Here is a 57,671-nt window from a genome sequence, read left to right on the forward strand (position 1 = left end):
GATGGAGGCTCCTTATTCTTTATGCCTTTATTGTTTGGTTAAGGGGAAGGAGTAAAAAGGGGGAAATGAATTGAATACAGTCTTTTCGGCTTTTATCGCCACATTGGTTACAATTCCGTTGCTGGGATATCTTGCTGTGTTTATTATCAGTAAACAAATAACAAAAAAACACAGAAGATCTGTACACATTGCTTTGGATGTCAGCACTTTTTTATTTATACTGTCTGTCCATTTTTTAATTGTTGTTATTTGGGGAAAATCATATTTATGGATGATTCTTTTATCATTGCTTTTTACAGCCTTAATTTTTGTTATTATTCATTGGAGAGTTAAACAGGAAATAAGCCTGCGTGTTATGTTTAAAGGATTTTGGAGATTCAATTTCCTCTTATACTTTTCCGTGTATGTTGTCCTCATTATTATTGGGCTGATCCAAAGGGTCACGGCTGTTGTTTTCATACCTTAAAGAGCATTGCAGCTAGAAATAAAATATATCTAGAATTGAAACATTTAGATAAGCAAAGTTTTTTTCTTTTCAATTCAGACAATGTTATACTCAGAAGATGAAATAAAGTTCGTGTTCAAAATGGGAGACAAAAAGAGCCGAGACTATCAAGGAAGCGCAGTTTTGAGGATCGAAGGATAAGCTCGAAACTACAATGGCATATTCCTCGTAAAAAACACCTTGCTTTTTCGAGAATATGGTTTTGCTGCGTGTGGGAGTAGTAAAGCTGACGCAGCCTGACTAAAGATCGCAGCGATCAAAAGCTGCAACTTTTGGTCGAGCGACAAATCTCATCCACAAGTTCCTTATCCTCCTGTGGTGAACGTCGGATCATCACATTGTGTGCAAGAGATTCGACTGGGCTATTCCAGGACTTTTTGAACAACGTTTGAAAAATGGAATCAGAAAGGAAGTTCATTAATGGAGATTCTTAATCTCTCATTGCCGGCCACCAACCGGTTTGCAACAGACTATACAGCACAAACCGAAGAACTCATGCAGTTTTTTCACTATCGCTATAATTCTTCTTCAGATTATAAAGCGCGGTTAGGGGAATTAAAGGATCGGTCATTTATGAGAAATGAGCTTTCTGAATATATCGGAAAGTTTATGGACCGCTTTCCTGCCTCTGCAGCAGTACATCAATCTCTTGAAAAGCTGAAGCAAGAAAATAGCGCTGTTATTATTGGAGGGCAGCAGGCCGGAATTCTGACGGGCCCGCTTTATACCATACATAAAATTATATCGATTATCTCACTTGCCAAACAAAAGGAAAAAGAACTGGGTATTCCTGTCGTCCCCGTTTTCTGGATTGCTGGGGAGGATCACGATTATCAGGAAGTCAACCATGTGTTTGTTGAAAAGGCAAATAAAATGGAAAAATTGATTTATCCTGAAAAGGTATTTGAAAAAAGTATGGTTTCCAATATTTGCTTGGATCGTGATAAATGCAAGTCATGGGTGGAGGCGATCATTGAGTCATTTGGGGAGACAGAATATACAAAAGGGCTCCTTAAAGCACTGCGTGAAAGCATAAACCAATCTGAAAGCTTTGTTGATTTTTTTGCAGGGATTATCATGCATCTGTTTAAAGATACAGGATTGCTGCTGGTCGATTCTGGAGATCCAAATTTGCGTATACTTGAAAGAGACATATTTACAAAACAGATTGAAAGCTTCCAGGAAATAACCAAAAGGGTGAAGGATCAGCAAGATCAGCTGGAACGCACTGGCTTTCCTAATGCGATTGAAATTAGCGAAAATGCTGCAAATCTATTTTATTACGATGAAAAGCATAAGGAAAGAATACTTCTTGAATATAATCAGGAGAAAAAGGTATTCACTGGGAAAGAATGTTTCCACGAGTTTACGATGGATGAGCTTTTGGAGATTGCAGAAAAATATCCTGAAAGGCTAAGCAATAATGTTGTGACGAGGCCAATCACGCAGGAATGGCTGTTTCCAACATTGGCTTTTATAGCGGGACCGGGTGAAATTGCCTATTGGGCTGAGCTGAAGAAGGCATTTGAGTTGTTTGGAATGAAAATGCCTCCAATTATGCCTCGGCTAAATATTACGATTTTAGAACGCTCAGTAGAAAGCGACATGAAGGAAATAGGCCTTGATTTGCAGGAAGTGCTTACCTTCGGGACAGAAGCAAAGAAAAATGATTATCTTGAGCATGTTAAAAATGAAAGCATTGAAGAGCAGTTCAGTAAAACAAAAGAGCAGTTAAAGCAAAACTATGTTTTAATAGAAGAGTTAACCGGGAAAGAAGCCTATTCCCTGCTCCCAATGTTAAAGAAAAACGAGGAACTGCTTGTAAAGCAGATGGATTTTATGGAGTCTAAAATTCAGCAAACAATCCAGAAAAAGCATGATGTAACCATTAATAAGTATGAAAAAGTGGAAAATACTTTAAGGCCGGGAGGGTCTCCGCAAGAGAGAGTCTGGAATGGGCTGTATTACATTAATAAATATGGTATTAGTTTTGTGAATGATCTTTTGGAGTGTCCCTTTGTATTTGATGGAACACACAAAGTCATAAAAATTTAATATTCGCCAATATTCTTCTGCCTTATCCTTCTGGATAAGGTCTTTTTTTTACCTTTTTAAGCAAAAGATAAAGGCTAAAATATTGGTGTGCCAGCATGTATACAGCAAGAAGAAGTCTGTGAAAAAACCGTAATCCTCTTAAAGAAATTGTAATAATAAGACGAACGGAAATTCCGTCAAAAACTCTAGGGAGGCAGGATTTTAAATGCAGTGGTAGAATAATTAAAAACATGTGGAGGAAAGTGGGGGAATGTGGTACATTTGAGTTAGAAAGTGGGTGCAGTGGGAATGTTCATGGGTGAGTTCCATCATAACGTTGATAATAAAGGCCGTCTCATCGTGCCTGCCAAGTTCCGGGACAACTTGGGCGAAACCTTTGTTTTGACTCGCGGACTCGATCAATGTTTGTTTGGCTACCCGATGGACGAGTGGAGGCTGCTTGAAGAAAAATTAAAAGGCTTGCCTCTTACAAAAAAAGATGCCCGCGCTTTTACCCGTTTTTTCTTTTCAGGTGCTACTGAATGTGAAATAGACAAGCAAGGAAGAATAAATATTGCTTCCCCGCTTCTGCAATATGCAAAATTGGAAAAAGAATGTGTAGTACTGGGCGTTTCCAATCGGATTGAAATATGGAGCAAGAATCTTTGGGAAGATTATTTTGCAGAATCAGAGGAATCTTTTGCTGATATTGCAGAAAATATGATTGGGTTTGATATATAATGGGAATGTTTTATTAATATAATTTCCCACAGGAGAAATTTTCTTAACAAAGATGACTGTCTAGCTCCGGATGCTGTTAAAGGCATTTAGCGCTTTTCGGATTGGAAAGGTGGAAACATACAACTATGTTTGATCATACAACAGTACTATTAAAGGAAACAGTAGATGGGTTGAATATTCATCCGGATGGAGTTTATGTGGATTGTACCCTAGGCGGTGCAGGACATAGCGAGCTGATTCTCTCGCAGCTTTCTGATAATGGAAAGCTATACGCTTTTGACCAGGATGATACGGCTATCGCCCATGCAAAAGAAAAACTTGCTAAATTTGGCGACAGAATAACTATTATTAAAAGTAACTTCAAGTATCTTCAGGAAGAACTGGAAAAGCTGGGTGTACATAAGGTTGATGGCGTTCTATATGATCTCGGCGTTTCCTCTCCGCAATTGGACACACCGGAACGGGGGTTCAGCTACCATAATGATGCCCCGCTGGATATGAGGATGGATACGGAAGCAGAGCTATCAGCTTATGATGTTGTAAACGGCTGGGACTATGCAGAGCTTGTAAAGATTTTCTTCAGATACGGTGAAGAAAAATTCTCCAAGCAAATTGCGAGAAAAATTGAAGCGGCCAGAGCAGAAGCTCCAATTGAAACAACCGGGCAGCTGGTAGATCTTATTAAAGATGCCATACCTGCTCCTGCAAGGAGAAAAGGCGGACATCCTGCTAAGAGAGTGTTTCAGGCTATCAGGATTGCTGTTAATGATGAACTTGGCGTATTTGAAAATTCATTGCAGCAGGCCATTGACATCCTGAATCCCCAGGGAAGAATCAGTGTGATTACTTTCCATTCCCTTGAGGATAGGATCTGCAAAGCTACATTTAAAAAAGCTAGTGAAACACCGAATTTGCCGCCAGGACTGCCAATTATTCCTGACGAGTATAAACCAATCTTAAAGCTGATAACAAGAAAGCCAATCCTTCCTTCTGAAGAAGAGCTCGAACATAATAACCGTGCAAGGTCTGCAAAGCTGCGGATAGCGGAAAAACTTTAAGCAATCATGAATTAGAGAATAGATAAAATAAAAAAACAGGAGGGAAATTATGAGCAATTTAGCACGAAAGATTCAGGAAGAACAGCAATATCAGCAGCAAACCCAGCCACTCGAGGCTCCAAAAAAATTAAAGTCCAGAAAATCATGGCTTTCTCCTGGAGAAAAAATTCTTGGGCTTGCTTTTACGGGAATCGTATGTTTCGGTGCAGTCCAAATGGTATCAAATCAGGCTGCCATTTATGAAGTAAACAAAGAAATACAGCAAACAGAACGGGCTATTCAGGAACAGACCAAGGTAAACGGGGATCTTGAAATGCAGGTCAGCGAGCTAAGTACATATGAGCGCATCAAGGCAAAAGCTGAAGAAATGGGATTAAAATTTAGCGGAAATAATGTCAAGGTTGTGGAAGATTAATGAAAAAACAGCCAAATATAAATTTTGGAGCAGCGATATTATTCCTAATATTCAGCCTGCTCTTTTTTGTATTGCTTTTTCGTTTTATTTCTATCCAAATAACGGGAGAAGCAGATGGGCAAGTTCTTGCTGCCAAGGCTCAGCAAAAATATGAACGGGAAAAAACGATTGAGGCCAGAAGGGGCACCATTTATGACCGCAATGGCGAAGTAATTGCAGAGGATACTGTTTCCTATAAGCTTGTGGCTATTTTGGATGAAAGCATGAAACCCGGTTATGTTAAGGATCCGGATAAAACAGCGAAGAAACTATCTAAGGCAATAGACCTCGAAGAGTCGGAGATTTATAGAATACTGACAAAAAAAACAAAAGACGGAAAAACACCATTCCAAGTTGAATTTGGAAAAGCCGGACGCGATCTTCCGTTAAAAACAAAACGTGAAATAGAAGAAATGAAACTTCCCGGCATTACATTTATTACAGACTCCAAGCGGTTCTATCCAAATGGCGTCTTTGCTTCACACCTGATTGGGTATGTTGAAAAAAAGAAAACAGAAACGAATAGGACTGATACTGTCGGAATGCTTGGTTTAGAGCAGAGCTTAAATGAAATTCTGACAGGCAAGGATGGAAAGTTCAGTTATGAAAGTGACATTTGGGGCTATCTGCTTCCAAATGGCGATGAGATGATCAAGCCTGCCCAAAATGGAAAAGACGTATATCTGACTATAGATAAAAAAATTCAGACCTTTCTTGAAGATTCCATGAATAAAGTGGATGAAGAGTATAAGCCAAAGAAGATGGTAGCTGTCGTTGCGGATGCGAAGACTGGTGACATACTTGCTATGGGCCAAAGGCCATCCTTTCACCCAAAAACAAAGGAAGGAATAGAAGATACCTGGCATAATGAGGTTATCGAAAACTCTTATGAGCCAGGTTCAACCATGAAAATTTTTACTTTGGCAGCCGCGATTGAAGAAGGTGTGTTTGATCCTAATGAATGGTTTAAGTCAGGCAGCTATAAAGTAACCGAAAATTCAAAGGCTGTAAGAGACCATAACCAGGGCCGCGGATGGGGACCCATTACTTATCTTGAGGGGGTTCAGCGTTCTTCCAATGTGGCTTTTGCAAAAATAGTAAAAGAAAAACTGGGTTATGAAACGTATAGAGAATATGTAACCAAGTTTGGCTTTGATGATCCAACCGGAATTGACCTGCCTAATGAAACAGGCGGCAATATTGTATATGAATGGCCGCTGGAGAAAGTAACAACCGGATTCGGCCAGGGTTCTGCCATTACGCCAATTCAGCAGATCCAGGCGGCTACAGCGATCGCAAATGAAGGAAAGATGATGCAGCCGCATGTAATCAGCAAAATTGTCGATAGCGATAAAAAAGAAGTGGTGAAGGAAACAAAACCAGAAGTTAAAGCTAATCCGATATCAGCGGAGACTGCTAAGAAAACGAGAGATATTTTGGAGACAGTTGTTTCTTCTGAAAATGGCACAGGCTACAAACGCTATAATATTGAAGGATACGAGGTTGCCGGAAAAACGGGGACTGCACAAATCCCTGACCCTAAAGGAGGAGGATATCTAACCGGGCATGAGAATTTCATCTTCTCCTTTTTAGGTATGGCTCCAAAGGATGACCCTGAATTGATTATCTATGTGGCTGTACAGCAGCCAGATATTGATCTTAGCACGAATGGTGCCGAGCCGGTTTCCAAGATTTTTACTCCTGTTATGAAAAGCAGCTTGCAGTATTTAAATATTGAGCCTTCCAAAAAACTTAAGATTAAGTCTGAACAAACACCTGAAGTGGAAGGGCTGACAATTGAAGAGGCAAAAGCAGAGCTGGAAAAGTTCGGATTTGAGGCGATTGTGCTAGGAAAAGGGAATAAAGTAGAAAGGCAAGTTCCCGGCAATATGTACAATTTGCTTGAAGGAGAAAGGGTTATCCTTAAGACGGATGGCGAGTTAACAGTGCCTGACATGAACGGCTGGTCGCTGAGGGATGTTATGAAAGTAGCAAAGCTGGCCAACTTAAAGCTAAATACAGTAGGAAATGGATATGTGGTGAAACAAAATCTGAAGGCCGGGGCTGCTTTAAGTGAAGGGGATTATTTAATCGTCGAGCTGGAGCCTCCTGCTCAAAAATATAATGAAGTGGAAACAGAAGAGGGGCAGGAAGAAACGGAAGAAGTGCTTGATTAATTGGAACGCACTGTCAGATAGGCAGTGCGTTCTATTCATATGGGTACAAGCATATATTTGAACGAGCCATAATCTAAGGAGGTTCGTTCGTACATGCGTGTTTCAAATGTAACCGTTCGGAAACGGTTGACTGTAGCTTTGTTCGTTGGTATTCTAGTCTTTTTTATTATCGATTTGCGTCTTGGGTATGTACAGTTTTTTCTTGGCAATATGCTTACTGATGGCGCAAAGGAGCTCTGGAGCAGGGATATCCCTTTTGAACCGGAGAGAGGGGAAATTGTGGATCGAAACGGCGTTCCGCTTGCCACTAATGTCAGTGCGCCTACTGTATACGTTGTCCCAAGGCAAATAAAGGATCCTGCAGATGCTTCTGAGAAATTGGCTGCTGTTTTGAATATGTCGAAGGAAAAAGCTTACCAGCTTATCACCAAAAGAGCATCCAGCGTGAAAATTCCTGAAGGGCGGAAAATCTCCCATGAAAAAGCAAAAGAGATTCGTTCTTTAGAAATAGAAGGCGTCTATATTGGTGAAGACTCAAAGCGCCATTACCCGTTTGGCAACTATCTTTCCCATGTGCTCGGTTTTGCCGGAATTGACAATCAGGGGTTGATGGGCCTTGAGTTATACTATGAAGAAGAACTTAAAGGAAAAGAAGGTTCGGTGAAGTTTTATGCGAATGCCAAGGGAGAGCGCATGAACGATATGGCGGATGACTACAAGCCGCCTGTTGATGGAATGGATTTGAAGCTCACCATTGATTCAAAGATCCAAACGATTGTTGAAAGGGAGCTAGATATAGCCCAGGCTGAATATAACCCTGATGGCATTATTGCTATTGCCATGAATCCGAATAACGGTGAAATCCTGGCCATGTCGAGCCGGCCTGATTTTGATCCTGCCAACTTTAGAAACGTGCCGCCCGAAATATACAACCGGAACCTCCCGATTTGGAGTACATATGAGCCGGGGTCCACTTTTAAGATTATTACTCTGGCAGCTGCTTTGGAAGAGGGAAAGGTAGACTTGGAAAAAGATCATTTCCATGATCCAGGGTTTGTTGAAGTTGGGGGTGCAAGGCTAAGATGCTGGAAGAAAGGCGGCCATGGCAGCCAGACATACCTTGAAGTTGTCCAGAATTCCTGTAACCCTGGTTTTGTAGAGCTTGGGGAGCGATTAGGCAAGGAAGCTTTATTTAAATATATTCGTGATTTTGGTTTTGGGGAAAAAACAGGCATTGATCTTCAGGGCGAAGGCAAGGGGATTTTGTTTAACCTTGATCGTGTAGGCCCTGTTGAGCAGGCAACCACTGCGTTTGGACAGGGTGTTTCCGTTACTCCGATCCAGCAGGTTGCAGCCATTTCTGCCGCAGTTAACGGCGGGACATTATATACACCATATATAGCAAAAGAATTAATCAATCCGGCCAACGGTGAAATTTTAATGAAAAAATCACCTGAGGCTAAGAGAAAAGTAATTTCAAAAGAAACATCCGATGAAATTCGGCTTGCGCTGGAATCGGTTGTTGCCAAGGGATCCGGTAAAAAAGCATTCGTTGACGGATACCGTGTTGGCGGCAAAACAGGGACCGCGCAAAAAGCTCAAAATGGCCGTTATCTTGAAAATAACCATATAGTATCTTTTATCGGATTTGCTCCAGCAGATGATCCGCAGCTTGTCGTCTATGTGGCAGTAGATAATCCCAAAGGAACCGTTCAGTTTGGCGGTGTTGTTGCCGCACCAATTGTTGGGGAGATTATGGGAGACAGTTTGCGGGCCATGGGTGTAAAACCCAGAAAAGACCAAATCGAAAAAGAGCTAACTTGGATGGACTCTCCAATGATTGAAGTTCCTGACATGGTTGGGCTGACAAAGAAAGATTTAGGCGAGCTATACCTTAACTTAAAAATTGATGCGAGCGGAACAGGAAATACAGTGGTTAAGCAAACGCCTCAACCGGGTATAAAGCTTAAGGAAGGCTCAACCATCCGTCTGTACTTCGATGACAAAGAATAACAGCCAGAGGGCGGCACAATATTGCGCCGCCTGAATTTTTGTTTTTTGGAGAAAAAAGTAATTAACATCACATTGGGAAAAGGTAAATGATTAAATGGCTAAAAAGGCAATTATCATGTACAATATATATCGCCATGATTTTGAAATCGCATCGATTGGTTTTAATTTTAAAGCTGGGAATCACTCTAGCGGATGACAAGTGTTTTTAATCTGCAAGGAACCAGATTGCTAATTAAAGAGGAAACAGATGGCGCTGCTTTAGAATGAGAGGAATGAATGATATGAAATTACATACGGTGCTGCAATATCTGCAGCCATATATGTCTTACAAAGGGGAAAATCCAGAAATCACATCAATTGTGAACGACAACCGGCAAGTAACAGCCGGAAGCTTATTTGTTTGTATAGAAGGCTATACGGTTGACGGCCATGACTTTGCCGCTTCAGCTGCAGAAAAGGGAGCGGCTGCTATCCTTGCACAGAAGGAATTGGATTTGAATATACCGGTGATTTTGGTAAAGAACACACGTAGGGCAATGGCCGTGCTTGCTGATGCTTTTTATGGGCAGCCAAGCCAAAAGCTTCATCTGATTGGAATAACCGGTACGAACGGAAAAACAACAACAAGCCACCTGATTGAAAAAATCCTTGCTGATTCAGGCAGGAAAACCGGTTTAATTGGAACGATGTACACAAAAATCGGGGAACAAATTTTCGAAGTGAAAAATACGACACCTGAAAGCCTTACCCTGCAAAGCACATTTAAAAAAATGGCGGATTCTGGCGTGGATTCCTCCGTTATGGAAGTTTCATCCCATGCGCTGGATGAGGGCCGTGTCCATGGCTGTGATTTTGATGTAGCTGTGTTTACTAACTTGACCCAGGATCACTTGGATTATCATAAAACAATGGATGAATACCGCAGGGCGAAGGGGCTTCTTTTTGCGCAGCTGGGAAGTTCCTTTAACCATGAAAGGCCAAAGTATGCGATCTTAAATGCGGATGACCCGGCTTCAGCCGAGTATGAAAAGTCTACAGCAGCACATGTGCTGTCATATGGAATTGATCATGAAGCAGATCTTCGTGCGGTCAATATTGAAATGACTTCTGCAGGTACGGCTTTTGATTTATCCAGCCCGTTTGGAAAGCATAAAGTATCCCTGAAAATGATAGGGAAATTTAGCGTATACAATGTACTGGCAAGTATAGGGGCGGGAGTTGCCTCGGGAATACCGATTAGGCAAATCATTAAATCCGTCGAGGAAGTAAAAGGTGTTTCCGGCAGGTTCGAAACGGTTGATGCAGGACAGAATTTCTCTGTAATAGTCGACTATTCACATACTCCAGACAGCCTGAAGAATGCTTTGGAAACTGTAAAGCAATTCGCCCAGAAGAGGATTTTTGCAGTTGTCGGCTGCGGAGGGGACAGAGACCGTTCCAAAAGGCCGCTTATGGCTGAAATAGCATGCCAGTACAGCACCGATCCTATTTTCACTTCAGATAACCCGCGCAGCGAGGACCCGCTCCAAATCTTAAGGGATATGGAAGAGGGGGCAAAGGGCGAAAAATATAAGACGATTGTCGACCGGAAAGAAGCCATTCACTATGCAGTGAAAAATGCCAGTGAGGGCGATGTGATATTGATTGCCGGCAAAGGCCATGAAACATATCAGATAATCGGGAATCAAGTTTTTGATTTTGATGACCGGCAAGTTGCAAAAGAGGCGATAGAGGAGCGATAAAATGTATTTAACGTATGGTGATTTAGCGAAATTGTTTCCAAATACAACAGGGATAAAGGACAATGAGCTGCAATTTCATACGGTAGCTGCTTCCTCATCGATCGTACAGCCAAAAGGAATCTATCTCCCTATAGAAGAATCAGGGGATCTGAAAGAAGCGATTGGAAATGGGGCAGTTGCCGCCCTGTGGAATGAGAAGGACGAGGTACCGACATACACACCTAATCAATTTCCTGTTTTTTATACAAATGACTTAACGAAAGGCTTAAAGGATATTATGGAATTATATATAGAAAAAATAAGCAAAGCAGAAGAAAAGATCAGCACAACAAATTTCCTTTTTTCAGATGAAAAAAGTCTTAAAGAAAACGAAGCAACATATGATATTGCTGTGATGGCAGAAAACTTATATGAAGCTTCCGAAAATGCCAAACGCGAAAGGAGGGGATAAATATGATGGAGCAAGTTATTTTTTTCACAATTTTGGCAGGCTTTTTAATAACAGTCTTGCTATCTCCCATTTTTATTCCCTTCTTAAGAAGATTAAAATTCGGGCAAAGCATTCGCGAGGAAGGGCCTAAATCCCATCAGAAAAAAACGGGCACACCGACAATGGGAGGAATCATGATTCTTCTCTCCATCACGGTAACGACCTTGCTGATGACAGGAAAGTTTTCAGAACCTACCGTTAAGACCTATTTATTATTATTGGTCACACTGGGCTTTGGCCTCCTTGGATTCCTTGATGATTTTATTAAGGTAGCCTTAAAGCGGAATCTTGGGCTAACTTCAAAGCAAAAGCTTTTGGGCCAAATCATAATTTCGGTTATTTTTTATTTTGTTTTCAGGCAAAATGAATTTTCCACAGAAGTGCATATCCCGCTGACAGACCTTTCTTTTGATTTGGGCTGGTGGTATGTTTTCTTTATTATTTTCTGGCTAGTAGGTTTCTCTAATGCGGTCAATCTTACAGATGGACTGGATGGTCTTGTTTCAGGTACTTCCGCAATTGCTTTTGGAGCCTTTGCGGTATTGGCGTGGAACCAGTCGCAATTTGAAGTTTCTATTTTTTCCGTAGCTGTTGTTGGAGCTGTATTGGGCTTTCTTGTATTTAATGCTCATCCAGCTAAAGTATTTATGGGGGATACAGGCTCCCTGGCTTTGGGCGGGGCAATTGCAACGATTGCCATTCTTACCAAGCTTGAAATCATTCTAATTATTATCGGCGGTGTTTTTGTTATAGAAACGCTGTCTGTTATTTTACAGGTAGCTTCTTTTAAAACGACCGGGAAGCGAATCTTTCGGATGAGCCCGCTTCATCACCATTATGAACTGGTGGGATGGTCTGAATGGCGGGTAGTTGTAACATTCTGGACTGTTGGCCTTCTGTTTGCAATTCTCGGAATATATATTGAGGTGTGGGTGTAAGTGAAGGAGATAAATCGCTATCGTCATAAAAAAATATTAGTATTGGGGCTGGCAAAAAGCGGAGTTGGTGCAGCTTCCCTTTTACATAAACTCGGAGCGTTTGTTACTGTAAATGATTTTAAGCCTCTGGCGGAAAACCCTGAAGCCCAGGGTCTGCTTGAGCAGGGAATTACGGTAATTTGCGGCGGCCATCCCACTGAACTCCTGGAAGAAGGGTTTGAGCTTATCGTTAAGAACCCGGGGATTCCATACCATAATCCTATGATTAAAGGGGCCGAGGAAAAGGGCATTCCCGTTATAACAGAGGTAGAGCTTGCCTATCAGGTATCTGAAGCTCCTTTTATTGCTATTACAGGCACAAATGGTAAAACGACTACTACCACACTTGCGTTTGAAATGCTTCAGGCAGGCAGCAAAAAGCCGCTAATCGCTGGAAATATCGGCACCGTTGCTTCCGAAGTTGTACAGGAAGCTGCTGAAGAAAATAATATCGTGATTGAACTATCATCATTTCAGCTTATGGGCATACAGGAGTTCAGGCCGCGTATTGCCATATTGACAAATCTTTATGATGCCCATTTGGACTACCATGGAACGAGAGAAGAGTACCATGCTGCCAAAGCGAATATTACGATGAATCAGACAAGCAATGATTATTTCATAGTTAATGCCGACCAACCGGAAGTTATGGAAGTTGCAGCAGGATCCAAGGCAAAAATTATCCCTTTTTCACCAACAAAAGAGCTGTCTGAAGGCGCTTATGTTAAAGATGGATGGATTTACTTCAATGGCGAAAAGGTGATGGAAAGAAAAGATGTCGCCTTGCCGGGATCGCATAACCTTGAGAATATATTATCCTCGGTGGCAGCAGCCAAGCTGACCGGGGTTGAAAATCAAGCAATTATTAGCGTTTTAGGCACATTTGCCGGTGTTAAGCACCGTCTGCAATATGTGGGCGAATACCAGAGCAGGAAATTTTACAATGATTCCAAAGCGACCAATATTTTGGCAACGAAAAATGCATTATCAGCATTTAGCGATCCTATCATTCTTCTGGCTGGAGGGCTAGACCGCGGAAATAGTTTTGATGAGTTGATTCCATCTTTAAAACGTGTTAAAGCTCTTGTTACCTTTGGACAAACAGCAGAAAAGATTGGGAAGGCAGCCTTGGAAGCCGGAATAAAAACAATCGAGTGTGTCGATAATGTTGAAAAAGCCGTACCTTCTGCCTTGAAGCTATCTGAGCCTGGAGATATCATTCTGCTTTCTCCGGCTTGTGCAAGCTGGGACCAATATAAAACTTTTGAGGTTCGGGGAGACATGTTTATAGATGCGGTGCATAAGCTTAAATAAGGGCTTGTCTGCGGGACTAGAGGAAAGAACAGCTTAGGCATACATCTGCTTCGCGGCACATTTAGAGCTTTTTAATCGGGTAAGCAAAATAGTCCTGGAGGTCAAACCGGACGACTGGCGATTTGCTTTCTTGATTAGCCCTAAAACTTGCATTCGAGGTGTATTGCGTTGCCGACAAAAAAAACCACTCCCGATTTTATATTAATGATTGTCACGTTTATGCTGCTTGCTGTAGGCTTGACCATGGTTTATAGCGCAAGTGCGATATGGGCAGACTATAAATTTGATGATTCCTTTTTCTTTGCAAAAAGGCAAATGCTTTTTGCAGGCGTTGGAATCGTTGCTATGTTTTTTATTATGAATGTTGATTACTGGACGTGGAGAACATGGGCCAAAGTGTTAATAATTGTCTGTTTTGTCCTTTTGCTGTTGGTGTTGATTCCAGGAATCGGAAATGTACGGAATGGTTCAAGAAGCTGGATTGGAGTAGGCGCATTTTCCGTCCAGCCATCGGAATTTATGAAGCTTGCCATGATCGTCTTTATGGCAAAGTTCTTATCTGAAAAGCAGAAGCTCATTACGTCCTTCAGAAAAGGACTTGTTCCATCTTTAGGCCTTGTCTTTTTGGCATTCGGATTGATTATGCTTCAGCCTGACTTAGGGACAGGAACGGTTATGGTCGGGACTAGTGTGGTTATGATCTTTATAGCAGGAGCCAGAATCAGCCATTTTGTATGGTTTGGTGTCGCAGGGTTGGCGGGATTTGTTGCGCTAGTTTTGTCGGCTCCATATAGAATTAAGCGGATTACATCCTTCCTGGATCCGTGGGAAGATCCATTAGGCAGCGGATTCCAAATTATCCAATCCCTTTATGCCATCGGACCGGGAGGATTGTTCGGTTTGGGGCTTGGACAAAGCAGACAGAAGTTTTTTTATCTTCCGGAGCCGCAAACAGACTTTATATTTGCTATTTTAGCTGAAGAGCTGGGTTTTATCGGCGGATCATTTGTTATATTATTATTCGCGCTTCTTTTGTGGCGTGGGATCCGGATTGCATTGGGTGCACCTGACCTTTACGGAAGTTTTTTGGCTGTAGGGATTATTGCCATGGTTGCCATTCAAGTCATGATAAATATTGGGGTTGTAACCGGCTTGATGCCTGTTACCGGCATTACACTTCCCTTTTTGAGTTATGGAGGCTCATCACTGACCCTCATGCTTATGGCTATAGGGGTTCTATTAAATATAAGCCGTTATGCACGGTACTAGCAGTTGTTCTGAAGACGTATTATTCCTGAAACCCTGTCATACAGGGTTTCTTTTTTGGAGTCAGGAAAAAGGGCAATCCGGCCTTTTCTCCTAATATCATTTAATGAAACAAGCAATGAAAGGCTTTGCATTATTACAATTCTTTAACATTATGGTATCCGTTCCTATCTATTCGTTTTAAATATAGTAGAATAGGGTAAAGCGGGGGAGTGATTTTTTCCAGAGAGAGTGTTCACTCTAACGTTGGATCATCATCTCGAAAAAAGAATAGAGCCATGCTGGACATTAGTCCTAGTTTGTAAACGAATCTTTTCTTTTTTATGGGCTGTGTTAAAGCTACATGCTGATTTTGGCACCCTGTTGGTTGGTGCGGAAGGCACGAGATCCTCGAAAAATATGCATTTCTTCGTGCGGTGTAGATCGGGGAAGCTTAGTTCAAAGTCCTGCGGGAGGAGCGTGTCAAAGGGAGACCCGCAGGCGCGATATGCGCCGAGGAGCGTCGGAACACCCGCGGTTCGCTGAGTGCATGGAGCGGAAATCAACAGGCAAGTTTAACAGAGCCTTTTTATAAGACTCTTTTAAGAGGTGAAAGAATGAAAATAGCGGTTAGCGGCGGGGGAACTGGCGGACATATATATCCGGCCCTTGCGCTCATAAGAGAAATTCAAAAAGAACATAAAGATGCCGAATTTCTATATATAGGCACTGAAAAAGGATTGGAAAATACGATAGTCAAACGTGAAAACATACCTTTTAAGTCTATACATATAACCGGTTTTAAGAGGAAGATTTCTTTAGAAAATGTGAAAACAGTGTTAAGGTTTTTAAAGGGAGTCCGTGAAAGCAAAAAAATGCTAAAAGACTTCAAAGCTGATATTGTGATTGGAACGGGCGGATATGTATGCGGCCCTGTGGTTTATGCTGCGGCAAAACTTGGCATACCGACAATCATACATGAACAAAACAGTGTTCCGGGATTAACCAATAAGTTTCTTAGCAGATATGTAGATCGCATTGCAGTCTGTTTTGAAGAAGCAAAGGCTTTTTTTCCGGAAAATAAAACGATTTTAACAGGTAATCCTCGTGCTTCCGAAGTATTGGGGCAGGATGGAATCAAGGGGAGGCTATCCGCAGGTTTGAAGACCGGCGCACCTGCTGTATTAATTTTTGGAGGCAGCAGGGGGGCAAGGCCGATAAATGATGCGGTCCTAAAAACACTCGCTGAGCTGGGAGAAAAACCTTATCAGGTTTTATATATTACCGGTGATGTCCACTATGGGGATGTCCGGAAAGAAGTAGAGCTGGTCGGAAGCCCGGAAAATTTAGTCATCAAGCCATTTATTCATAATATGCCGGAGGTTCTTGCAGGTGCTGACCTTGTGGTTTCCCGTGCAGGTGCAACAACATTGGCCGAAATCACTTCTTTGGGCATACCTAGCATCCTAATCCCAAGCCCGTATGTGACAAACAACCACCAGGAAAAGAACGCGAGGGCATTAAGTGACCATGGCGCTGCAGAGCTGCTCTTGGAAAAAGAATTAACAGGCAAGAAACTTATTGATAACATTGACAAAATTATACTCGATTCAAATAAAATGAATGACATGAAGAAGGCTTCCAGTAATTTAGGAATTCCAGACGCGGCAAAAAGGCTATATGGGTTAATGGTCGAATTGCAAAAGTAGCCTTGAAGGCCAGATATGCATAGAATAAATAAATTTAGGTGTAATAAAGAGAAAGGGAGGTATATATGGACGAATTTATCAGCAAGCTTAGAGATTTGAATATTGGCACAATCAAAGAAAACGAGCCAATGGCCAATCATACAACAATGAAAATTGGCGGTCCTGCCGATTTGTTTATAGAGCCTTCATCCATAGAAAACCTGGCAAAAACGATGGATCTGATCCGTCAGCATAAAATAAAATGGACTGCAATTGGAAGAGGCTCAAATTTGCTTGTTTCCGATGGGGGAATAGAAGGGGCGGTCATTAAACTGGGCCGCGGCATGGATAAAATGGAGCTTAATGGTACGGAGTTAAAGGCAGGGGGCGGATACTCCTTAGTTGCCCTTTCGACGATCATCAGTAAAAAAGGGCTATCTGGCCTTGAATTCGCAAGCGGTATTCCAGGTTCTATCGGCGGTGCCGTTTATATGAACGCAGGTGCTCATGGATCTGATATTTCCCAAATATTAACCAAAGCCCATATTCTATTCGAGGATGGGAAGATGGAATGGCTGTCAAATGAAGAAATGGAATTTTCCTATAGAACATCAGTCCTGCAGAAAAAACGGCCTGGGATCGTGGCTGAAGCTGTATTCCAGCTAAAAGAAGGAGACAGGGAACTGATTTCTTCAGCAATGCAAAAAAACAAAGACTACCGCAAGGAAACCCAGCCATGGAACTACCCATGTGCGGGCAGCATTTTCCGAAACCCCCTGCCTGACTATGCTGGCCAGCTGATTGAAAAAGCAGGCTTGAAGGGCCATTCAATAGGCGGAGCACAAATATCCGATATGCATGGGAATTTTATTGTAAATGCAGGAGATGCAAAAGCTGAAGATGTGCTTGCTTTAATCCAGCATGTCAAGGATACAATTTTTGATTTGTATGGTGTGAAAATGGAAACAGAAGTTGAAATAATCGGCCGAAAGTAACGGGGAATAATACCTTACGAATTCCATTTATTGTGATATAATAATTTCTTAGATATGCAAACCAATTTATTGTTTTTTTTAATTGAAACGGCATGGGAAACATGCCGTTCTCCCCTTATTTATTCCTAATTCAATTAAAATGGACAAGCCATTCGAAAGGGTGCTATTAGGGGAAGAGCCGTCCATTTTCATTTTTCCTATTTTCTAAGAAATTATTTCTTTGAGGCAAGGCACAGTCTGGCTCAAGCGCACGGTGCGGCGCTTTTGCTTTAGTAAAGGAAGGGAAATTCCGAACTTGGATAATTGTCTAGCTCCAGGCGCCATCGGCTCGAGGTCTTAAGTTTTTCGCCGATAGGCGGGCGCCTTGCGCATTTCTATGTGGGGTGAATTTTAAAATGGAGAAAAGTAAGGTTGTCTCGCTTGAGGATCGAATACCAAAACTGAAACAGCAGAGGAGGAAAAAAGCGAATAGAAGGCTGATTTTTTTGCTCCTGCTTTTCTTCTCGCTGATTGTTTTAGTTATATACTTTCAATCGCCCTTAAGCCATATTAAACAAATTAGGGTATCCGGAAATTCAATTTATGATAAAGAAGAAATAATACAAATTAGCGGTGTTACTGAAAAAACAAATATTTGGAAGGTTGAAGAAGAGGTTATCGAGGGTAAGCTTAAAGAGCTGCCCGAAATTAAATCTTCCGATGTAAAGATTCATTTGCCAAACACGATTGCCATAAAGGTGGATGAACTAAAGCGCATTGCCTACATAACAAAAGAGAAACATTATTTGCCGGTTTTGGAGAATGGGAAAATTTTAAAGGATGTAAAGGTAGCCGAGATTCCTGTTAACGCCCCTATCCTTAGCGGATTTTCAGAAGGGGATATACTCGACATGATGATTGGGGAACTGGAGACCTTGCCTGAAGAAGTCTTAAATTCCATATCCGAGATACAGCATACTCCTAAAGATACTGATTCTTTTCATATTACTCTATATATGAATGATGGTTTTGAGGTTAGTGCAACTTTAAGAAGTTTTTCAGAAAAAATGGCACATTATCCTTCTATCGTAAGCCAGCTGGATCCTGAAAAAAAAGGCATCATCGACTTGGAAGTAGGCTCTTATTTTAAAGAATATGAAACAGAGGGAGCTGAAAAGGTTGAAGAAGAAAATGAAGGTGAAGGGTAATCATGTCATATTCTCATTGGTCTTTCTGGTGCTGGGTTATATGATGGCATTTTCCTACCACCTAACCCAGGGGGAAAGTGACAAATCCGCAATGACGGGAAAGCAATGGGAAAGAGATTTGGAACTTCGAAATCAGCTGGTTGAACTGGAGGAAAAAAACAGGGCACTTCAAAAGGAACTGAATGAGAAGCAGGAAAATGTCCTGGAAATTGAAAAAGAGCTGTCCCAGGAAGCTCAGGTTTATTTTAACCTCGCTGAGGATGCAGAAAAATATAGGATGCACCTCGGTAAAGTTAAAGTAAAGGGTGAGGGTGTAGAGGTTACCCTTGCAGATGGGGACTATAATCCAGATGAGGAAAACATCAATAATTATATTGTTCATGAACACCATGTATTTAAGGTTGTCAATGAGCTATATATTTCCGGAGCTGCCGCAGTCTCTATAAATGGGCAGAGGCTATCTCACAGCTCCTATGTAGTTTGCAACGGGCCAGTGATAGAAGTAGACGGCTATCAGCATCCAGCACCCTTTGTTATCACGGCTATAGGTGATGCAGATGTCCTTTCGTCGGCTCTGAATTTAACAGGCGGAGTTAAGGATACATTGGTAGATGAAAACATCCAATTCACACTGGAAAAAAATGATGAAATTATCATGGAACCGTTACTGGGGACTTAAAGCCAATCAAGTCAATATTCTTCCCTTTTGATTTAACGATGTGTCCACAAAAGGATCTATACGGGAAAGTAAGGTGGAATTAAAGTGGACAGCAAAAACAAACTCAGCTTTACTTTTATTACGGTAGTCATCGGCTTTATGATTGCCGTACAGTTTCAAACTGTAAAAGAACCTGTTGTTCGTGATACAAGGGATACATGGCAGCTAAGAGAGGATTTGCTTAAAGAAAAGGAATTGCAATTGAAGCTGCTTCGCGAGATCAGTTCAAACGAAGAGAAAATTGCCCAATATGAAACAAAGCGCAAACAAAGCAAGGAGCAAGTGCTGCGTGAAACGCTGGAGGAATTAAGAATGGAAGCCGGATTAAGTGAAGTGACGGGACCGGGGATCATTTTGACTATTGAACCGGTTTATGAAGAACTGCTTCTAGGGAAACAAGTTGACTCTATCTCACCTGATTTACTGAAAAGGCTTGTTAATGAGCTAAATATGTATGATGCCCAGCATATTTCCATTGATGGGAGACGGGTCATCAACACTACTGTTATCCGTGATATCAACAGGGAAACAATGATAGACGGATATGCATTAAACCGGCTGCCTATTGAAATAAAAGTAATAGCAGAGAACGCTCAGTCAGCCGATAAGCTGTTCAACCGAATGCAAGTATCAAAATCTGCAGAGGAATTCTTCATAGACAATCTTCGGGTAAAGGTGCATAAGCCTGAAGATCCTGTCACCGTTCCGGCTTATGACGATGCACTCAGAATCAGATATATGGAGCCTGTGAAACCTGAAGAAGGAGGCAAATCATAATGTGGCTTCCTATTTTAGGATTAATCATAGGGGTTATACTTGGTTTATTAACGGATATAAAAATCCCTGATGAATACTCAAATTATTTATCCATCGCTGTCCTTGCTGCACTGGACACTCTATTCGGAGGAATTCGGGCACAGCTTCAAAATATCTATGATGAAAAAGTTTTCGTCTCCGGATTCTTTTTTAATATTTTACTGGCAGCAAGTTTAGCTTTTCTGGGTGTCCATCTTGGTGTAGACTTGTATTTAGCAGCAGTTTTTGCATTTGGAGTCAGGCTTTTCCAAAATATTGCGGTAATAAGGCGTATTCTAATTGCAAAATGGTCTCAAAACCAAGAAAAAACAGAAAAAAATTGATATTTAAAAAAGGGAATATATTAGTTTTGACGAATAATTTTATAGATAAACTACTAATTTTACACAAACAACAAAAAAATGATTGTTGTTCAATAATAATTGGAATTGCTAAAGGAGGTGCCAGAGAATGAACAGCAATGAAATATATGTTAGTCTTGACATCGGTACATCCAGTGTGAAAGTAATCATTGGGGAAATGGTCAATGACTCTTTAAATATTATTGGTGTGGGCAATGTGAAGTCAGAAGGTTTACGCAAAGGCTCCATTGTTGATATAGACGAAACCGTTCATTCTATTAAAAAGGCAATAGAACAGGCTGAGAGAATGATAGGAATGGAGATTAAAAATGTGATTGTAGGTATTACAGGCAATCATGTTATGCTTCAGCCATCACATGGCGTTGTAGCAGTTTCCAGTGAAAATAGGGAAATTACAGACGAGGATGTGGCTAGAGTTATTGATGCGGCGCAGGTCGTATCCATCCCTCCTGAAAGAGATATCATTGATGTAATCCCAAAACAGTTCATCGTTGACGGATTGGATGAGATTAGCGATCCCCGCGGAATGATCGGTGTGCGCCTTGAAATGGAGGGCACCATTATTACCGGATCCAAAACAATATTACATAACACACTGCGCTGTGTAGAACGTGCTGGGCTTGAAATTATGGATATTACGCTTCAGCCGCTGGCAGCAGGAGCTTTTGCCCTTTCGAAAGATGAAAAGAATCTTGGAGTGGCACTTGTGGACATTGGCGGCGGTTCTACAACAATCGCCTTGTTTGAAAATGGAGTATTGAAGGCAACCAGTGTCCTACCAGTCGGCGGGGACCATATAACAAAAGATTTATCAATTGGCCTTCGCACATCTACTGAAGATGCAGAAAACATTAAGACAAAGCATGGTTATGCATTCTATGACCATGCATCCGAAGATGAAGTATTCAGTGTTCCGATCATTGGCAGCGACCAGCATCAGCAATTTAACCAGCTTGAAATATCGGACATTATTGAAGCGAGGATGGAAGAGATATTTGACCTAATCCAGCATGAGGTAAAGCGCCTTGGAGCCAAGGATCTTCCTGGGGGCTATGTCCTTAGCGGGGGCGTAGCAAATACCCAGGGAATACTTGAATTGGCACAGGTCATTTTCCAAAATAGGGTGCGCATAGCAATCCCTGATTATATTGGTGTAAGGGAACCCCAGTACACAACAGCTGTCGGACTGATCAAGTTTGCTTATAAGAATGCCAAGATACAGGGCAGAAGAATGGAGCATCCAGTAACTGTTCCGGAAACAAAAGAGAAACGAGTTCAGAAACAACAACCGCAACCAAAAACAAAGCCGGAAAAACAGCCGGAAGAAAAAATCACATCAAGAGTTAAAAAGTTCCTCGGATACTTTTTCGAATAACTTGATTTGATTCGCATGGGTTTTGGAAACGGAATAAGCAGCCATTGGGCTATCAGCAAAAAAGACAAGCACGGCGAAGTAGGCAGCGTAGCCTATTTCCATGGTGCAAATAAAAAAGCGAATCAGAAAAAGGTGTTCTAAGGAATATCGACGAATTAGGAGGATTAGTCATGTTGGAATTTGATACGAATTTAGATTCATTAGCAACCATAAAAGTAATCGGCGTTGGAGGCGGCGGTAACAATGCTGTAAATAGAATGATTGAGCACGGTGTGCAGGGTGTCGAGTTTATTGCAGTTAACACAGATGCCCAGGCGTTGAACCTGTCAAAAGCTGAAGTGAAAATGCAAATTGGCGGAAAGCTTACAAGAGGCCTTGGTGCAGGTGCAAACCCTGAGGTAGGCAAAAAGGCAGCTGAAGAAAGCAAGGAGCAGGTTGAAGAAGCTCTAAAAGGCGCAGATATGGTATTCGTTACTGCCGGGATGGGAGGCGGAACTGGAACAGGGGCTGCTCCGGTAATTGCCCAAATTGCCCGTGATTTAGGTGCCTTGACAGTTGGAGTTGTTACCCGCCCATTTACGTTTGAAGGCAGAAAGCGTTCTACCCAGGCTGCCGGCGGTATTGCTTCCATGAAAGAAGCTGTTGATACCTTGATTGTCATTCCTAATGACAGGCTGTTAGAAATCGTTGATAAAAGCACTCCGATGCTTGAAGCATTCCGTGAGGCGGATAATGTTCTTCGCCAAGGTGTACAGGGTATTTCCGATTTGATTGCCGTACCAGGGCTAATCAACCTTGACTTTGCAGATGTAAAAACAATTATGTCCAATAAAGGATCAGCATTAATGGGGATAGGTGTTGCGGCAGGTGAAAACCGCGCTGCTGAAGCGGCGAAAAAAGCCATATCTTCACCATTGCTTGAAACGTCAATTGACGGAGCCCAAGGGGTTCTGATGAATATCACAGGCGGATCGAACCTGAGCCTGTATGAAGTCCAGGAAGCAGCTGATATTGTTGCTTCTGCATCAGATCAGGACGTAAACATGATTTTCGGTTCTGTTATTAATGAAAATCTTAAGGACGAAATCGTTGTAACCGTTATTGCAACCGGATTTAACGAGGAAGTCATCCAGCCTAAACCAACCAGACCTTCATTTGGACAGCCGAAAGCTGCCCCAAGCATGGGAATGGGAACGGCCAAACGTGAGCAAAAGAGAGAGGAAGCTCCACAAGAGCCTGTGAGAAGCAACCAGTCTCACCAACCAGAAGAAACTTTGGATATTCCAACCTTCCTCCGCAACCGCAACCGCAGAAGATAAGGATAGTACTATAAAAGAAACACCTGGAATCAGAGATAGTCTGTGATTCCAGGTGTTTTTTATAAGAAAGCTGTGTTAAAACTAATTGCTGATTAGCGCTGTGTTGATTGGAGCGGAAGGCTCGAGAATCCTCGAAAATGGATTCGCATTTCCTTCGTCCGATGCTTTTTCGAAGATGCTCTTCCAAAGTCCTGCGGGAAAAGCGTACCCAAGGGAGACCCCGAATGCGTAGAACCCCAAGGAGGCTCCGGGAAGCCCGCGGTTCGCTGAGTGCCTGCTGCAAAAATCAACACCCAAGTTTAATTGAGCCAACGAGAAAAAGCATGGCCCTGATATCAATCAGGGCCATACTTTTTTTGCTTTATACAGATTGTGGTTCTTTTAATTCCATTGAAGGACCAAAGAATTCATAACGGATATTTTCTTTTTTGAAACCAGATTCAAGCAATGCTTCGTACATGGCTTGCATAAACGGTACTGGACCGCACATATAAACCAGGCTATCCATATCTGAAACGATTGTTTTTAGCCATTCAGATGTTATATAGCCCTCTTTATTATAGGCCTTCTCTTCCTTATCCTTTTCGGATGGATTTTCATAACAGAAATAAGCTTTTACCAACTGATTATTTTCTTCTATATTTTTTACTTCCTCAGCAAAAGCGTGAACATTTCCATTGATTGCGGCATGGATAAAGGAAGTTTCGTTAGTCATGCCTGATGCATCTAGATGGCGAAGCATGCTAAGCATAGGGGTTATCCCAACGCCGCCGCTAAGAAGAACGATCGATTTATCAGTCTGTTCGAGAACAAATTCTCCTGCTGGAGCGCTTATTTCTATTTGATCACCTTCTTTTAATTCATTGTGAAGGTAGTTGGAAATCTTTCCTTCCGGCTTCCCGTTCGTTCCGTCTTCCTTCTTGACAGAAATACGATAGTATGCTTTTTCTGGAGAATCAGATAGGCTGTATTGACGGATGTGTGTAAATTCTTCCCCTTGGATATTTAACTTCACACTTATATATTGGCCTGGCAGATAGGCGGCAATATCTCCGCCATCAACTGGACTGAAGTAGAAAGATGTAATTACATCGCTTTCCTTAACTTTCTTAGTAACGTTAAATGTTCTGAAATCCTTCCAGCCGCCTGGTTTCTGGGAGGCCTCATCATAAAGGCTCTTTTCCAAGCCAATAAAAGCACCTGCAATAACTCCATATGCTTTTGTCCATGCCTCAATAATTTCGTCTGTAGCAGCATCTTTAAGAACCTCTTTTATTGCAAGGATTAAATGCTCCCCAACAATCGGATAATGCTCCGGTTTAATCCCTAGTGAACGGTGTTTATGGGCGATCTGTGTTACAACCGGCAAGATGACCTCAAGCTGGTCAATGTATTTTGCAGCGGCATAAACAGAGTTTGCGAGCGCTTTCTGCTGACGTCCCTGCTTTTGGTTTGCGTGGTTAAAAATATTTAATAGTTCAGGGTGATTTGTAAACATTAGCTTATAAAAAGTTTTAGTAATATCCTCGCCATGTTTTTCGAGTACAGGTACAGTGCTTTTAATAATCTCAATTGTTTTTGTGTCTAGCATCACAGCAAAACTCCTTTTTTATATTTTCACTGTCATTATAGGTCATATAAAAAAAGAAATATGTGATGTACATCACACTATTAAAAATAACAAAAACATTTAAAGAGCTAAAAAAGGAAAAATACTGACAAAATCCGAAGGGAATAGGGAAAATTTCTATCGTTTTGCTTACAGAAAGTGACACACTTTATCTCCTGTTATGCGCTATACTTTTTTCTAACAGAATCATAGCATCATAGCTTCCACAAAATTTTGGAGGCTTTCACTATGATTTATTTAAGTGCTTAGCTTTTTAAGGGGGAAGATAATTGGCGGTATATTTGGATATTATCTGGGCATTAAACTTTATGTTTGATAGCCTCCTCCTGTATTTGACAGCCATTATTTTAAAAAGAGAAGTTCGTCTCTGGAGAGTTTTTGCAGGAGGCTTGATAGGTTCGGTTATTATTTTATTAGTTTTTACTCCATTAAATGCCTATTCTGGACACCCCATAACAAAATTATTATTTTCTGCTGCCATGGTATTTACCGCATTTGGCTTTAAGCGGTTACGTTACTTTTTAAAAGGACTTATGACTTTTTATTTTGCTACATTTCTAATTGGAGGATCCTTGATCGGCATCCATTATTTTATTAAATTCGATTTTCAGCTTTCTTCTTCAGTTATGCTGGCAAGTGTTAAAGGATTTGGAGACCCGATCAGCTGGCTGTTCGTGCTGCTGGGCTTTCCGCTAGCCTGGCATTTTTCAAAAAGGAATATTGAAGGAATTGAAATGACCAAAATTCAATATGATTCCTTGGTCCAAGTCCTAATTGTTATTGAGGAAAAGGAATATCGTTTTAAAGGCCTGATTGACAGCGGCAACCAGCTTTATGATCCTATTTCGAAGATGCCGGTCATGTTTATTTCGATTAAAGACAGGCTTGAACAGTTTCCTCAAGAAATAATAAAAATTGCTGGAAACCCTGAAGAATTAATACTAGGAAATGAATCGATCGGCGGAGAATGGGAGCATAAAATGAGGGTTATACCTTGCAAGGTAGTTGGACAAGAACATCAGCTTATCATTGCTTTAAAACCTGACCGCATCGTCCTTGAAAAAGAAAATGAAATAATCGAAGCAGAAAGGGGATTGGTCTCCTTTTCCTTGCAGCAGCTTTCCGCTGATGATGCTTTCCAATGTATCGTTCATCCTAAAATGCTTACTGGCATAAGTAAAATGAAGCCAGATGCAAAGGTAAGTTAATATACTATACTCTGCAAAAACATAATTTAGAAGGAGGACAATTCATGAAAAAGTTAAAACTTCGCTTATCCTATTATTGGTATAAATTATTAATTAAGCTGGGGATCAAAACAGATGAAGTTTATTATATAGGCGGCAGCGAAGCACTCCCTCCTCCTCTCAGCAAGGAAGAAGAAGAAATGCTGTTAATTAAGCTCCCGAAAGGGGATAAAGCTGCAAGATCCATTCTGATTGAAAGAAACCTTAGGTTAGTTGTTTATATTGCGAGAAAGTTTGAAAACACGGGCATCAATATTGAGGATTTGATCAGCATTGGAACAATCGGTCTGATTAAAGCGGTAAATACCTTTAACCCTGAGAAAAAAATCAAGCTGGCTACATACGCTTCCCGATGTATAGAGAATGAGATTCTTATGTACTTAAGAAGAAATAATAAAATTCGCTCTGAAGTCTCCTTCGATGAACCATTAAATATAGATTGGGATGGGAATGAATTGCTGCTTTCCGATGTTCTTGGCACTGAGGATGACATTATTACCAAGGACCTGGAAGCAAATGTTGATAAAAAGCTGCTGCTAAAGGCTTTGCACCAGCTTTCAGACAGGGAGAAGCAGATCATGGAGCTGAGGTTTGGGCTTGGGTCTGGGGAAGAAAAAACCCAAAAAGACGTGGCAGATATGCTTGGAATTTCCCAGTCTTATATATCCCGCCTTGAAAAAAGAATCATTAAAAGATTGAAGAAGGAATTTAATAAGATGGTATAGAAAATTCAGAACAGTTTTTAAGGAATCATATCAATAATTTTTTTACAAAAATTTGCAAGTGAAAAACCTAGTGTTCATGATGTTTTGAGCATTTGCCCATCCGAAGGGCAGAATAGCAGGTGCATATTTTTCCTCCTCCAGGAGATACTGTTTTTTGTACAGCAGCTCCTGTGAGGAGGGAAATGGATTGACTCGAAATAAAGTAGAAATTTGCGGTGTTGATACTTCAAAGCTTCCAGTTTTAAAAAACGAAGAAATGAGAGAGCTCTTCAAGCAAATGCATAAGGGGGATATAACCGCACGGGAAAAACTCGTCAACGGCAACTTGCGTCTCGTCTTAAGTGTGATCCAGCGATTTAATAACAGAGGCGAATTTGTTGATGACCTGTTCCAGGTCGGCTGTATCGGTCTCATGAAATCTATTGATAATTTTGATTTAAGTCAAAACGTTAAGTTTTCCACCTATGCAGTCCCAATGATTATAGGGGAAATCCGAAGGTATCTGCGGGATAATAACCCTATTCGCGTATCGCGATCATTAAGGGATATTGCTTATAAAGCGCTGCAAGTGCGAGAACGCTTGATGAGTAAAACCTCAAGAGAACCGACAGCAGAAGAAATTGCCAAAGAGCTAGATGTTCCGCATGAGGAAATTGTTTTCGCATTGGATGCGATCCAAGATCCTGTTTCCTTATTTGAACCGATCTATAATGATGGAGGAGATCCGATTTACGTGATGGATCAATTGAGCGATGAACGCAACAAGGATATTCAATGGATTGAGGAAATAGCATTAAAAGAAGGTATGCGGAGGCTGAATGAAAGAGAAAAGCTGATTCTAAGGAAACGCTTCTTCCAGGGTAAAACCCAAATGGAAGTGGCCGAGGAAATTGGAATTTCCCAGGCACAAGTCTCCAGGCTGGAAAAAGCGGCCATTAAGCAAATGAATAAAAATATTCAAAGCTGAGCAGCCATTTTGGCTGCTTTTTGCTTTACCCAGCCTTTAGCTTTTATACTTTTCGCTCCTTTTCTAACATTTTTCCTATAGCAGCAAACATATATTTAATAAGAACATAAAATTGGGAGTGAAGTCTCGATGGTGAAAATATCTGAATTTCAGATGAAGGATGTTGTAAATGTTGCGGATGGCAGAAAGCTTGGGAATATAGGGGATATTGACATCAATATAAACACTGGCAAAATCGAAGCAGTTGTCATAGGTGGAGCAGGAAAAGTATTAGGCTTTTTCGGCAAGGATGAGGACATTGTCATTCCGTGGAAAAACATATTGAAAATCGGCGAAGATGTCATATTGGTTCGCTATAAAGACACACATGAGCTGAAATATATCGAGGAACAGGCGTAAAGATCGGTTATAGCTGTAAACGGGGCTAACTGTATGGTAAACTATAGAAAAATAAGATGGGGTTAAAAGTATGGAACCATTTTCTCTTAGAAATAAAGAGTATTTTGTGATAAAAGAATGGACAGATCGTTTTCCTAATATAACAGCAGGATTCACCACCAAGATTGGAGGCTGCAGCCAAAATGAGTTTAATGCTCTTAATGTAGGGCTGCATGTGAATGACAGCTATGAAGCGGTCAGCCAAAATCGCAAGCATGTGGCTGGCTTGCTTGGTTTTTCTCCAGATAAATGGGTTGGTGCGGAACAATCACATGAAGTAAGAATCCAAAAGATATCCAAGGATGACCAGGGAAAGGGCGCGCTTGTATATGAGGATTCTTTTCCAGGCACTGACGGGTTTTTTACATATGATAAGGATGTGCTATTAACTCTCTGTTATGCAGATTGTGTGCCGCTTTATTTTTTGCACGAAAAAACTGGAGCAATAGGTATTGCCCATGCAGGCTGGAAGGGTACAGTCGGGGGAATTGGCAGAGAAATGGCCAAGTTTTACAGCAATGAAGGAATCGATTTAGGTGAGGTTCGAGCGGTAATCGGGCCGTCCATTTGCAAGAATTGTTACATTGTTGATGATCGTGTCATTTCAAAAGTGCAAAAAATACTAGAAGATGTCGAGATAAAGCCATATAATTTAATTAATGACAATCAGTACCATCTAGACTTGAAAGAGCTGAATAAGCAAATTCTTTTGAGTGCTGGTATTTTAGAAGCTAATATTACGATTACGGAATATTGTACAAGCTGCCATCAGGACTATTTCTTCTCCCATCGAAGAGATAAAGGGAGAACAGGAAGAATGATGAGCTTTATCGGATGGAAGGAGGAAGTCTGAAGCTAAATGAAAGTTGAAGAGAATTTAAAGCAAATAAAGTCTGCCATTCTGAAAGCGTGCGAAAAAGTGGACCGTAATCCTGAGGATATAACAGTTATTGCGGTTACCAAATATGTTTCAGCAGAAAGGGCCCAGGAAGCCCTTGAGACCGGGATTGATCATTTAGGTGAAAACAGAGATGATGGACTCCTTGCTAAGTGGGAAGTTTTAAAGGACAAGCCGACCTGGCACTTTATCGGTACACTTCAAACCCGAAAGGTAAAAAGCATTATTGATAAGGTTGATTTTATCCATTCACTGGACCGGATTTCCCTTGCAAAGGAAATTGATAAGCGGGCAGCAAAAAAAATAAATTGTTTTGTTCAGGTCAATGTTTCTGGGGAAGAGTCCAAACAGGGAATTAATCCTGAAGATGTGGCTGAATTCATTTCAAGCATGGCAGAGTATAAGAACCTGAACATTATCGGTCTTATGACGATGGCGCCGTTCACTTCCGATGAAGATTTGCTGCGTTCCTGTTTCCGGAAGCTGAAGGACATTCAAGCAGAGGTGAGAGATCTTAATTACGATTTTGCTCCATGCACTGAGCTTTCAATGGGCATGTCCAACGATTTTGCCATCGCCATTGAAGAAGGGTCTACCATGGTGAGAATTGGAACTGCTTTAGTAGGCGAAAAGGATCAGGAGGTTCAATAAAATGAGTATAAAATCAAAATTTAAAACATTTTTCTTCCTGGATGATGAATATGACTATAAGGAAGAGGAAATCATCGAAGAAGAAAGAGAACCGGTAAAGCAGGTGCAGAAACAGCAGCAGCCAGTTCAAAAGCAAAATATTGTCAGCCTGCAAAGTGTGCAGAAATCTTCTAAAGTAGTCCTTGTTGAACCCCGTGTGTATGCGGAAGCACAGGATATTGCTGATCAGCTAAAAAATAGAAGGGCCGTTGTGGTGAACTTGCAAAGAATTGATAAGGATCAGGCCAAACGGATCGTTGATTTTTTAAGCGGAACAGTTTATGCCATCGGCGGAGATATTCAAAAGGTCGGGACAGATATTTTCTTATGCACGCCTGATAACGTTGAAGTTTCGGGAAGCATCTCTCAATTGATGAAGGAACAAGAATTCGAAAGTACGAGGTGGTAACACTTAATGGAATTTTTATTTGGAATCTTATCACAAGCAATTTATTATTATTCATGGGCATTAATCATTTATATTCTGCTGTCCTGGTTTCCGAATGCGAGAGAGTCAGCTTTTGGCCAGTTTCTTGCCAGAATTTGCGAACCATATCTTGAACCATTCCGTAAGATCATTCCTCCGCTTGGCATGATTGATATTTCACCAATCGTTGCCATTTTGGTCCTGCGTTTTGCTACTGGAGGATTGCACCAGTTGTATCAATGGATTGCTTAAGCATAAAAAAGGGGGCTTATAAGGCCCTTTTTTATTTTGTAAAGGCTGTGTTAATGCTCAATGTTGATTTTAGCACCCTGTTGGTTGGAGCGGAAGGCACGAGATCCTCGAAATTGCTAACGCATTTTCTTCGTGCGGTGTTTATTCGTGGAAGCTTATTCAATGTCCTGCGGGAGAAGCGTGTCGCGGGAGACCCCGCAGGCGCGAATGCGTCGAGGAGCGTCGGACCGCCCTCTGTTCGCTGAGCTTCTTGAGCGGAAATCAACAGGCCAATTTAACACAGCCTTTGTAAAAAGGAGGCTTTGATTTAAATGAGCATCTATCAGCACTTCCGTCCGGAAGAAAAAGAGGTTATTGACCAGGTCCTCAATTGGAAGGATCAGGTGGAAAATACATACGCTCCAAAGCTCACCGATTTTCTTGATCCGAGGGAGCAGCATATTCTTAAAAGCATAATAGGCCAGCATTCAGGGATACAGTGGGATTTATTTGGAGGTATACCTAACGCAGAGAGGAAAAGGGCTCTTATATTCCCTGATTATTACGAAAGTGATAAGGATGATTTTCAGATTTGCTTATTTGAAGTTGAATATCCAAAAAAGTTTATTACACTCGAACATCGCCAGGTTTTAGGCAGCCTGATGTCCCTTGGATTGAAGCGAGGGAAATTCGGGGATATTCTTTTCGAAGACGACAGGATCCAATTCTTTGTTTCTGAAGAAGTTGAGGACTATATTCGCCTTCAGCTGGAGTCAATCGGCAGAGCTTCTGTAACTCTTAGCAAGCTGCCCTTTGCTGAATCGATTCAAACCAGTGAGGAATGGCGGGAATGTTCTGTCACATCAACCTCCTTAAGGCTTGATACAGTCATTTCAGCCGTATACAATATCTCCAGGCAAAAATCCCAGCTTTTTATCCAGCAGGGAATGGTTAAAGTCAATTGGACATTAATTGAAAACCCCTCCTTTGAATGCAAAGAAGGAGATATGATTTCAGTCAGGGGACAAGGGCGTTCCAAAATCATGGGGATTGAAGGGAAAACCAAGAAGGAAAAATGGAGAATTATCGCCGGAAGGCAAAAATAATTTAAAATAATGCAGGAAATTGAAGCAACCTGTCGAATAAATAAATCAAAAGATAGCGGAGTCTGTTATAATGAAAAAGAACCAGCAGGCTCAGACAAATTTTTACATAAGAACAACAGACCTGGGAGGTGGCACCTATGCCATTAACACCGTTAGATATTCATAACAAGGAATTCAGCAAAGGATTCCGCGGATATGATGAAGATGAAGTAAATGAGTTCCTCGACCAAATCATTAAAGATTATGAAATCCTGATTAGGGAGAAAAAGGAGCTTGAAGAGAAGCTTAATGAAGTTAACGATCGCATTGGCCACTTTACCACAATTGAAGAGACTTTGAATAAATCCATTGTGGTGGCACAGGAAGCTGCAGAAGAAGTTAAGCGCAATGCCCATAAGGAAGCAAAGCTGATCATTAAAGAAGCGGAAAAGAATGCTGACCGGATTGTTAATGAGTCGTTATCAAAAGCCAGAAAAATAGCTTTGGATATCGAAGACTTGAAGAAACAATCCAAAGTATTCAGAACCCGTTTCAAAATGCTAGTTGAAGCACAGCTTGATATGCTGAACAATGATGATTGGGATCATTTAATGGAGTATAAGCTTGACTCTACAGACCTAAAATCATTAAAAGAAGAGGAAGAATCACTGGCTTGACGAAAGCCGGAGATATCGCATATAATTTTAAAACAAAGTAAATACCATGTTTATGAACGATGAGAGGGACAGTACAGTTTTTTTAGCTTAAGTGCAGAAGTGCATGTGCACTCTGTTAGCGAGCCGGGGACGGTGGAAGCCCGGGGATAAGCAGAGAATTGGAAAATCACCCTTGAGTTCCTTGCCGAACATTCTTTAGAACGAGTAGGCCAAGGCGAATCATTCACGTTAAGAATGCTTTGAGCGGATGGAATTGAGTAATTCCGTCTACAAGGGTGGTACCGCGGGAGAATAAAACCTTCTCGTCCCTTTTTGGGATGAGAGGGTTTTTTGTGTTTTCCGTTGATTTATCTGCTCTCACTTTGGCAATCATGGTATTTAATGAGTTTGTCGCAGTCTAACGGGCAGTAGGACTCCCGCTTCAAGACTCGAAGGAATGGAAGGTGGATAAGCGGGAGTGCAACTGCCCATAAAGGCCCGATTGGTTCAACTAACAATCAGTGGGGATAAAGCCCCCCACTGATTGAAGTTTCACTTTATACAGGAGGAAATGGAATGGATTACAAAGATAGTTTATTAATGCCGAATACAGAATTCCCGATGCGCGGCAATCTTCCAAAGCGCGAACCTGAGGTTCAGGCAAAATGGGAAGAAATGAATATTTATGAAAAGGTACAGGAACGCACTAAAGGCCGTCCGATGTTTGTGCTGCACGATGGCCCTCCATATGCAAATGGCGATATTCATATCGGCCATGCCCTGAACAAAATCCTTAAGGATTTCATCGTCCGTTCCAAGTCTATGACGGGATACAATGCCCCATATGTTCCCGGATGGGACACACATGGTTTGCCGATTGAGCAGGCTTTGACAAATAAAGGGGTAAAGAGGAAAGAAATGAGTGTTGCGGAATTCCGCAAACTTTGCGAAGAGTACGCTTATGAGCAAATTGACAGTCAGCGAGGACAATTTAAGCGTTTGGGGGTAAGAGGTGATTGGGAGAACCCATATATCACTTTGAAGCCTGAATACGAGGCGCAGCAAATTAAAGTGTTTGGAGAAATGGCTAAAAAGGGCTATATTTACAAAGGCAAAAAGCCTGTTTATTGGTCTCCGTCATCTGAATCTGCATTGGCTGAAGCCGAAATTGAATATAAAGATAAACGTTCACCATCGATCTATGTTGGATTTAAAGTAAAAGACGGAAAGAACGTTTTGGATAACGATACGCAAATCATCATTTGGACAACAACTCCTTGGACGATTCCTGCCAACCTTGGAATTTCTGTTCATCCGGAGCTTAATTATGCTGTAGCTGAAGCAAGCGGCCAAAAATATCTTGTTGCTGAAGATTTATTGTCGTCAGTAGCAAAAGAGTTCGAATGGGAAGACCATAATGTTGTTAAAACAATTAAAGGAAGCGAGCTTGAGCATGTAATTGCTAAGCATCCTCTTTATGGGCGTGACTCCCTTGTTATGCTGGGCGAGCATGTAACTACAGATGCAGGTACTGGCTGTGTTCACACGGCTCCTGGCCATGGGGAAGACGATTTCCATGTTGGTATGAAATATGGATTGGACGTATTATGCCCGGTAGATGATAAAGGTAACATGACAAATGAAGCACCTGGATTTGAGGGCTTGTTCTATGATGCTGCCAACAAACCAATTACGGAAAAGCTTGATGAAGTTGGCGCTTTGTTAAAGCTAACATTCATTACTCACTCTTATCCTCATGACTGGAGAACCAAAAAGCCGGTTATTTTCCGTGCCACTGCACAATGGTTTGCATCCATTAAGGATTTCCGCAATGAGCTTTTAGAAGCTGTTAAGGAAACTAATTGGTATCCTGCATGGGGTGAAACGAGACTGTTCAACATGGTCCGCGACCGCGGAGATTGGTGTATTTCCCGCCAGCGTGTGTGGGGTGTGCCAATTCCTGTCTTTTATGCAGAAAGTGGAGAAGAAATTATTACAGATGAGACAATTGAACATGTATCAAATCTTTTCCGTGAAAATGGTTCAAATATTTGGTTTGAAAAAGAAGCGAAGGAATTGCTTCCTGAAGGGTTTACTCACCCTGGCAGCCCGAACGGCCAATTTACAAAAGAAACGGATATCATGGACGTTTGGTTTGATTCCGGTTCCTCCCACCAGGCGGTTCTTTTAGAACGCGATGATTTGCAGCGTCCTGCAGACTTATACCTCGAGGGATCCGACCAGTACCGTGGTTGGTTCAATTCCTCGTTATCCACTGCAGTAGCTGTTACAGGAAAAGCTCCTTATAAAGGTGTCCTAAGTCATGGTTTTACCCTGGACGGAGAAGGCAGAAAAATGAGTAAGTCAATCGGTAATGTTGTCGTACCAGCCAAAGTTATGAACCAGCTTGGTGCTGACATCCTTCGTTTGTGGGTTGCGTCCGTTGATTACCAGGCGGATGTCCGTGTTTCCGATGCAATCCTGAAACAGGTTGCTGAAGTCTACCGGAAGATCCGCAACACTTTCCGTTTCTTGCTTGGAAATCTTGCTGACTTTAACCCGGCTTCCGATTCCGTTTCATTTGAAAACCTGCGCGAAGTTGATCAGTTCATGCTTGTAAAGCTTAATAAATTGATTAAGAGCGTACGTGAGTCTTATGACCGCTATGAATTTGCCGGCATCTACCACGCAGTCAATAATTTCTGTACATTGGATCTAAGTGCGTTCTATCTTGATTTTGCAAAAGATGTTCTTTACATTGAAGCAAAAGATAATGCAGAGCGCCGCGCGATCCAAACAGTACTTTATGAGAGCTTGATTGCTCTTACAAAACTTGTAGCACCAATTCTTTCCCATACAGCAGATGAAGTTTGGAGCTTTATCCCAAATGTGGAAGAAGAGAGTGTACAATTAACTGATATGCCGGAATATCAAGAGCTTCCAAGTGCCAAGCAGCTTGAAGAAAAATGGACGGCATTTATGAAGCTTCGCGATGATGTTTTAAAGGCATTGGAAGAAGCGCGCAATGAAAAGGTTATCGGCAAATCGCTGACAGCAAAAGTCACTCTTTATGTTAACGATCATGCTAAAAACCTTTTGGATTCTATCCAGGAAAACCTTCAGCAGCTCTTTATCGTTTCAGGGTTTGAAGTAGCAGGAAGCCTGGGAGATGCTCCTGAAAACGCCATGAAATTTGAAAACACTGCAATTGTTGTTACCAAAGCAGAAGGCGAAACTTGCGAGCGCTGCTGGACAGTAACACCAGAAGTGGGCCAGACAGAGGGCTACGACACACTTTGCCCTCGCTGTGCTGATGTTGTAAAAAATAATTATAGCCATTTGGCTTAATAATGGAGCAGTCCCCTGTTTTTAGGGGACTGCTTTTATTTATGGGTATGTATCATTCCGGATTTGCATTTAGAGAGTTGAAGGCGTGCCTAACTTTGCCTTAGGCCCGAGAAAGGAACGAAAGGAGGGTTTATAAATGGAAAGACAAATTTCTAAAAAAATAATACCTAGAGAATTGTTCCAAGGGTTTTAATAAATAATTCCACCTTCGTTAAATGTTGTGCCGTTTGCTAAAAGTTTGCCCGTGTCTGAAATAGCCTCCGAGAAATAATAAAGGAAACACCAATAGAACGGAGGAAAAGGCATGGATGCAAAAGCAGAAGGGCTCTATTCAGAACTCCGTAATACAAGACAGGAAATATTGGAAAGGCTAATGGAAGGCAATAGTTCCTCTTTAATTAAGCCAATTTTATTAGAAGAGCTGCACGACATTGAGCAGACGCTTATAAAAATTGAAAATGGTGATTATGGGAAATGTGAAATTTCCGGTGAGCTGCTCCCACCAGATTTGCTGGAAATGGTGCCCACTTTAAAAACGATGGAGGATTGCAGCAAACTCGGGAAGTATTACCGAAAATCAATCTACCATTGAGTTTGAGCGTGTGCTGTGTTTTTTATTCAGTTTGTGCTAAAATGCAAAGGTAATGATATGAGATATGGGGGTTGCCTTTGTGTTTTATTACATAATTGCTTTGTTTGTGATTGCTCTTGACCAGCTGACAAAATGGCTGATTGTAAAGAACTTCGAATTGGGAGAAAGTGTTAAGGTTATTGAAGACTTTCTCTATATTACATCGCACCGCAACCGTGGCGCTGCCTGGGGCATCCTGCAGGGTCAAATGTGGTTTTTCTACGTGATAACCGTCATTGTCATAATTGGAATTATTTATTACATTCAAAAAGCCGCTAAAGGTAAAATGCTTCTGGGGATCTCTTTGGGATTAATGCTGGGCGGAGCGATTGGAAACTTTATTGACAGGGTATATCGGAAAGAAGTTGTCGATTTTATCAACACCTATATTTTTGGCTACGACTTCCCCGTTTTCAATATTGCTGACTCGGCATTGGTGATTGGAGTAGGTATGCTGATGATCCAAATGCTGCTTGAAGAGAGAGAAGCAAAGAAGGAGAAAACTTATGGAGAAAATGGAACACATCATTCCTGAAGAACAGGCAGGAGAAAGAATAGATAAAGTATTATCCACGCTGAATGCAGAGTGGTCAAGAACCCAGGTTCAGCAATGGATTAAGGATGGCAATGTTCTTGTAAATGGACAAAAGCCGAAAACAAATTATAAATCCACGGTAAATGACCAGATTGAGATCACTATACCTGAACCCGAAGAATTGGATGTTGTCCCTGAAGAAATGAATTTGGATATTTATTATGAGGATCAGGATGTCCTTGTTGTAAATAAACCTAAAGGAATGGTCGTCCATCCTGCAGCTGGGCATGGAACCGGCACCCTTGTAAACGGCCTGATGGCCCATTGCAAAGATCTGTCGGGGATAAATGGTGTTATGAGACCGGGAATCGTTCATCGTATTGATAAAGATACTTCAGGACTTCTAATGGTCGCCAAAAATGATTTGGCTCATGAAAGCCTTGTTAACCAGCTTATGAAAAAAACTGTTACACGTAAATACCGCGCTATTGTCCATGGAGTTATTCCCCATGATTATGGAACGGTTGATGCACCGATCGCCCGCGACCCTAAGGACCGCCAGAGTATGACAGTGGTGGATAACGGGAAACATGCAGTCACTCATTTTCATGTCCTCGAACGCTTTAAGGATTTCACGCTTGTTGAATGCCAGCTGGAAACAGGCAGAACCCATCAAATCCGTGTGCATATGAAATATATCGGCTATCCCCTGGCGGGAGATCCTAAATACGGGCCTAAGAAGACACTTGATCTGGGAGGACAAGCCCTTCACGCAGGAGTTCTGGGATTTGACCATCCAAGGACGGGTGAGTATCTGGAATTTGAGGCGCCGCTTCCTTCTTATTTTCAAGAGCTCATCGATAATCTTGCAAATAATCGTTGACAACTGTCCATATGTGCTATAAGATGACTATAGTTGAATAAGTCCTTTAAAAACAGTCCCGTGAGGCTGGGAAGGAAACGGATTAGAATAGGGGATACAGTACCCTCATTCTGCAGCAAACGACTTCGTTTACCCTCTCGCCGTATCGGTGAGAGGGTTTTTTATTATAAAATTATGATAAGTTCATTTGACATCTTGTTGATTGGAGCGACTGAAAAGGAAATCAACAGACAAGCTCAGGCAGAGTTAATAAAAGAGGTGAGCAGAATGCAGCAAAAAGCAATCGTCCTGGATGAACAAGCAATCAGGAGAGCACTGACAAGGATTGCCCATGAAATCATTGAGAAAAACAAAGGAATCGAGAATTGCATTCTGATTGGCATCCGGACCAGGGGGATTTACCTGGCAAACCGCTTAGCGGAACGGATCGAACAGATTGAAGGAGCAAAAATCGCTGTTGGCGAGCTCGATATTACTTTATACAGAGATGACCTTACTAAAAAAACTGAGAATCAGGAGCCTCTTGTGAAAGGTTCTGATATCCAAAAGGATATTAATGATCAAAAGGTTATCCTGGTGGATGATGTCCTTTATACAGGAAGAACGGTTAGAGCTGCTCTTGATGCCCTGATTGACATCGGGCGGCCGTCACAAATTCAGCTTGCAGTCCTGGTTGACCGGGGCCATAGAGAGCTGCCGATCAGAGCTGATTATGTAGGGAAAAACATACCGACTTCAAGCTCTGAGAAAATCGTTGTCAAGCTGAAGGAAGTAGATGAAAACGACCAAGTAAGCATATACGAAAAATAAATAGTCCTTTTAAATGCAGTCCAGAGAGGCTGACAAAGGGGAACCCAGCAGAAGCGTCTGTCTTTTGCTGCCCTCTTGTACCCTCTTTGCGCCTCAATAGCAAAGAGGGTTTTTTAATAAAACAAAGAGGAGAGATTAGAATGAACAAACCCATTTTAGACATAAAAGACGTCCCATCACCGGCCCACTGGCTGACATTAAGCTTACAGCACTTATTCGCAATGTTCGGAGCAACCATTTTAGTACCATACTTGGTCGGGTTAAACCCTGCGATTGCCTTGATTTCCAGCGGACTTGCAACCATTGCCTTTCTAATCATCACAAAATGGCAGGTACCGGCATACCTCGGCTCATCTTTCGCTTTTATCGCTCCAATCATCGCTGCAAAAGCAGCCGGCGGCCCGGGCGCAGCCATGATCGGAAGCTTCATGGCAGGCCTTGTATACGGAGCTGTTGCATTAATCATTAAAAAAGCAGGCTATCGCTGGATCATGAACCTGCTTCCGCCAATTGTAGTAGGCCCAGTCATCATCGTAATCGGGCTAGCACTTGCAGGCACAGCTGTCGGCATGGCAATGAATAACCCTGAAACAGGTGAATACAGCATGCTGCATTTCTCGGTAGCGCTTGTAACGCTGGCAGCTACAATCATCTTCTCCATCTATGCAAAGGGCATGCTCAGCATGGTGCCAATACTGGCAGGAATCATAATTGGATATGTTTACGCACTGGCAATGGGTATCATCGACTTCTCATTAGTTCAGCAGGCAGCCTGGTTTGAAATGCCTGAGTTCTTGTTTCCTTTCGCAGATTATGAAGTAAGGGTAACGCTTGATTTGGCACTTCTAATGATTCCGGTAGCAGTAGTAACGATCTCAGAGCATATCGGCCATCAGCTTGTACTTGGAAAAGTAGTCGGAAAAGATTATATTAAGGAACCTGGATTGCACCGTTCCATTCTTGCAGACGGAACAGGAACTATGATCTCAGCATTAATCGGAGGACCGCCAAAAACGACTTACGGTGAAAACATCGGCGTATTGGCCATCACTAAAATCTACAGTGTCTATGTACTGGCAGGTGCCGCAGTCATTGCGATTATCTTCGGATTCATCGGTAAGGTTACAGCCATAATCAGCTCCATTCCTACACCAGTAATGGGCGGAGTATCCATCCTGCTGTTCGGTATCATCGCATCCTCCGGTTTAAGAATGCTTGTTGACAGCAAAGTGGACTTCGGAAACAACCGCAACCTGGTTATCGCATCAGTCATCCTTGTACTGGGAATTGGCGGAGCGCATATTGAAATCTGGGAATTTAAACTTGAAGGAATGGCTCTGGCTGCGATCAGCGGCGTCCTCCTAAATCTGATTCTTCCAGGCAGAGAAGAAGCTAAGGAAGATATTTTTGAAAGTGAAAACGAAAAAAAAACTAATGTAGCATAACACTTTTTAACTAGGTCCAGAGAGACTTAAAAGGGTGTTGGCGTCAATTTGGCTAAGCGGGATCAGTGTACCCAAATGCCAGATGGCCTCAACTTTCCAGCACCCTGACCAAATTGGCAGGGTGCTTTTTTAGGGAAAACTGTTTCAAAGCTAATTGTTGATTATTAGCACTGTGTTGATTGGGGCGGAAGGCGCGAGATCCTCGAAAATGCATTCGCATTTCCTTCGTGCGGTGCTCATTCGGAGAAGCTTATTCAAAGTCCTGCGGGAAAAGCGTACCCAAGGGAGACCTCCCAGGCGTAGAACGCCGAGGAGGCTCCCGGAAGCCCGCGGAAAGCGAGTGCCTGCAGCGGAAATCAACACCCAAGTTTCAAAGAGCCTTATTGAAAAGCCTTTAAATAAAAGAGGAGGGAAAATATGAAACATTTGCTTACTACCTCAGATCTGGAGATAGAAGAAATTTACAACATTCTGGGTGACGCACAGTACTTTTTAAATGGCGGAACATGGACACCTGAAAACAAGGTTTTTGTCGCCAACCTCTTTTTTGAAAATAGTACGAGAACTAAATGCAGCTTTGAAGTAGCAGAAAGACGGCTTGGACTGGATATTATCCCTTTTGAAGTAAGCACTTCAAGTGTTTCAAAGGGTGAATCCTTATACGATACGGTCAAAACACTTGAAGCGATTGGTGTGCATGCAGTTGTCATCCGCCATAGCAAGGATCGATATTTTGATGAACTGACAGGCAAAGGCGGGGTTTCCATTCTGAATGCCGGGGACGGATGCGGACACCATCCTACACAGTCATTACTTGATTTACTGACAATCAAGCAGGAATTCGGATCTTTTGAAGGATTAAAAGTGGCAATTATTGGAGATATTTCACATAGCCGGGTGGCTAGATCCAATGCGGATGCACTTGTCCGGCTTGGAGCAAAAGTTGTTTTCTCAGGCCCTAAAGAATGGTTTGATGAAGAAATGCTTGGAAATGGCGTGTATGAAGATATAGACACAGCCATCGAAACCTCTGATGTCGTAATGCTTTTAAGAATCCAGCATGAACGGCACGAGTCGAAAGCAAACCGTACTGCTGAAGAGTATCACCTTGCTTACGGATTAACAGAAGAACGTGAGAAAAAAATGAAGCCGAAAAGCATTATCATGCATCCTGCCCCGGTAAATCGAGGCGTAGAGATTGCAGATAGTTTGGTAGAATGCGAGCGTTCTAGGATTTTCAAACAGATGCAAAATGGAGTATTCATCCGGATGGCAGTTTTGAAAAGATCCATTGAACAAATTGAAGGGGGAGCTAATTATGTCAACATTAATCAAAAATGGCCAGTTGCTTACTAATAAAGGGGAATTCCAAAAAGCTGATATTTACATAGAATCAGGAAAGATCGCCGAAATTGGCACGAATATTGAAAGAGAAGCACAGGAAATTATTGATGCAGAAGGCCTGCTTGTTTCTCCGGGCTTTATAGACCTGCATATACACTTGCGCGAGCCGGGTGGAGAAAAGAAGGAAACGATTGAAACAGGGACTAAGGCTGCAGCCAAAGGCGGTTTTACAACTGTTGCGGCGATGCCGAATACAAGGCCGGTTCCTGATACAAAGGAACAAATGGATAAGCTGAATAAGCGCATTGAAGAGAAAGCTGCCGTACGGGTACTTCCATATGCCTCCATAACCATTCGGGAGCTTGGCCAGGAACTAACAGATTTTAAAGCGCTAAAAGAAGCTGGAGGATTTGCCTTTACAGACGATGGAGTGGGAGTTCAGTCAGCAGCAATGATGCTTGACGCAATGAAGCAAGCAGCAGAAGTCAATATGCCGATTGTCGCCCACTGTGAAGAAAATACCCTCATTAACAAAGGTTCTGTACATGATGGAGTTTTTGCTAAAGAGCATGGGCTGAACGGTATTCCTTCTGTCTGTGAGTCTGTACAAATTGCAAGGGATGTCCTGCTTGCAGAAGCAGCCGGCTGCCATTATCATGTTTGCCACATCAGCACGAAGGAATCTGTAAGAGTGGTAAGAGATGCAAAGCGCGCGGGGATCAAGGTAACTGCGGAAGTAACCCCGCATCACCTCCTGCTTTGTGATGAAGACATTCCAGGTCTGGATCCAAACTTTAAAATGAACCCGCCGTTAAGAGGTGCAGATGACAGAGACGCCTTAATCGAGGGGCTGCTGGATGGCACGATTGATTTTATCGCAACCGACCACGCTCCCCATACAGCAGAAGAAAAAGGCGAGGGCATGGTGCTGGCTCCTTTCGGAATTGTCGGCTTGGAAACAGCCTTTCCGCTGCTTTACACCCATTTTGTAGAGAAAGAAATTTTTACACTAAAGCAACTGATTGATTATTTAACAGTAAAACCTGCAGAGGCATTCAGCCTTCAGTCAGGAAGAATAGAAACTGGAGCAGAGGCTGATTTGGTTCTTCTGGACTTGAACCATCAGGAAAAAATTAATCCTGAAAAGTTTTTATCAAAAGGAAAAAATACGCCATTCTCAGGATGGGATTGTAAAGGCTGGCCAGTATTGACAATGGTTAACGGAAAAATTGCCTGGAACAGAGGGAGTGTAAAAGCATGAAAAAACAGCTGATTCTGGAAGATGGAACTATTTTTATCGGAAAAGGGTTTGGGAGTGACGTGAATTCAATCGGAGAGGTTGTATTCAATACAGGGATGACAGGGTATCAGGAAATCTTGTCAGACCCTTCCTACTGCGGGCAAATTGTTACTCTTACCTATCCATTAATCGGAAACTACGGAATCAATCGGGATGATTTTGAATCCATTTCTCCGGCGATTTCAGGGTTCATTGTAAAAGAAGCAAGCGAGTATCCTTCCAACTGGAGAAATGAGCAGTCATTGGACGAATATTTCAGGATGAAGAATATTCCGGGTATTGCCGGAATTGATACAAGAAAATTAACAAGAATCATCCGTCGGTATGGGACACTGAAAGGGGCAATCTGCAGCATTAATGAAAACCCTGAAGCGATCATTGAAAAATTGCGTGCAACAAAGCTGCGCAACGACCAGGTAAAGCAGGTTTCTACTAAGACACCTTATCCAAGCCCAGGGCGCGGCAGCAGGGTTGTCCTCGTAGATTTTGGAATGAAGCACGGTATTTTAAGGGAACTAAATAAGCGGGATTGTGATGTGATTGTTGTTCCTTACAATACTTCAGCTAAAGAAATTCTCAGCTTGAGCCCTGACGGTGTCATGCTGTCCAATGGACCTGGAGACCCGAAAGATGTGCCGGAAGCCATCACAATGATTAAGGAGCTATTAGGAAATGTGCCTATTTTCGGGATTTGCCTGGGCCATCAGCTTTTTGCACTGGCATGCGGTGCCAATACAGAAAAAATGAAATTTGGCCACCGGGGCTCAAATCATCCAGTAAAAGATCTGCTTACAGGAAAAGTAGCTTTAACTTCTCAGAACCATGGTTATTCAGTTGAAGAAAATTCGATTGCGGGCACACCGCTTGAAATTACACATATTGCGTTAAATGATGGAACGATCGAAGGGTTGAAACATAAAGAAGTACCAGCTTTTACCGTACAATACCACCCGGAAGCTTCACCAGGACCGGAAGATGCAAACGGGTTATTTGAACAATTCCTGCAAATGATTGAAACACAAAAAGAGGAAGGTGCTGCAGCATGCCAAAGCGTACAGATATAAAAAGTATTTTAGTAATCGGATCAGGACCCATTGTGATCGGCCAGGCGGCGGAATTTGACTATGCGGGCACACAGGCCTGCATCGCCCTGAAAGAAGAAGGCTATCGTGTGATCCTTGTCAATTCAAACCCGGCAACGATTATGACAGATACGGAAATTGCTGACGCGGTGTACATAGAACCGCTAACGCTCGAATTTGTCAGCCGTATCATCCGGAAAGAGCGTCCGGATGCCCTTGTTCCGACACTGGGTGGCCAAACTGGCTTGAATCTGGCTGTAGAGCTGGCTGAATCTGGTGTTTTGGAGGAATGCGGTGTTGAGATTCTTGGAACAAAATTATCTGCCATTCAAAAAGCGGAAGACCGAGATCTTTTCCGCAGTTTAATGAATGAGCTTGGCGAGCCTGTACCTGAAAGTGAAATTATCCATAACCTGGATGAAGCATTCGGATTTGTAAATAGAATCGGATATCCGGTAATTGTACGCCCTGCTTTCACTCTCGGAGGAACAGGCGGGGGAATCTGCCATGACGAAGAAGAATTAATTGAAATTGTGGCAAGCGGCTTGAAGAACAGCCCTGTTACCCAGTGCTTGCTTGAAAAGAGCATTGCAGGCTTCAAGGAAATCGAATATGAAGTAATGAGAGATTCCAATGACAATGCGATTGTTGTCTGTAATATGGAAAACTTTGATCCGGTTGGGATTCATACAGGCGATTCGATTGTTGTGGCTCCAAGCCAGACTCTCAGTGACCGCGAGTACCAGTTGCTAAGAAACACTTCACTAAAAATTATTCGCGCACTAGAGATTGAGGGAGGCTGCAATGTTCAGCTCGCGTTGGATCCATACAGCTTCAATTACTACATCATTGAAGTAAATCCTCGTGTCAGCCGTTCCTCTGCGCTTGCATCAAAAGCTACAGGTTATCCGATCGCGAAACTTGCAGCGAAGATTGCAGTAGGTCTGACACTTGACGAAATGATGAACCCTGTTACAGGAAAAACATATGCCTGCTTCGAACCTGCTCTGGATTATATCGTTTCAAAAATACCGCGCTGGCCGTTCGATAAATTTGAATCTGCCAACCGATCGCTTGGAACACAGATGAAGGCAACGGGAGAAGTAATGGCGATTGGACGTACGCTGGAAGAATCCCTTTTAAAAGCAGTCCGGTCACTTGAGGCAAATATCCACCATATTGAACTGAAAGATGCTGAATTGATTTCAGATGAATTGATTGAGAAACGGATAAGAAAAGCAGGAGACGAGCGCCTGTTTTATATAGGAGAAGCCATTCGCAGGGGAGTAACCATTGATGCGATCCATGAGTGGAGCAAGATTGACTTGTTCTTCCTGCACAAGATAAATAAAATAATAGACTTTGAGCGTGTGTTAGCAGAAAATCCATTTGACCAGGAAAAAGGAAAAATGGCAAAAGAAATGGGATTTGCCGATTCGGTTGTAGCCAAGCTCTGGAAAACGAGCGAAATGGAAGTATACAGCTGGAGAAAGTCTAACGCTATTATGCCGGTTTATAAAATGGTAGATACATGCGCAGCAGAGTTTGAATCAGAAACGCCTTATTTCTATGGAACTTACGAAGAAGAAAACGAATCAATAGTAACAAACCGCAAGAGCGTTGTTGTCCTGGGATCAGGTCCAATCCGGATTGGCCAGGGGGTAGAATTCGATTACTCAACAGTTCACGCGGTATGGGCGATTAAGGAAGCAGGCTACGAAGCAATCATTATAAATAATAATCCTGAAACTGTTTCAACAGACTTCAGTATTTCCGATAAGCTCTACTTTGAACCGCTGACGATTGAAGATGTCATGCATATTATTGATTTGGAGCAGCCTGAAGGAGTAGTTGTACAGTTTGGCGGACAGACAGCCATCAACCTGGCTGCAAAGCTGGTAGAAAGAGGCGTGAAAATTCTCGGAACTTCCCTTGAGAACCTTGACCGCGCAGAAGACCGCGATAAATTCGAGCATGCTCTTACTGGATTGGATATTCCAATGCCAAAAGGAAAGACAGCTTTATCAGTGGAACAGGCTGTCACAATAGCAAGTGAAATCGGCTATCCTGTGGTGGTTCGTCCATCTTATGTACTTGGCGGAAGAGCCATGGAGATAGTTTACAAAGAAGAAGAGCTGCTTCATTATATGGAAAATGCGGTTAAAGTTAATCCAGAGCATCCGGTATTAATAGATCGTTATCTGACCGGAAAAGAAATTGAAGTGGATGCGATTTCTGATGGCGAGAATGTTCTCATTCCGGGCATTATGGAGCATATTGAAAGGGCCGGCGTCCACTCTGGAGATTCGATCGCGGTCTATCCGCCGCAAAACCTAACAGAGGGAATCAAAGAAAAGCTGGTTGAGTACACACAAAAGATGGCTAAAGGGCTGGGAATTATCGGCCTTCTTAATATCCAGTACGTAATCGCTAAAGGGGAGGTATATGTGCTTGAAGTTAATCCGCGCTCAAGCCGGACGGTGCCTTTCTTAAGCAAAATTACAAATGTACCAATGGCCAAAATAGCTACCAAGGTTATTTTAGGCCAGTCATTAGCTCAACAGGGATACGGATCAGGCCTTCTTCCTGAAAGAAGCGGCGTATTTGTAAAGGTTCCGGTCTTCTCCTTTGCCAAGCTAAGAAGAGTGGACATCACTTTAGGGCCGGAAATGAAATCAACCGGGGAAGTTATGGGGAAAGACACAACGCTAGAAAAAGCCCTTTATAAAGGCCTTGTTGCTTCCGGCATGAAAATCCAGCCATTCGGAACCGTGCTTATGACAGTGGCAGACAAAGATAAAGATGAAGCCCTGCAGCTTGCGAAACGGTTTGTGTCCATCGGCTACAGACTGATGGCGACAAGCGGAACGGCTCTATTCCTTCAATCTGCCGGAATACCTGTTAAAGTGACCGGAAAAATCGGCTCTGAAGGGCAAAACCTTCTGGATGTAATTAGAAATGGCGAAGCGCAGTTTGTCATAAATACTTTAACAAAAGGGAAACAGCCAGCCCGGGACGGCTTCCGAATCCGCCGTGAATCTGTTGAAAATGGCGTGCCATGCTTAACTTCACTGGATACGGCTGAAGCAATCCTTCGAGTGATTGAATCTATGAATTTCTCCGCGGATGCGATGGATAAGCCAGAACAAATTCGGGAGGCGGTTTTATCTTGATCAAGCAGGAATTATGCACAGTTATCGCTCAAAATAAAATTGCAAATAACATTTACGAGCTCACCCTTCAAGGTGAGCTTGTTCATGAAATGACCGAGCCAGGCCAATTCGTCCATTTAAAAGTATCAGAGGGCTATGATCCCATGCTTAGAAGGCCGATCAGCATTGCTGAAATCGCTCCTGGCTTGAGCCACTTTAAGATGATTTACAGGGCTGAAGGCAGGGGCACGGTTAAGCTTTCAGAAAAAAAAGCTGGTGATACTGTCGATGTATTGGGCCCTTTAGGAAATGGTTTTCCTGTCCACGAAGTAAAACAAGGGGATACTGCCCTTCTAGTTGGCGGAGGGATTGGTGTACCACCGCTTTATGAGTTGTCCAAGCAGCTTGTTAAGCAGGGCGTAAAGGTAGTTCATATACTAGGCTTTCAAACAGAAAGTGCTGTCTTTTATGAAGAAAAATTTTCGAAGCTCGGAGAAACCTATATTGCTACAGCCGATGGCAGCCTCGGGACAAAGGGCTTTGTAACGAATGTAATAGATGAATTAAAACTGGATTTCGATATTCTTTATTCCTGCGGCCCGACACCAATGCTGAAGGCGCTGGAAAGTCAGTATCGACATAAAAAGGTGTATCTGTCACTTGAAGAACGGATGGGCTGCGGAATCGGCGCATGCTTTGCATGTGTCTGCCATACCGGGGATGATCCTGAAGGATACAGCTATAAAAAGGTTTGCAGTGACGGTCCAGTATTTAAAGCAGGGGAGGTTGTCCTATGAGCTCATTAAATATTAGCCTTCCAGGGCTTGATTTAAAAAATCCAATTATGCCGGCATCAGGTTGTTTTGGATTCGGTAGAGAATTTAGCCAGCTCTACGATTTGAGTAAGCTGGGAGCGATTATGATTAAAGCGACAACTTCTGAGCCTCGATTTGGAAATCCAACCCCAAGAGTTGCAGAAACTTCAGCAGGTATGTTGAACGCGATCGGGCTGCAAAATCCCGGATTGGAAAAAGTTGTAAATGAAGAGTTAGCGTGGCTTGAACAATTTGATGTACCTATCATAGCTAATGTAGCCGGTTCACAGGAAGAAGATTATGTTGCTGTGGCAAAAAGAATTTCAGCTGCCAAGAATGTGCATGCACTTGAACTCAACATCTCCTGCCCGAACGTCAAAACAGGCGGAATTGCCTTTGGAACGATTCCAGAGACAGCCAAGAACTTAACAAAAAAAGTAAAAGAAGTTTCAGAAGTTCCCGTATATGTAAAGCTTTCTCCGAATGTCACAAATATAGTAGAAATGGCAAAAGCGGTTGAGAATGGCGGCGCAGATGGATTAACGATGATCAACACGCTAATTGGCATGAGACTGGACCTTAAAACAGGCAATCCAATTTTAGCAAATAAAACAGGCGGCCTTTCCGGGCCTGCGATAAAGCCGGTTGCACTAAGAATGATTTATGAAGTCAGCCAGCAGGTTTCCCTTCCGATTATCGGAATGGGCGGAATCGAATCTGCCGAGGATGTAATAGAGTACTATTATGCAGGAGCAAGCGCAGTGGCAGTCGGTACAGCGAATTTCATAGACCCGTTTATCTGCCCGAAGATTATTGATGAACTGCCTGAACTTTTAAAGAGTCTCGGGTATGAACATATTTCAGAGTGTACAGGAAGGAGCTGGAAGAAACATGAAAAAGCCGCTTATTATTGCTCTTGATTTTGCTGGAAAAGATGAGGTAAATCGTTTTCTTACACACTTTGAGAATGAGAAACTATTTTTGAAAGTTGGGATGGAGTTATTTTTTCAGGAGGGGCCATCCATTGTTTACGAATTAAAAGAAAAAGGGCATGAGATTTTCCTGGATCTTAAACTCCATGACATTCCGAATACAGTAAAGAGTGCGATGAAAGGCCTTGCAGGACTAGGCTGCGATATGGTCAATGTTCATGCGGCCGGTGGAAAAGCCATGATGGAAGCTGCTCTGGAAGGCTTAGAAGCAGGCCGCGGCTCAGGTAAAAGGCCCTTCTGTATTGCAGTTACACAGCTTACAAGCACTTCGGAGCAGCAAATGAATTCAGAGCAATTAATACCTGTCACACTGAATGAATCGGTTCTGCATTATGCCAGTCTGGCCAAAGAGGCAGGGCTTGATGGTGTTGTATGTTCAAGTTTAGAAGCAAGGGAGATCAGCGCCCGTTTAGGAGAATCCTTTTTAACAGTTACACCGGGTATCCGGTTGTTAACAGATGATGCAGGCGATCAAAAGCGTGTGGCGACTCCGAAGTTCGCAAGAGCGGAAGGGGCATCAGCCATTGTGGTAGGACGCTCAATTACCAAATCGGAGAATCCATTTGAGAAATATATACAATGCAAGCAATCATGGGAGGGTGTACTCAATGAAGCGTAAAATAGCAGAAAGATTACTGGACATCAAAGCCGTTGCATTAAAGCCAAACGATCCATTTACATGGTCATCAGGGCTGCGTGCCCCAATTTATTGCGATAATCGTTTGACCCTATCCTACCCTTCTGTGAGGAAAGAAATTGCTGCGGGCCTTCAGGAAATCATTAATGAGAAGTTTCCTGGTGCCGAGCTCATCGCTGGAACGGCCACAGCTGGCATTCCGCATGCAGCCTGGACAAGTGACTTGATGGATCTCCCTATGTGCTATGTCCGCTCCAAGGCAAAAGGGCATGGCAAAGGCAAACAAATTGAAGGAAAAGCTGAAGCAGGACAGAAGGTAGTCGTTGTAGAGGACCTGATTTCAACTGGGGGAAGCGCAATAACTGCAGTCAAGGCGCTTAGAGAAGCAGGCTGTGAAGTATTGGGTGTGGCAGCAATCTTTACATACCAGCTTGAAAAAGGCAAAGAAATGCTTGCTGAAGAGAATATTGAGGCAATCACTTTGACAGATATCGAAGCTCTAACAGAAGTAGCAATCGAAAAGGGCTATATTCAGGAAGAGGATATGGAGAAATTGATGGAGTGGCGAAAAGATCCTGCTGAGTGGGGGAAGGTTAAACAATAACCTGTTTTGTGTAAAATGGTTATGAATTACGGATTGGCTTAAATAGGTTTGTTGTTCATAAAAAATCGATATCTCGTTTTTGAAAAATTAATTTTCATAAGAAAAAAGCAAGCATCTTCGCTTGCTTTTTTCTTTTAATTATTTAATTTTGTTTTAATGACAGTACGGTCTCTTCATCCGGTGTAACATAAACCGTCTGCTGATGGTCATAAATCACGAATCCCGGCTTAGCGCCGCTCGGTTTCTTCACATGCCTTACCTGGGTAAAGTCAACCGGAACTGAGCTTGAATTGCGGGCTTTGCTGAAATAAGCCGCAAGGGAAGCTGCTTCAAGTATGGTTTTCTCGTCTGGCTCCTTGCTGCGGATAACAACATGTGACCCCGGAATATCCTTTGTATGCAGCCAAATTTCATCCCGCGCTGCCACCTTGTTGGTTAAATAATCATTTTGCTTATTATTTTTTCCAACCAATATTTCTGTGCCGTCTGTGGCGATGTAACGATCGAGATTTGGCTTCAGGTTTTGCTGTTTCTTGCTGCCGCGCTTTTGTCTTTCTCTTATATAACCGCCCTCAACAAGCTCTTCTCTAATTTCGGCAATATCTCTTGTTGAAGCAGTTTCCACCTGCTGCAGGAGAGAATCGAAGTAGGCTGCTTCTTCTTCAGCTTTTTTAATTTGCTCTCTTACAACAATAATGGCGTTCTTCGCCTTTTGATATCTTGTAAAGTATTTTTGTGCATTCTCGGATGGTGACTTACGAGGATCCAATGGAATAACAACGGTTCCGCCATCTTCATCGTAATAATTGATGACTTCAACTTCTTTCATTCCTTTTTGGATCGCGTAAATATTAGCCGTAATCAGTTCGCCGAATAATTGATGCCTATCGGCATTTTCAGCTTCCTTCAATGTTCTTTTCAGCTTTTCGATTTTCTTTTCATTTTTTTCTTTTTCATTCACAATGAAGCGCTCCAGGTCATTTGATTGCTGTTTGACCCGGTCTCTTTCCGCTTTTCCAAAATAGTAGCGGTCAAGCATTTCACTGAGTGAATTGAACTCTCTGCTTTTGCCTTTTAAATGCGCGAGCGGAAATAAATAAAAGCTTTCTTTTTGCTCTCCGGCTGTGATAGCCGGTTGTATGGAATGGTTTTTCACCAGGTTAATAAAATGCAAAAAGCTTTTTGGAACGGTTGTCCGATTGGCGAGGCCTGAATGATGAATAACTTCCTTCGCAAAAAGCGGAGAAACTCCTGCAAAATTGGCGACCAGCTGTTTATCAATTTTCCCGCTGTTAAAATCAATTTTCCGCAATATTTCCTGTTCATCTGCCTCAAACGGATTATGTTTGTCCTGTGAAGGCGGAAGAATATACTCCTGGCCCGGCAAAATTGCTCGATGGCTATTGACCGCAAACGAAACATGCTTGATGCTGTCCAGGATAATGTTACGAGTTTTATCCACCAGTGTGATGTTGCTGTGCCGGCCCATGATTTCTACGATTAACTGCTTATAGGAAGTATCGCCAATCTCATTTCTTCCTTTGACTTCAAATACAATAATCCGGTCCAATTCAATTTGATGGACATCTTCAAGTATATATCCCTCTAAATGCTTCCTTAAAAGCATGCAGAACATTGGAGGTTCGGAAGGATTTTCGTGCGCTTCATTCGTAAGCTGTACTCTGGCATAGCTTGGATGGGCGGACAGCAAAAGTTTGTGGTTTTTGCCGTTCGCCCGCACAACCACAATGATTTCATTTTTATATGGCTGCTGAATCTTATTGACTCTTCCGCCTTTTAAAGTATTGATAAGCTCTTTGGTCATAGCTCTTGTAAATAAACCATCAAATGACATATTGGAACATCCTCTTCTATTAAAAATAGCTTTTGATATTGATTAGCTGCTCTGACATTTTTATTTAAAGTTATAGAATTATTCTTTCATTAAAATGATAAAAATCAAGTCTAAAGGCCCGATTCTATTTTGGTCTGTTTAAGATCTCTGACGATTTTTACCAGCTGGTTAACGGTCGAAAGCTTTGAAAAGTGTATGCGGGCGTTAATCCCGCCGATTAACGACGATAACCCAAACTAAAGGGAAGATATGCTAGTTATTCTGTACAAAAAAGCGATCTTAGCAATTAATCCCTTAATAGACAAACCGATTCCACTTTTCTAATTAATAATAGCATTTTTTTGGACGGGGCAGAATAAGCTTTCTTTAGAGTGAGATTGGACAACTCTGCTTCACTTGAATTTAGCAAAAGAAGCAGGACGGTCCGCCGCCTGGCGGATTCTCTTTAATGTCTAGCTGTGAGCGCTGCTGGAAAGGTTGGATGCTTGATTTTAGCAAGCAAGAATTCGATTAGTTCCAGTGTCCCAAGACGCTCTCCGCTTTTCTCAAACCACAAAGGAGGAAGTGTGATGTCCGGATGAAGTTCCATGAAATGAATGAAAGAGAGGTCGAGCAAGCCTTAAATACAGATATTAAGGCGGGCTTAACGGAAGATGATGTAAAGAAACGGCGCAAACAATATGGCTATAACGAGTTAAAAGAGGGAGAAAAGCAGTCGGCTTTGCTCTTATTTTTTAGTCAATTTAAAGATTTCATGGTCCTTGTCTTATTAGCCGCTACCTTGATTTCAGGACTTCTTGGTGAATATATTGATGCGATAGCAATTATTGCAATTGTGGTCATAAATGGGTTTTTAGGTTTTTTCCAGGAGAGGAAAGCTGAAAGATCGCTTCATGCACTTAAGGAATTATCAGCTCCCCAAGTAATTGCGCTTAGGGATGGCCAGTGGAAGAAGATCCCTTCGAAAGAAGTTGTAGTCGGTGATCTTCTGAAATTTGCTACGGGTGACAGAATTGGGGCAGATGTGAGAATAGTAGAGTCGAATAGCCTGGAAATTGAGGAGTCCGCTTTAACAGGTGAATCTCTGCCTGTCCAGAAAACGACCGGCTCTTTAACAACTGCCAATCTGGCAATAGGCGATATGGAAAATATGGCTTTTATGGGTACGATGGTGACCCGGGGCAATGGATTGGGTGTTGTAGTAGGTACAGGAATGAATACAGCAATGGGCCAGATTGCTGACCTGCTGCAAAATGCGGAAACAATGGTTACTCCTTTGCAGCGCAGGCTGGAACAGCTCGGCAAAATTCTGATTACTGCCGCGATTTTATTAACAGTGCTAGTTGTAGCAGCTGGGGTGGCGCAAGGCCAGGAGTTATATACAATGTTCCTTGCGGGTGTATCACTGGCTGTTGCTGCCATTCCAGAAGGGCTTCCGGCCATCGTTACAGTAGCCCTGTCACTTGGTGTCCAGAGGATGATAAAGAAAAAGGCGATCGTCCGCAAACTTCCTGCAGTCGAAACACTTGGGTGTGCTTCTGTAATCTGCTCAGATAAAACGGGAACGATGACACAAAACAAGATGACTGTTACCCATCTCTGGAGCGGCGGGAAAGAGTGGAGAGTAGATGGAATCGGCTATGAGCCGCAAGGGCAATTTTACCGCAATGATAATCAAATTGAACCTAAAAATGATAAGGCTCTTCAGCAGATGCTCATGTTTGGGATGCTTTGCAACCATGCAGAAATACAGCAGAAAAATAATGAATTTGTAATTGATGGGGATCCGACTGAAGGGGCATTGCTTGTAGCTGCTATGAAAGCGGGCTATAACCGGAGCAGTTTGTTAAATCAGTTCCGGATCATTAATGAGTTTCCCTTTGATTCTGCCCGGAAAATGATGAGTGTTGTCGTTAAGGACCATAATGGCAGGCAATTTATCGTGACTAAAGGTGCGCCTGATGTTTTGGCCGGCAAGAGTGAAGCGGTTCTTTGGGAGGGAAAACGCCAGATATTATCCAGGGAGCTAACAGTCAAAATCCAGGGAGCCATTGAAGACCTTGCTTCCCAGGCTTTAAGAACGATTGCGATTGGCTATAAAGAAATTCCTTCAAAAAACGTCATTCTTGACGAAAAAGAAGCAGAACAGGGGCTTACCTTTATTGGCCTGCAGGGAATGATTGATCCTCCAAGGCCTGAAGTCAGGGAAGCTGTCAAGGAATGCAAGGAAGCCGGCATTAAAACGGTGATGATTACTGGCGACCATGTCATTACAGCCCAGGCAATTGCCAAGCAGTTAGGCATTTTAACAAAGGGATCCAAAGTTCTGCAAGGGAAAGACCTTGCCGAGATGTCGGTCGAAGACCTTGAAAATGTGGTTGAAGATGTGGCCGTTTTTGCAAGGGTATCACCGGAGCATAAGCTAAAGATTGTTAAGGCGCTTCAAAATAGAGGCCATATTGTTGCCATGACCGGGGACGGAGTCAATGATGCCCCTGCGATAAAAGCGGCAGATATCGGCATCTCGATGGGCATTACCGGAACAGACGTGGCTAAAGAGGCATCTGCCCTCGTTCTCCTTGATGACAATTTTGCTACGATAAAAGCCGCCATAAAAGAAGGAAGAAATATTTATGAAAACATCCGAAAGTTTATCAGATATTTGCTTGCTTCAAATGTGGGTGAAATTTTGGTTATGCTTTTCGCTATGCTGCTTGCACTTCCGCTGCCTTTAGTGCCAATCCAGATTCTCTGGGTGAACCTTGTAACCGACGGCCTGCCGGCGATGGCGCTCGGCCTTGACCAGCCGGAAGAGAATGTGATGAAACGAAAACCGAGAAGCCCAAAGGAAGGAGTTTTCTCCAGGGGGCTGGGCTGGAAGGTTGTATCGAGAGGATTTTTAATCGGCCTTGTCACATTGCTTGCGTTTATTTTTGCCTATAAAGCACACCCAGACCATCTGGCATATGCCCAGACTGTTGCTTTTGCCACATTGGTTATGGCACAGCTGATCCATGTGTTCGATTGCCGAAGTGAAAAATCGGTATTTTCTAGGAATCCTTTCGGCAATAAGTATTTGGTGTGGGCAGTTATCTCATCCCTCCTTTTAGTGCTCGTTGTTATATACTATCCGCCGCTGCAGCCTATCTTCCACACGGTTCCGATTGAACTGCGCGACTGGTTTATGATCACCGGACTGTCAGCTATTCCAACATTTTTGCTGGCCGGTACATTTTTGGCAAGAAAAACAAAATAAAATATGTTATAATCCTTAAGGTAGTAGAGATGGACTCTATTACCTTTCTTTTTTGCGCAAAAATAACTGCAAGTTATAATCCCCATTAAATTACTATATCTTTATCCATAGATTGCACAGTCTTCAAAGTGAGCTTAGACTGTTGTTCTTTTTTTGAAGGGTGAACTGTTCAGACGATAGCTCCTCTTAAAAGCTGTGCTTTTCCCAAAAGGAAGTGTAAGAAAATGGTTGTAAGTATGACTGGCTTTGGCAGAAGCAAGAAAGACTCCGGGCAATTTTCCATTACTGTCGAAATTAAGACTGTAAACCATCGTTTTTCCGAGTTTCATATGCGTATGCCCAGGCAGCTGATGCACATGGAAGATAAAATTAAGAAAAAACTTGGTGAGCATATTAAAAGAGGAAGAATAGAAGTTTATGTCACAATTGAAGGCGATGGTTTGGCCAGCCGAAAAGTAAATGTTGACTGGGAACTTTTAGATGAATATTATCAATACATAACTGCAATTAAAACAAAGTACAATATCCAAAATGATCTCTCTATCCAGGACATTATTCGGGAAGAGCTAATTGGCATAGAGGAAAAGGAGGCTGGCAATGAGGAATTGAGCCAGCATGTCCTTTCAGCAGCTGAGGAAGCATGCCTGCATTTAACTCAGATGCGGCAAGCTGAGGGGCTTGAGTTGGAAAAAGATGTCCGAAGCCATCTCAGTTTATTAAGCAAAAGAGTAAACCTGCTGCGCGAGTTCTCTCCAAAAGTAGTTCAGCAATACCAGGAAAGATTGGAAAAGCGTATAAAGGATTATCTGGATGGCCAGATTGATGAGCCACGGATATTAACAGAGGTTGCGGTGTTTGCTGATAAAGCGGATATTAATGAGGAACTGACAAGGCTGCAAAGCCATATTGGCCAATTTGAAAAAACACTTCAGCTTACAGAACCAGTTGGAAGGAAGCTCGATTTCATATTGCAGGAGATGAACAGGGAAGCCAATACGATTGGTTCCAAGGCGAATGATGCGGCGATAGCTGCAGAAGTGGTTGAAATAAAGAGTCTATTGGAAAAATTGAAGGAACAAATTCAAAATATTGAATAGCAGTTGTTTAGATTGCGGCTCTGGGGGTCAAAATAAATAACTGATGATTGGAGGACCCAAATGTCAATTAAACTGATCAATATCGGCTTTGGCAATATCGTTTCTGCCAACCGGATAATATCTATAGTTAGTCCCGAATCTGCCCCAATCAAACGGATTATTCAGGACGCGCGTGACCGGGGCTCTTTAATAGATGCGACATACGGAAGACGGACCCGGGCTGTTATCGTAATGGACAGTGACCATGTCATTTTGTCTGCGGTCCAGCCGGAAACTGTCGCACACCGATTAAACGACCGTGATGAAATTATTGAGGAAGGGTAGGATTGTTTAAATGAAAGAAAAAGGGTTATTAATTGTTCTATCCGGACCCTCAGGTGTAGGAAAAGGAACTGTTAGAAAAGAAATATTTTCACAGCCTGATACCTCATTTGAGTATTCTATTTCCATGACAACGAGAGCGCCAAGAGAGGGAGAAGTAGACGGGGTTGATTATTTTTTCAAAACCCGTGAGGAATTTGAAGAACTGATCCGTCAGGACAAACTGCTTGAATATGCCGAGTTTGTAGGGAATTATTACGGTACGCCGGTAGATTATGTAAGAGATACTCTGGACCGCGGCAAAGATGTATTCCTGGAAATAGAAGTTCAAGGTGCCCGCCAGGTCCGTGAGAAATTTCCTGAGGGGTTGTTTATTTTCCTTGTACCTCCAAGCTTATCTGAGCTTAAAAACCGTATTGTCACTAGAGGGACAGAAACGGAAGATATTATTAACAATCGCATGAGTGTGGCAAAAGAAGAAATTGAAATGATGAACCTCTACGATTATGTGGTGGAAAATGATCAAATCGACCTTGCCTGCGAGAGAATTAAATCCATTGTGGTAGCTGAACACTGCCGCAGGGAACGTGTAGAACCGAAATATAAAAAGATGCTGGAGGCTGAATAAAGATGCTTTATCCTTCTATTGATTCTTTAATGACTAAGATTGATTCCAAATATTCACTTGTTTCCGTTGCTGCCAAACGTGCACGTAAGATGCAATTAAACGCGAGGCCACAGCTTGAAAGCTATAAATCACATAAAAATGTCGGCAAAGCCCTGGAAGAAATCCATGCAGACCAGCTTCATTACCGTCTGGGCGAGAAAAAGGCTAATGAATCATACGAGTAAAACCGCTGAATAACAACCTTTCAAAAAGGTTGTTATTTTTATTTCTTTTCATGATAGTTCTGTTAAACTTGCCTGCTGATTTCCGCTACAGGCGCTCAGCGAACAGCGGGCGGTCAGGGAGCATCCACGGGCCTGCGGGGTCTCCTTTGGCTCGCTCCTACCGCTACAATCAACAGAGTGCCAAAATCAACAAAAGCTTTAACACAGCCAATTATTAAAGGTCTTTCGGTTTTAATAGATGAAAAATGACTGAACTTCTTGCATAATAAAACTATCATGGCATTCTCTTGCCAAAATACAATCACTCGTCCGGCACTGGCCATTTGAGAAAATAGCATTTTATAAAGCTGTTTAAGGAAGCGCCAGGCCTTTGAATAAATATGATTATTTTAGCTAAGATTGGTGGGGTCTAATAATGCTGACAGGCAAAAAAATATTATTATGCGTTACGGGGGGAATTGCTGTATATAAAGCAGCAGCATTGACGAGCAAGCTTACCCAGGCGGGA

The 57,671-nt window shown here is 42.3% G+C and carries 53 protein-coding genes and 1 other annotated feature (2 of these 54 cut by a window edge); of the genes, 51 read left to right on the forward strand and 2 right to left on the reverse strand.

The genetic code is table 11. The features are described from left to right. The 21 genes from IQ19_RS10605 to ftsZ form a co-directional block, all read left to right on the forward strand. Positions 1–55: the 3' end of a 2-dehydropantoate 2-reductase gene (locus IQ19_RS10605; protein WP_144542401.1), read on the forward strand. Its footprint begins 830 nt before the window's first position; only the last 55 of its 885 coding nucleotides appear in the window; its start codon lies beyond the left edge, outside the window; the stop codon is at positions 53–55. Positions 56–70: 15 nt separating this feature from the next. After that, positions 71–466 (forward strand): DUF3397 domain-containing protein, encoded by a 396-nt coding sequence (locus tag IQ19_RS10610; protein ID WP_144542402.1) that lies wholly within the window; start codon positions 71–73, stop codon positions 464–466. A 459-nt stretch (positions 467–925) separates the two neighbouring features. Then, the gene (gene bshC / locus IQ19_RS10615; protein WP_144542403.1) at positions 926–2,560 is read left to right on the forward strand and encodes a bacillithiol biosynthesis cysteine-adding enzyme BshC; all 1,635 of its coding nucleotides are present in this window, start codon (positions 926–928) and stop codon (positions 2,558–2,560) included. A gap of 288 nt (positions 2,561–2,848) precedes the next feature. Next, positions 2,849–3,280, forward strand: coding sequence for a division/cell wall cluster transcriptional repressor MraZ (gene mraZ / locus IQ19_RS10620; protein WP_026581511.1), 432 nt, complete (start codon positions 2,849–2,851; stop codon positions 3,278–3,280). Between the two features lie 125 nt (positions 3,281–3,405). Continuing rightward, the gene (gene rsmH, locus IQ19_RS10625; RefSeq protein WP_144542404.1) at positions 3,406–4,338 is read left to right on the forward strand and encodes a 16S rRNA (cytosine(1402)-N(4))-methyltransferase RsmH; all 933 of its coding nucleotides are present in this window, start codon (positions 3,406–3,408) and stop codon (positions 4,336–4,338) included. A 49-nt stretch (positions 4,339–4,387) separates the two neighbouring features. Further along, positions 4,388–4,753: a cell division protein FtsL gene (ftsL, locus tag IQ19_RS10630; RefSeq protein WP_110065784.1), complete on the forward strand. Its 366-nt coding sequence runs from the start codon at positions 4,388–4,390 to the stop codon at positions 4,751–4,753. Further along, positions 4,753–6,969, forward strand: coding sequence for a penicillin-binding protein (locus IQ19_RS10635; protein WP_144542405.1), 2,217 nt, complete (start codon positions 4,753–4,755; stop codon positions 6,967–6,969). The genes ftsL and IQ19_RS10635 overlap by 1 nt, the downstream gene beginning before the upstream one ends. A gap of 93 nt (positions 6,970–7,062) precedes the next feature. After that, complete coding sequence (locus IQ19_RS10640; protein ID WP_144542406.1) at positions 7,063–8,982, forward strand: stage V sporulation protein D; 1,920 nt, start codon at positions 7,063–7,065, stop codon at positions 8,980–8,982. A gap of 281 nt (positions 8,983–9,263) precedes the next feature. Next, the gene (locus IQ19_RS10645) at positions 9,264–10,724 is read left to right on the forward strand and encodes a UDP-N-acetylmuramoyl-L-alanyl-D-glutamate--2,6-diaminopimelate ligase (RefSeq protein ID WP_144542407.1); all 1,461 of its coding nucleotides are present in this window, start codon (positions 9,264–9,266) and stop codon (positions 10,722–10,724) included. A 1-nt stretch (position 10,725) separates the two neighbouring features. Continuing rightward, complete coding sequence (locus tag IQ19_RS10650) at positions 10,726–11,175, forward strand: hypothetical protein (RefSeq protein WP_144542408.1); 450 nt, start codon at positions 10,726–10,728, stop codon at positions 11,173–11,175. 2 nt (positions 11,176–11,177) lie between these two features. Further along, positions 11,178–12,152, forward strand: coding sequence for a phospho-N-acetylmuramoyl-pentapeptide-transferase (gene mraY / locus IQ19_RS10655; RefSeq protein ID WP_110065778.1), 975 nt, complete (start codon positions 11,178–11,180; stop codon positions 12,150–12,152). Continuing rightward, positions 12,153–13,505 (forward strand): UDP-N-acetylmuramoyl-L-alanine--D-glutamate ligase, encoded by a 1,353-nt coding sequence (murD, locus tag IQ19_RS10660; protein WP_144542409.1) that lies wholly within the window; start codon positions 12,153–12,155, stop codon positions 13,503–13,505. Between the two features lie 168 nt (positions 13,506–13,673). After that, on the forward strand, positions 13,674–14,774 hold the full coding sequence (gene spoVE / locus IQ19_RS10665; RefSeq protein WP_144542410.1) for a stage V sporulation protein E: 1,101 nt from the start codon (positions 13,674–13,676) through the stop codon (positions 14,772–14,774). Between the two features lie 593 nt (positions 14,775–15,367). Continuing rightward, positions 15,368–16,459 carry an undecaprenyldiphospho-muramoylpentapeptide beta-N-acetylglucosaminyltransferase gene (gene murG, locus IQ19_RS10670; protein WP_144542411.1) on the forward strand — a complete coding sequence of 364 codons (1,092 nt, stop codon included), beginning with the start codon at positions 15,368–15,370 and terminating at the stop codon, positions 16,457–16,459. A gap of 65 nt (positions 16,460–16,524) precedes the next feature. After that, complete coding sequence (gene murB / locus IQ19_RS10675) at positions 16,525–17,433, forward strand: UDP-N-acetylmuramate dehydrogenase (protein ID WP_144542412.1); 909 nt, start codon at positions 16,525–16,527, stop codon at positions 17,431–17,433. Between the two features lie 395 nt (positions 17,434–17,828). Then, complete coding sequence (locus IQ19_RS10680; RefSeq protein ID WP_144542413.1) at positions 17,829–18,620, forward strand: cell division protein FtsQ/DivIB; 792 nt, start codon at positions 17,829–17,831, stop codon at positions 18,618–18,620. Next, on the forward strand, positions 18,568–19,299 hold the full coding sequence (locus IQ19_RS10685) for a DUF881 domain-containing protein (protein ID WP_144542414.1): 732 nt from the start codon (positions 18,568–18,570) through the stop codon (positions 19,297–19,299). Before IQ19_RS10680 ends, IQ19_RS10685 begins: the two co-directional genes overlap by 53 nt. A gap of 84 nt (positions 19,300–19,383) precedes the next feature. Next, complete coding sequence (locus IQ19_RS10690) at positions 19,384–20,115, forward strand: DUF881 domain-containing protein (RefSeq protein ID WP_144542415.1); 732 nt, start codon at positions 19,384–19,386, stop codon at positions 20,113–20,115. Beyond that, entirely contained in the window at positions 20,115–20,477 is a 363-nt protein-coding gene (locus IQ19_RS10695) for a small basic family protein (protein ID WP_144542416.1), read from the forward strand. Before IQ19_RS10690 ends, IQ19_RS10695 begins: the two co-directional genes overlap by 1 nt. A gap of 127 nt (positions 20,478–20,604) precedes the next feature. After that, a complete protein-coding gene (gene ftsA / locus IQ19_RS10700; protein WP_144542417.1) occupies positions 20,605–21,891 on the forward strand; it encodes a cell division protein FtsA in 1,287 nt (428 codons plus the stop codon). A 170-nt stretch (positions 21,892–22,061) separates the two neighbouring features. After that, a complete protein-coding gene (ftsZ, locus tag IQ19_RS10705; RefSeq protein WP_144542418.1) occupies positions 22,062–23,210 on the forward strand; it encodes a cell division protein FtsZ in 1,149 nt (382 codons plus the stop codon). Between the two features lie 361 nt (positions 23,211–23,571). Here ftsZ and hmpA read toward each other — a convergent pair whose 3' ends face one another. After that, positions 23,572–24,801 (reverse strand): NO-inducible flavohemoprotein, encoded by a 1,230-nt coding sequence (gene hmpA / locus IQ19_RS10710; protein ID WP_144542419.1) that lies wholly within the window; start codon positions 24,799–24,801, stop codon positions 23,572–23,574. Between the two features lie 308 nt (positions 24,802–25,109). On the opposite strand from hmpA, the gene spoIIGA reads away from it, so the two are divergent. From spoIIGA to pyrE, 24 genes are all read left to right on the forward strand, one after another. Then, positions 25,110–26,048 (forward strand): sigma-E processing peptidase SpoIIGA, encoded by a 939-nt coding sequence (gene spoIIGA, locus IQ19_RS10715; RefSeq protein WP_144542420.1) that lies wholly within the window; start codon positions 25,110–25,112, stop codon positions 26,046–26,048. Positions 26,049–26,092: 44 nt separating this feature from the next. Further along, positions 26,093–26,812 (forward strand): RNA polymerase sporulation sigma factor SigE, encoded by a 720-nt coding sequence (gene sigE, locus IQ19_RS10720; protein WP_009330857.1) that lies wholly within the window; start codon positions 26,093–26,095, stop codon positions 26,810–26,812. A 187-nt stretch (positions 26,813–26,999) separates the two neighbouring features. Continuing rightward, a complete protein-coding gene (gene sigG / locus IQ19_RS10725) occupies positions 27,000–27,779 on the forward strand; it encodes an RNA polymerase sporulation sigma factor SigG (protein WP_026041699.1) in 780 nt (259 codons plus the stop codon). 129 nt (positions 27,780–27,908) lie between these two features. Next, complete coding sequence (locus IQ19_RS10730) at positions 27,909–28,178, forward strand: YlmC/YmxH family sporulation protein (RefSeq protein WP_144542421.1); 270 nt, start codon at positions 27,909–27,911, stop codon at positions 28,176–28,178. 70 nt (positions 28,179–28,248) lie between these two features. After that, positions 28,249–29,070 (forward strand): peptidoglycan editing factor PgeF, encoded by an 822-nt coding sequence (pgeF, locus tag IQ19_RS10735; RefSeq protein ID WP_144542422.1) that lies wholly within the window; start codon positions 28,249–28,251, stop codon positions 29,068–29,070. A 6-nt stretch (positions 29,071–29,076) separates the two neighbouring features. Next, positions 29,077–29,766 carry a YggS family pyridoxal phosphate-dependent enzyme gene (locus IQ19_RS10740; protein ID WP_144542423.1) on the forward strand — a complete coding sequence of 230 codons (690 nt, stop codon included), beginning with the start codon at positions 29,077–29,079 and terminating at the stop codon, positions 29,764–29,766. Between the two features lies 1 nt (position 29,767). Continuing rightward, positions 29,768–30,214, forward strand: coding sequence for a cell division protein SepF (locus tag IQ19_RS10745; protein WP_144542424.1), 447 nt, complete (start codon positions 29,768–29,770; stop codon positions 30,212–30,214). A gap of 6 nt (positions 30,215–30,220) precedes the next feature. Then, a complete protein-coding gene (locus tag IQ19_RS10750) occupies positions 30,221–30,484 on the forward strand; it encodes a YggT family protein (protein WP_144542425.1) in 264 nt (87 codons plus the stop codon). 311 nt (positions 30,485–30,795) lie between these two features. Beyond that, positions 30,796–31,569, forward strand: a complete 774-nt coding sequence (locus IQ19_RS10755) for a YlmH family RNA-binding protein (protein WP_144542426.1) — start codon at positions 30,796–30,798, stop codon at positions 31,567–31,569. 137 nt (positions 31,570–31,706) lie between these two features. Next, entirely contained in the window at positions 31,707–32,225 is a 519-nt protein-coding gene (locus IQ19_RS10760; RefSeq protein WP_110065760.1) for a DivIVA domain-containing protein, read from the forward strand. 50 nt (positions 32,226–32,275) lie between these two features. Next, positions 32,276–32,538, forward strand: a binding site (T-box leader). A gap of 242 nt (positions 32,539–32,780) precedes the next feature. Next, on the forward strand, positions 32,781–35,552 hold the full coding sequence (ileS, locus tag IQ19_RS10765; protein WP_144542427.1) for an isoleucine--tRNA ligase: 2,772 nt from the start codon (positions 32,781–32,783) through the stop codon (positions 35,550–35,552). Between the two features lie 304 nt (positions 35,553–35,856). After that, positions 35,857–36,144 (forward strand): hypothetical protein, encoded by a 288-nt coding sequence (locus IQ19_RS10770; RefSeq protein WP_144542428.1) that lies wholly within the window; start codon positions 35,857–35,859, stop codon positions 36,142–36,144. Between the two features lie 79 nt (positions 36,145–36,223). After that, the gene (gene lspA, locus IQ19_RS10775; protein ID WP_144542429.1) at positions 36,224–36,718 is read left to right on the forward strand and encodes a signal peptidase II; all 495 of its coding nucleotides are present in this window, start codon (positions 36,224–36,226) and stop codon (positions 36,716–36,718) included. Next, positions 36,690–37,601, forward strand: a complete 912-nt coding sequence (locus tag IQ19_RS10780; RefSeq protein ID WP_144542430.1) for an RluA family pseudouridine synthase — start codon at positions 36,690–36,692, stop codon at positions 37,599–37,601. Before lspA ends, IQ19_RS10780 begins: the two co-directional genes overlap by 29 nt. Positions 37,602–37,868: 267 nt before the next feature. Next, a complete protein-coding gene (gene pyrR / locus IQ19_RS10785) occupies positions 37,869–38,411 on the forward strand; it encodes a bifunctional pyr operon transcriptional regulator/uracil phosphoribosyltransferase PyrR (RefSeq protein WP_110065756.1) in 543 nt (180 codons plus the stop codon). Positions 38,412–38,551: 140 nt separating this feature from the next. Next, on the forward strand, positions 38,552–39,856 hold the full coding sequence (locus tag IQ19_RS10790; RefSeq protein ID WP_144542431.1) for a solute carrier family 23 protein: 1,305 nt from the start codon (positions 38,552–38,554) through the stop codon (positions 39,854–39,856). A 417-nt stretch (positions 39,857–40,273) separates the two neighbouring features. Beyond that, a complete protein-coding gene (locus tag IQ19_RS10795; protein ID WP_144542432.1) occupies positions 40,274–41,212 on the forward strand; it encodes an aspartate carbamoyltransferase catalytic subunit in 939 nt (312 codons plus the stop codon). Beyond that, positions 41,175–42,461 carry a dihydroorotase gene (locus IQ19_RS10800; protein WP_144542433.1) on the forward strand — a complete coding sequence of 429 codons (1,287 nt, stop codon included), beginning with the start codon at positions 41,175–41,177 and terminating at the stop codon, positions 42,459–42,461. The genes IQ19_RS10795 and IQ19_RS10800 overlap by 38 nt, the downstream gene beginning before the upstream one ends. Next, complete coding sequence (locus IQ19_RS10805) at positions 42,458–43,564, forward strand: carbamoyl phosphate synthase small subunit (protein WP_144542434.1); 1,107 nt, start codon at positions 42,458–42,460, stop codon at positions 43,562–43,564. The genes IQ19_RS10800 and IQ19_RS10805 overlap by 4 nt, the downstream gene beginning before the upstream one ends. Next, positions 43,543–46,755 carry a carbamoyl-phosphate synthase large subunit gene (gene carB, locus IQ19_RS10810; RefSeq protein ID WP_144542435.1) on the forward strand — a complete coding sequence of 1,071 codons (3,213 nt, stop codon included), beginning with the start codon at positions 43,543–43,545 and terminating at the stop codon, positions 46,753–46,755. The genes IQ19_RS10805 and carB overlap by 22 nt, the downstream gene beginning before the upstream one ends. Then, positions 46,752–47,531, forward strand: a complete 780-nt coding sequence (locus IQ19_RS10815; RefSeq protein WP_144542436.1) for a dihydroorotate dehydrogenase electron transfer subunit — start codon at positions 46,752–46,754, stop codon at positions 47,529–47,531. The genes carB and IQ19_RS10815 overlap by 4 nt, the downstream gene beginning before the upstream one ends. Further along, positions 47,528–48,469, forward strand: coding sequence for a dihydroorotate dehydrogenase (locus IQ19_RS10820; protein WP_144542437.1), 942 nt, complete (start codon positions 47,528–47,530; stop codon positions 48,467–48,469). The genes IQ19_RS10815 and IQ19_RS10820 overlap by 4 nt, the downstream gene beginning before the upstream one ends. After that, positions 48,441–49,160, forward strand: coding sequence for an orotidine-5'-phosphate decarboxylase (pyrF, locus tag IQ19_RS10825; RefSeq protein WP_144542438.1), 720 nt, complete (start codon positions 48,441–48,443; stop codon positions 49,158–49,160). The genes IQ19_RS10820 and pyrF overlap by 29 nt, the downstream gene beginning before the upstream one ends. Beyond that, positions 49,150–49,782: an orotate phosphoribosyltransferase gene (pyrE, locus tag IQ19_RS10830; RefSeq protein ID WP_144542439.1), complete on the forward strand. Its 633-nt coding sequence runs from the start codon at positions 49,150–49,152 to the stop codon at positions 49,780–49,782. The genes pyrF and pyrE overlap by 11 nt, the downstream gene beginning before the upstream one ends. Before the next feature lie 142 nt (positions 49,783–49,924). On the opposite strand, the gene IQ19_RS10835 is transcribed toward pyrE, so the two are convergent. Continuing rightward, a complete protein-coding gene (locus IQ19_RS10835; RefSeq protein WP_144542440.1) occupies positions 49,925–51,637 on the reverse strand; it encodes an Rqc2 family fibronectin-binding protein in 1,713 nt (570 codons plus the stop codon). A 577-nt stretch (positions 51,638–52,214) separates the two neighbouring features. Here IQ19_RS10835 and IQ19_RS10840 point away from each other — a divergent pair. The 6 genes from IQ19_RS10840 to coaBC form a co-directional block, all read left to right on the forward strand. After that, a complete protein-coding gene (locus tag IQ19_RS10840; RefSeq protein WP_144542441.1) occupies positions 52,215–54,893 on the forward strand; it encodes a calcium-translocating P-type ATPase, SERCA-type in 2,679 nt (892 codons plus the stop codon). Positions 54,894–55,117: 224 nt separating this feature from the next. Then, on the forward strand, positions 55,118–55,990 hold the full coding sequence (locus IQ19_RS10845) for a YicC/YloC family endoribonuclease (protein WP_144542442.1): 873 nt from the start codon (positions 55,118–55,120) through the stop codon (positions 55,988–55,990). 60 nt (positions 55,991–56,050) lie between these two features. Next, entirely contained in the window at positions 56,051–56,314 is a 264-nt protein-coding gene (remA, locus tag IQ19_RS10850) for an extracellular matrix/biofilm regulator RemA (protein ID WP_026585597.1), read from the forward strand. A gap of 10 nt (positions 56,315–56,324) precedes the next feature. Beyond that, the gene (gene gmk, locus IQ19_RS10855; protein ID WP_144542443.1) at positions 56,325–56,939 is read left to right on the forward strand and encodes a guanylate kinase; all 615 of its coding nucleotides are present in this window, start codon (positions 56,325–56,327) and stop codon (positions 56,937–56,939) included. 2 nt (positions 56,940–56,941) lie between these two features. Continuing rightward, on the forward strand, positions 56,942–57,163 hold the full coding sequence (rpoZ, locus tag IQ19_RS10860) for a DNA-directed RNA polymerase subunit omega (protein ID WP_144542444.1): 222 nt from the start codon (positions 56,942–56,944) through the stop codon (positions 57,161–57,163). A 415-nt stretch (positions 57,164–57,578) separates the two neighbouring features. Beyond that, positions 57,579–57,671 carry the beginning of a bifunctional phosphopantothenoylcysteine decarboxylase/phosphopantothenate--cysteine ligase CoaBC gene (gene coaBC / locus IQ19_RS10865; protein WP_144542445.1) on the forward strand. The gene runs 1,116 nt beyond the window's last position, so 93 of the gene's 1,209 nt are visible here — the first part of the coding sequence; it begins with the start codon at positions 57,579–57,581; its stop codon lies beyond the right edge, outside the window.

The organism is Cytobacillus oceanisediminis, assembly GCF_007830235.1.
In the GTDB taxonomy this organism is placed as follows: Bacteria; Bacillota; Bacilli; order Bacillales; family Cytobacillaceae; genus Cytobacillus; species Cytobacillus oceanisediminis.

Excerpts from the sequence above, each read along its gene's own strand:
- bshC (WP_144542403.1), top strand. The coding sequence starts at position 926 with ATGGAGATTCTTAATCTCTCATTGCCGGCCACCAACCGGTTTGCAACA.
- mraZ (WP_026581511.1), top strand. The coding sequence starts at position 2,849 with ATGTTCATGGGTGAGTTCCATCATAACGTTGATAATAAAGGCCGTCTC.
- rsmH (WP_144542404.1), top strand. The coding sequence starts at position 3,406 with ATGTTTGATCATACAACAGTACTATTAAAGGAAACAGTAGATGGGTTG.
- ftsL (WP_110065784.1), top strand. The coding sequence starts at position 4,388 with ATGAGCAATTTAGCACGAAAGATTCAGGAAGAACAGCAATATCAGCAG.
- IQ19_RS10635 (WP_144542405.1), top strand. The coding sequence starts at position 4,753 with ATGAAAAAACAGCCAAATATAAATTTTGGAGCAGCGATATTATTCCTA.
- IQ19_RS10640 (WP_144542406.1), top strand. The coding sequence starts at position 7,063 with ATGCGTGTTTCAAATGTAACCGTTCGGAAACGGTTGACTGTAGCTTTG.
- IQ19_RS10645 (WP_144542407.1), top strand. The coding sequence starts at position 9,264 with ATGAAATTACATACGGTGCTGCAATATCTGCAGCCATATATGTCTTAC.
- IQ19_RS10650 (WP_144542408.1), top strand. The coding sequence starts at position 10,726 with ATGTATTTAACGTATGGTGATTTAGCGAAATTGTTTCCAAATACAACA.
- mraY (WP_110065778.1), top strand. The coding sequence starts at position 11,178 with ATGATGGAGCAAGTTATTTTTTTCACAATTTTGGCAGGCTTTTTAATA.
- murG (WP_144542411.1), top strand. The coding sequence starts at position 15,368 with ATGAAAATAGCGGTTAGCGGCGGGGGAACTGGCGGACATATATATCCG.
- murB (WP_144542412.1), top strand. The coding sequence starts at position 16,525 with ATGGACGAATTTATCAGCAAGCTTAGAGATTTGAATATTGGCACAATC.
- IQ19_RS10680 (WP_144542413.1), top strand. The coding sequence starts at position 17,829 with ATGGAGAAAAGTAAGGTTGTCTCGCTTGAGGATCGAATACCAAAACTG.
- IQ19_RS10685 (WP_144542414.1), top strand. The coding sequence starts at position 18,568 with ATGAAACAGAGGGAGCTGAAAAGGTTGAAGAAGAAAATGAAGGTGAAG.
- IQ19_RS10695 (WP_144542416.1), top strand. The coding sequence starts at position 20,115 with ATGTGGCTTCCTATTTTAGGATTAATCATAGGGGTTATACTTGGTTTA.
- ftsA (WP_144542417.1), top strand. The coding sequence starts at position 20,605 with ATGAACAGCAATGAAATATATGTTAGTCTTGACATCGGTACATCCAGT.
- ftsZ (WP_144542418.1), top strand. The coding sequence starts at position 22,062 with ATGTTGGAATTTGATACGAATTTAGATTCATTAGCAACCATAAAAGTA.
- hmpA (WP_144542419.1), bottom strand. The coding sequence starts at position 24,801 with ATGCTAGACACAAAAACAATTGAGATTATTAAAAGCACTGTACCTGTA.
- sigE (WP_009330857.1), top strand. The coding sequence starts at position 26,093 with ATGAAAAAGTTAAAACTTCGCTTATCCTATTATTGGTATAAATTATTA.
- IQ19_RS10730 (WP_144542421.1), top strand. The coding sequence starts at position 27,909 with ATGGTGAAAATATCTGAATTTCAGATGAAGGATGTTGTAAATGTTGCG.
- pgeF (WP_144542422.1), top strand. The coding sequence starts at position 28,249 with ATGGAACCATTTTCTCTTAGAAATAAAGAGTATTTTGTGATAAAAGAA.
- IQ19_RS10740 (WP_144542423.1), top strand. The coding sequence starts at position 29,077 with ATGAAAGTTGAAGAGAATTTAAAGCAAATAAAGTCTGCCATTCTGAAA.
- IQ19_RS10745 (WP_144542424.1), top strand. The coding sequence starts at position 29,768 with ATGAGTATAAAATCAAAATTTAAAACATTTTTCTTCCTGGATGATGAA.
- IQ19_RS10750 (WP_144542425.1), top strand. The coding sequence starts at position 30,221 with ATGGAATTTTTATTTGGAATCTTATCACAAGCAATTTATTATTATTCA.
- IQ19_RS10755 (WP_144542426.1), top strand. The coding sequence starts at position 30,796 with ATGAGCATCTATCAGCACTTCCGTCCGGAAGAAAAAGAGGTTATTGAC.
- IQ19_RS10760 (WP_110065760.1), top strand. The coding sequence starts at position 31,707 with ATGCCATTAACACCGTTAGATATTCATAACAAGGAATTCAGCAAAGGA.
- ileS (WP_144542427.1), top strand. The coding sequence starts at position 32,781 with ATGGATTACAAAGATAGTTTATTAATGCCGAATACAGAATTCCCGATG.
- IQ19_RS10770 (WP_144542428.1), top strand. The coding sequence starts at position 35,857 with ATGGATGCAAAAGCAGAAGGGCTCTATTCAGAACTCCGTAATACAAGA.
- IQ19_RS10780 (WP_144542430.1), top strand. The coding sequence starts at position 36,690 with ATGGAGAAAATGGAACACATCATTCCTGAAGAACAGGCAGGAGAAAGA.
- pyrR (WP_110065756.1), top strand. The coding sequence starts at position 37,869 with ATGCAGCAAAAAGCAATCGTCCTGGATGAACAAGCAATCAGGAGAGCA.
- IQ19_RS10790 (WP_144542431.1), top strand. The coding sequence starts at position 38,552 with ATGAACAAACCCATTTTAGACATAAAAGACGTCCCATCACCGGCCCAC.
- IQ19_RS10795 (WP_144542432.1), top strand. The coding sequence starts at position 40,274 with ATGAAACATTTGCTTACTACCTCAGATCTGGAGATAGAAGAAATTTAC.
- IQ19_RS10800 (WP_144542433.1), top strand. The coding sequence starts at position 41,175 with ATGTCAACATTAATCAAAAATGGCCAGTTGCTTACTAATAAAGGGGAA.
- IQ19_RS10805 (WP_144542434.1), top strand. The coding sequence starts at position 42,458 with ATGAAAAAACAGCTGATTCTGGAAGATGGAACTATTTTTATCGGAAAA.
- carB (WP_144542435.1), top strand. The coding sequence starts at position 43,543 with ATGCCAAAGCGTACAGATATAAAAAGTATTTTAGTAATCGGATCAGGA.
- IQ19_RS10820 (WP_144542437.1), top strand. The coding sequence starts at position 47,528 with ATGAGCTCATTAAATATTAGCCTTCCAGGGCTTGATTTAAAAAATCCA.
- pyrF (WP_144542438.1), top strand. The coding sequence starts at position 48,441 with ATGAAAAAGCCGCTTATTATTGCTCTTGATTTTGCTGGAAAAGATGAG.
- pyrE (WP_144542439.1), top strand. The coding sequence starts at position 49,150 with ATGAAGCGTAAAATAGCAGAAAGATTACTGGACATCAAAGCCGTTGCA.
- IQ19_RS10835 (WP_144542440.1), bottom strand. The coding sequence starts at position 51,637 with ATGTCATTTGATGGTTTATTTACAAGAGCTATGACCAAAGAGCTTATC.
- IQ19_RS10840 (WP_144542441.1), top strand. The coding sequence starts at position 52,215 with ATGAAGTTCCATGAAATGAATGAAAGAGAGGTCGAGCAAGCCTTAAAT.
- IQ19_RS10845 (WP_144542442.1), top strand. The coding sequence starts at position 55,118 with ATGGTTGTAAGTATGACTGGCTTTGGCAGAAGCAAGAAAGACTCCGGG.
- remA (WP_026585597.1), top strand. The coding sequence starts at position 56,051 with ATGTCAATTAAACTGATCAATATCGGCTTTGGCAATATCGTTTCTGCC.
- gmk (WP_144542443.1), top strand. The coding sequence starts at position 56,325 with ATGAAAGAAAAAGGGTTATTAATTGTTCTATCCGGACCCTCAGGTGTA.
- rpoZ (WP_144542444.1), top strand. The coding sequence starts at position 56,942 with ATGCTTTATCCTTCTATTGATTCTTTAATGACTAAGATTGATTCCAAA.